The sequence below is a fragment of the Methylobacterium sp. NFXW15 genome, assembly GCF_049887755.1.
Taxonomy (GTDB): Bacteria; Pseudomonadota; Alphaproteobacteria; order Rhizobiales; family Beijerinckiaceae; genus Methylobacterium.
In genome coordinates, this window is record NZ_JAGEKG010000016.1 from 1 (window position 1) to 57,193 (window position 57,193).

Genomic DNA, 57,193 nt, shown 5'->3' on the forward strand with positions numbered 1-57,193 from the left:
ACTCACCCGTCCGCCGCTGACACCCGAAAGTGCCCGCTCGACTTGCATGTGTTAAGCCTGCCGCCAGCGTTCGCTCTGAGCCAGGATCAAACTCTCACGTTAAAAGAGATTGATCTCAGCTGATCACAACATTTGACAGAGACTCACAACGTTTCGGACGTTTCCATCCAAAACTGTGAGCTTCGAAACGTTGGACAGCTTCGTCTACTCACGATCCAGCTCTCGCCAGATCCGCAAGGACAAACGCCGTCCGCGTTTCTCTTTCTCAGATTCACTTGTCAAAGAACCTGCCCGTCCGGGCCGGTGTTCTTCCTATAACAACTTCGAATGACCTTGGCAAGCGCCCCGATTACTCGATTTCGTCTTCGGAAGTCTGCCCCGCCGTGCCGCGATTGCTTGCCGGCCGCGTCGGGAGGCGGTCGTATAGGCTGGCGCGATCAGGGTGTCAATCGCGCCCAACCCCACAAAACCAAAAATCTCGAGCCGGCTCGGGAACCGCCGACCCACACCACAACCGCCGCAACCCGCAGATGGCCCCGCAACGCACCACACGCGAGAGGCGAAGCCCGCGACATACCGACTGTCCCTGTCGCTCGATGGAGAAGTGTTTTGCTCTCCCCATGCCTCGACGGGCGGAAGGCGCACGCCCACAAACCTGGTCCTAGTGGAACATAGGTCAGTGCGTCGTTTCGCTCATCATTCGAAAAGAGTTGGTCTTCGAAGAGGGAGCGAACCGATGACCGATCACAGTCAACGTCCAGCGGAGTTCGGGGACGATCTTGAGCGTATCGTCGCACAGAAGGTCGAGAAAGCTTTGTCGGACCGGGGGACGACCCGCTCGCCACTCATCGAATACCTACGCCAAGTCGAACAGTTGGCCCGCACCGAGTGCGACCGTCGGCAGACCGTCCAGATCATCGCCTCCGGCCGCAGTGTCCTGGGAGATCGCCGGACCGTCGGCCCGCAGGATGGCCCCTTCGCCCGTCGCTAAGGTTACTACCGTGGCGTGCGCATTCTTTACGGTGGGAAACTCAGGGTGAGTGCTCCCACCGGCTTAACACCCTGCGAATAATAGATTTCTTCGTTTCCACGCATCTTGCGCAAAAAGCCCAGCTGCTCAGCGAGGCTCATCGACCGGCAGGTTCTTCCGATGATCGTCGTGCCCTTCATCGCGTTATGTTTCAGCGTGCCGGTGGCGATGTGCCTCTGCATGCTGTGGATTGCGACGACCGGTCATGCGGATCTCACGCTGATGCCGCGGGAAGCTATGGTGTTGGCGGCATCGACGGCCCTGATCAGCCTCGCGCTTGCCCTCCTCAGCCGGGTGCGGCGTCGCTAACGCAACCCTGCCCTGCCCCTATCGCTCGCCGATCAATCCCGCGTTCGGCTCGCTCACATCCTCGGCTGCGACTGAGGCCTCCTCCGTCGCATAGCGTCCGATCCGTTGAGTGAAGGGCAAGCGCAGGGTGAAGCGAAGTCCCGTCGGGTCGAATGCCATCTCGGTTCTCGCGCCGAGCTCGTAGGCGAGCATCGTTTCCAGCACTTCGCGCCCGAAACCGCGCCTTACGGGCGCCTCGGAGTCGATGTGCCCTCCCCGCTCGGTCCAGACGAGGACAAGGACCGGGGCTGCATTCCCCTTCTCTATCTGCCAGCACACGTCGACCGTGCCCGACGCCTCATCGAGGGCGCCATGCTCGACGGCATTGCTCGCGAGTTCATGGATCGCCAATGCCAGCACCTGCGCCGCCCCCGGCCGCAGCCGTAGAGCGGGGCCTTCGATGAAGGCGCGCTCGCCCTCGCGAACGAGATGGAACATCAGTTCCTCAGAGACGAGGAGATGCAGGTCGGCCTCTCCAAACGCATCCGTGCGGGCGCGCATCCGCATCAGGGAGTCGAGTCGCCCCTCCAGATGGGCAACGTAGCTCTCGACATCGCTCGCCGTCTCGGCCGAGCGGCGCATGACCGCGCGGAGGAGAGCGACCGTGTCGCGCAGGGCGTGGCGCAAATGGTCCGAGACGCCGACCTCATCGAGGCGGCGGCGGAGGCGGGCATTGTCTGCTTCCACCGCCGCTAGCCGATCGTACACGTCTCCTGGGATCGTCATCCGCCGTCTCTCGGCATCATCAACCTCGTGGGCAACTCGCTGGCGCCCTATTTTCGTCATGCCTCGGCAGGCCGCGGATCCGACCCCACCGTGAAATGCAGGTAAGACGCATCGAAATGTGCCAGCTCCGCCAACCGCGCCGGATCGTGGATCGTCAAGCGGCGGCTGCGGAGGGTGATGAGGCCCTGCGCGCGCAGTTCCTGAAGCGTCCGGTTGATGTGCACGCTGGTCTGTCCAAGCGAATGGGCGAGATCGTGCTGCGTCAGCGGGAGTGGGCAACTGGTGCGCGTCGCGAGGCCGATGGCGGAAAGCCGCGTGTGCAATTCACAGAACAGGTGGGCGAGGCGTTCGATGCCCGAGCGGCACCCGAGGCTGACGGTCCATTCCCGCTGGATCGCCGCCGTGGCGAGAGCTTCGCGTTGAAAGGCTCGGTCGAGAGCGGCGCTGCGCGCGGCCAAGTCCTGTAGCACCGGCCCGGGAATCTGCGCGTAGACCACGGGGGTCAGCGCACTGATCGCGTGGTCCATCTGGTCGAGAAGGAAAACATGGGGGTCGCAGGGATCCCCCGGCAGAAGAAGCGAGACGATCTGGCGGCGCCCATCCACGAGTTGCCGCGACCGGCAGGCCCAACCTTCCAGAATGACGTTGACTGCGTGTGGATCCTCGCCCTCATCGATGATGTCGGTGCGGGCGGCGATGCTCCGGGCCGGGCCAAGCGCCTCCGAAAGCCACATCCGGTCGGCGACCGAAAGCGGAACGTAGCGCGCCAGCTTTGCCGCGAGCGGATCGTGCATCGAATCCCAAGCGTCCAAAATCAAGCAGGATCATACCCGATCCGATTTCCGGCACACTCAAATGGATCAGTCGAAAGCTTCTCCTCGTTCCAGAAGATAGAATTGATACCGCATGGGCCCCTACGCTTTTCGTGTTTTCCAGATGCGCGAGGCGACATCGGCGTGAACGGTGAGGGCGGCATGAAGATCGGGAGCGGCGTCGCGCCGTCCCTCCCGGATCGCTAGAACGAGGCCGGCCGGGTCATCGGCGCCGACAAGATCGGCGCCCGACGCTGCGAGGGCATGGGCGTCCCCAATCTCGCGCGCGGCGATGCCGAGGGCGTTGGCAACCATCAGCGCCACGTAGCGCGGGCGGCCGGTGAGACCCGGCAAAACCTCGTCGGTGAGGGCTTTCCGGGCGGCTTCGATCAGGTCGGCGCCGGAGGGATCGTCACGCATTCGGAAGGCTCCGTTATCGCGGCCAGGCGGCGGGGGCGGTGGCGGCGAGGATCGCCTGTTCCAGTTCCGGAACCATGCGGCCGGTCAGGGCGAGTTCGAGGGAGAATTCGCGGCCCGAAACGTGGCGCGCCCCCTGCTCCAGGGCGATCACCGCCCAGCGCAGATGCGCCATCACCTCCCAGTAGGTAACCCGCTCACGCTCGACCGGTCGGCCGCCACCTTCGTGGTAGCCGCGCTCGAAGGCCTCACGCGATCCGATGCCGCCCGCTTCCTTGTCGAGACGGCCGAAGCGCCAGCAGGCGGCACAGAACCAACCGAGATCCTGGGCCGGATCGCCCCACCCGGAGAATTCCCAATCGAGGATGGCGGTCAGGCCCGTCTCATCGACCATGTAGTTGCCGGTGCGGAAGTCCCGATGAACGAGGGACGGCGCCGGGCAGGCGGGCGCGCTCACCTCGGCCCAGCGCAGGCCCCATTCGATAGCGGGCCGCTTGGCGCCGATCCCATCCAGGCTTTCGCGGAGGCGTGCAATCTCGGCCCTGGCCGGCTCCGGCTCGGGCGGTCCGAGGAAGGCGAGGCCCGGCGGTGGATCCTGGCGCGGGTCGAGCACGCGATGGATCTTCGCGAGTTCGCGTCCGAGGTCTTCCGCGAGCTTCTCCCGGTCTCCGCCGAGGGTGAGATCCTTGGCGATACGCGGCCCGAGACCGACGCCCGCCACCAACCCCATCAGGGCGAAGGGCGCGCCGATCACCGACGCGTCCTCGCAGAAGCCGACCGGCTCCGGCACGCGCACCCCCGCCGCGTGGGCAGCTTCGAGAAGGCGGAATTCCTCGCGCCGGGAGCGGCTGGAGGCGATGGTGGCGGGCGCGTCCCGGCGAAGGACGAATTCGCGCGTCCCCTCCCCGATCCGGCAGCGGATCAGCCGATTCTCCTGGATCGACCCGCCGCCCAGGGCGCGGCTCTCCTCGATCGTGGCATCGGGTTCCCCGAGATGCGTGGCGATCCAGGCGCTGAGCCGCGTCTCATCCATGGTCTAGAGCCCCGAAACGAGGTGGCCACCATCGGCGGCGAGAACCGAGCCGGTCATGTACGACCCGGCATCCGAGGCGAACAAAAGGAGTGCGCCATCGAGTTCGTGTGCCTCGCCGAGGCGCCGCTGGGGCACTCGCTTGATCAACGCCTTGCCCGGCTCGGACTCGAAGAACGCGGCGTTCAGTTCGGTCCGGACGTAGCCCGGCGCGAGGGCGTTCACGCGGATGCCGTGGCGCGCCCATTCGAGGGCGAGGCTCTTGGTCAATTGGATCACGGCGGCCTTGGAGGCGGCGTAGGGGGCAAGCCCCCCGGCGACCCGCAGGCCGAGGATCGAGGCGACGTTGACGATGCTGCCCCCCTGCCCCGCCGCGACCATGCGCTTGGCGGTCGCCTGGGCGACGAGGAACACGCCCTTCAGATTGGTGTCGAGCACCCCGTCCCACTCACTCTCGGAGAGGTCGAGGGCGGGGGTCGTCGCCGTGACGCCCGCATTGTTCACGAGCACCGCCACGGGGCCGAACCGCTCCTGCGCTCGATCGAGGGCCGCCTCGATGCTGGCGCGGTCGGTCACGTCCATCACCAGGGCCTGGGCCTGCCCACCCACCCCCTCGACGCTGGCGACGGTCTCGGCGAGCGCCCCCGCCCGGCGGGCGGCGAGGGAGAGGTTCGCCCCCGATCTCGCCAGAAGGCCCGCGAAATGGCGCCCGAGCCCGCTCGATGCGCCGGTCACCAGGACATGACGGCCCGTGAGATCGAAGATGCCGCTCATGGATACCTCACTGCACGCGTTCGAAGGCGACCGCGATGCCCTGGCCGCCGCCGATGCACATGGTGGCCAGACCGTAGCGGCCGCCGGTCCTGGCGAGTTCGTACAGCGTCTTAACCGCGATGATCGCCCCGCTCGCGCCGATCGGATGACCCAGCGCGATGGCACCGCCGTTGGGGTTCACCCTGTCCGGATCGAGGTCGAGGGAACGCGAGACCGCGCACGCCTGCGCCGCGAAGGCCTCGTTCGACTCGATCACGTCGAAATCGGAGGCGCGCAGGCCGGTGCGCTCGAAAAGGCGGCGTACCGCGGGGACAGGTCCCATGCCCATCTCGGACGGATCGACGCCCGCATAGGCGTAGCCGACAATGCGGGCCAGCGGCTTGGCGCCGTCGCGGGCCGCCTTCTCGGCGCTCATCAGCACCAGGGCGGCGGCGCCGTCGTTGAGGCCCGAGGCGTTGCCCGCCGTGACGCTGCCGGTCTTCGCGAAGGCCGGGCGGAGCTTCGCCAGATCCTCGGCGAGGGTGGCCTTGGGATGCTCATCGGTGTCGAAGGGCACGGTCTCACGCTTGCGCTGAACCGGAATCGACAGGATCTGATCGCGGAACCGGCCCTCGGCGATGGCCTTGGCGGCCCGCGCCTGGCTCAGCGCCGCGAAAGCGTCCTGATCCTCGCGGGAGATGCCGTAGCGGCTCGCGATGTTCTCGGCGGTGACGCCCATATGGCCGTGGCCGAACGGATCGGAGAGCACGCCGATCATGTAATCGACGCCGCTGATATCGCCCATCTTCTGGCCGAACCGGGCCGCCGACAGAAGATGCGGCGAACGGCTCATGCTCTCGGCGCCACCCGCGACCGCGGCCTCGGCATCGCCGAGCATCACGGCCTGCGCCGCCGAGACGATGGCCTGCAGGCCGCTGCCGCAGAGGCGGTTGACGGTCAGGGCGGGCACCTCCTGCGGGATGCCGCCCTCCATCGCTGCGACGCGGGCGATGTAGGCGTCGCGCGGCGTGGTCGGGATCACATGGCCCAGGACGACGTGGCCGATCTCCTCTCCCTTGGTCCCGGAGCGCGACAGCGCCTCGGCGACGCATTTCGCGGCGAGTTCGGCCGGGGGGATTGCGGCGAGCGCGCCGCCGAAGGTGCCGATGGCCGTGCGCACGGCGCCGGTGATGACCACGTCCGTCATGAAGACCGTTCCCTTATTTTTCTGGCGCGCCAGTGCGCGTCTCCCCTCCCCGCAGGGGGAGGAGAGGCTCAAAACCCCTATTCCCCCACGTCCCATGTCCAGAACGCATCGCCCTCGGCCTCGAGGTTGCGGTTCAGAACCATCTTGTGGACCTCGTCCGCCCCGTCCACGAGCCGGGCCTGGCGGGCGTAGCGGTAGATCCATTCGAGCGGGGTATCGGTGGAATAGCCTCGCGCGCCGTTGATCTGGATCGCCGTGTCGGCCGCCGCGTGAAGCAGGTTGGCCACATGGACCTTGGCCATGGACACCTCCTTGCGGGCGAAGCTGCCCTGGTCGAGCGCCCAGGCGGCCTTGGCCACGAGGAGGCGGCCGATCTCGATGCGCATGGCGAGGTCGCCGAGCATGAGCTGGATGCTTTCCCGGTCGGCGAGGCGTACGCCGAAGCCTTGGCGCTCGGCCGCATAATGGCGGGCGATCTCGACGCAGCGCTTCGACAGTCCGAGCCAGCGCATGCAATGCGTGAGCCGCGCCGGGCCGAGGCGGATCTGCGTGAGCTTGAGCCCGTCGCCTTCCTTCATCAGCACATCGCTCGCGGGGATTTCGAGCCCCTCGAACGCGATCTCGCAATGGCCGCCATGCTCCTCGGGACCCATGATCCCGATGCGGCGGACGATATGCCAGCCGGGGCTGTCCCGGTGGAACAGGAAAGCGGTGAGGCCCTTGCGGGCGTCGTCCGAAGTCCGCGCCATCAGGATGAAATGGGCCGCATCCTCGGCGCCGGTAATGAACCACTTGCGGCCGGTCACGACGTAGGTATCGCCCCGCCGCTCGGCGCGGGTCTGGATCATGCCGGGATCTGAGCCGCCGCCGGGATGGGGCTCCGTCATGGCGAAGGCCGAGCGGACCTCGCCGCGCACGATCGGATCGAGCCAGCGCGCCTTCTGCTCGGGCGTCGCGACTTTCTCCAGCACCATCATGTTGCCGTCGTCGGGGGCGGCCGAGTTGAACACGACCGGCCCGAAGATCGAGCGGTTCATCGCCTCGTAGCAGACCGCCATGCCGACCTTGTCGAGACCCGCTCCGCCGGTCTCCGGTTTGAGCTGGAGGCACCACAGCCCCTCCCCGCGGGCGAGGCCGCGCAGGCGCTCCAGCTCGGGCAGGGAAATATTGCCGTGCCCATCGTAGGCGGCCGGGTTTCGCTCCACCGGGATGATGTGCGTGTCGACGAAGGCCGTGATGCGCGCGCGGTATTCCTCGACGCGCGGGGAAATCGTGAAATCCATGATGGTCCCGTTGTGAGGCCCGTGCCCGTATGATGTGGGGCGTATGCCATGTTGGGAAGAGCCGACGCCTGACAGATCGAAGCGGCGCGGTTTCCGATGGTACGCGGAATCGTGTAGGGGTCTCGCCTCCTTCGCCCCCGGCCGGGGCACGTTCTTCCTCATCGGACACGGCATGCAAGCGGTCCTGAACGCGGCGCTGCCGATCTTCGCGCTGATCCTCGTCGGCTTCCTCTGCGGACGGTTCGGGGTCTTCACGCGGGAGGCGACCGACAACATCAACCGCTTCGCGATCTATCTCGCCCTTCCGGCGCTCATCTTCTCGACCATGGCGAGGATCACCCCGGCCGAGATCGGGCAGGTGGGGTTCTCGGCGGCCTTCGCCCTCGGCATCGCCGCGACCTTCACCCTGGCTTACGGCCTCGGGCGGCGCCGGGGCGGGTCCGTCGCGGATGCGAGCATCGAGGGGCTGGATGCCGGCTACAGCAATGTCGGCTTCATGGGCATTCCGCTCTGCCTCCTGGTCTTCGGACCCGAGGGGCTGCCCGCGGCCGTGATCGCCACCCTGTTCACCGCCTGCGTCCTGTTCCTGACGGCCATCGTGATGGTGGAGTTCGACCTGCGGCGGGGCGTCGACCGGCGCAGTACCGTGAAGCGGGTGCTGCTCTCCCTGCTGCGGAACCCGCTCTTCCTCGCACCCATCGCCGGGCTCGCGGTGGGGCTCACCGGCTTGGCCGTGCCCCTGCCCCTCGACACCTCCGCAAAGCTCCTCGGCGGCGCGGCCTCGCCCTGCGCGCTGATCTGCATCGGCCTGTTTCTGGCGCAGGAGAGCGGAGTGGCCGGAGACCGGCGCCTGATCGGGCTTCTCGTCGGGCTGAAGCTCGTCGTCCACCCGGCGGTGACGGCCCTCCTCGTCTTCTATGTCTTCCCCGTGCCGCCGCTCTGGGCGCGGGCGGCGGTGCTGCTCAGCGCGCTGCCCATCGGCTCCGGCCCCTTCACCCTTGCCAAGCTCTACGGCCTGCAGGCGGGTGTCACGTCGGGGGCGATCCTCGTCTCGCACCTCGTCTCGGTCGTCACCGTCTCCGCCCTGGTGGCGTGGCTCGGCTGAGCCTGACGTGACGAGGCTGGATATCCACGTTGGCCGGTTCACTGGCAGAGCCGTCGCGGATATGGGAGTGTTTTCGCGCGGTGACCGGGACAACCCGGCCCCGGCCCCGGACAGGGCCTTTTGGGAGGATGGCGATGGACATCGCGGCGGTGGAAGCTGCGGGCGCGGGCGCTCACGGGATCGGTCTCGATGGCCCGCCCCTGCGGACCCGTGGCTGGCTGAAGGTCCTCGACGACGCCATCGGCTGGCTGGTTGAAATCCCCGCCGCCCTGCTCGTGCTCGCGGAGATCGGCGTGCTCCTGTCGGGTGTGGTCAGCCGCTACGTCTTCCACCAACCGCTGATCTGGACCGACGAACTCGCCGGCATCCTGTTCCTCTGGCTCGCCATGCTCGGCTCGGTCGTCGCCTTCCGCCGGGCCGAGCACATGCGCATGACCGCCATCGTCGCCATGGCGGGACCGCGCACCCGCGCCTTCCTCGAAACGCTGGCCCTGGTCGCGGGCCTGGTCTTCGTCAGCCTCGTCCTGCACCCGGCCTACGAGTTCGCCAGCGAAGAGGTCTTCGTCCAGACGCCTGCGCTGGAGCTCAACAATGCGTGGCGCGCCGCCGCCTTGCCGATCGGCTTCGGGCTGATGCTCGTCATCGCCCTGATCCGACTGCTCGAAACGGCCGACTGGAAGATCACCCTCGCTGCGCTCGTCACCGGCGCCGCCCTGGCCGGTGCGCTCGTGGCGCTGCAGCCGTTCCTGGCCGGGCTCGGCAACATCAATCTGCTGCTGTTCTTCGTGCTCGGCGTCGGGATGCTGGTCTTCTCCGGCGTGCCGATCGCCTTCGCCTTCGGGCTCTCGACCTTCGCCTACGTGACGCTGACCACCGATGCGCCGGCCATGGTCGTGGTCGGCCGCATGGACGAGGGCATGAGCCATCTCATTTTGCTCGCCGTGCCGCTCTTCGTGTTCCTCGGCCTGCTCATCGAGATGACCGGGATGGCCAAGGCCATGGTCGGCTTTCTGGCGAGCCTGCTCGGCCACGTGCGCGGGGGCCTGCACTTCGTGCTGGTCGGCGCGATGTACCTCGTCTCCGGTATCTCGGGCTCGAAGGCCGCCGACATGGCTGCCGTCGCCCCCGTTCTGTTTCCGGAGATGAAGGCACGCGGCGCCAAGGAAGGCGACCTCGTGGCCCTGCTCGCCGCGACCGGCGCGCAAACCGAGACGATCCCGCCCTCGATCGTGCTGATCACGATCGGCTCGGTGACGGGCGTATCGATCACCGCCCTGTTCACCGGCGGCCTGCTGCCGGGGCTCGTGCTGGCGGTGACGCTCTGCGCCCTGGTGTGGTGGCGTTACCGGCACGAGGACCTGAGCCACGTCGCCCGGCCCTCGCGAGGGGTGATCGGGCGGGCCTTCCTCGTGGCCCTGCCCGCGCTCGCGCTGCCCTTCGTGATCCGCTACGCGGTGGTCGAGGGCATCGCGACGGCGACCGAGGTCTCGACCATCGGCATCGTCTACTCGGTGCTGGCGGGCTTGCTGATCTACCGCTGTTTCGCCTGGGCGCGGCTGTACCCGATGCTGGTGACGACGGCGGCGCTGTCGGGGGCGATCCTGCTGATCATCGGGGCCGCGACGGGCATGGCCTGGGCGCTGACGCAGTCCGGCTTCTCGCAGACGCTGGCGGTGGCGATGAAGAGCCTGCCGGGCGGGTCGCTCGGGTTCCTGATGGTCTCGGCGGTGGCATTCGTGATCCTCGGCTCGGTGTTGGAGGGGATCCCGGCGGTGGTGCTGTTCGGGCCCCTGCTGTTCCCGATCGCGCGGTCGGTGGGCGTGCACGAGGTGCACTACGCGATGGTGGTGATCCTGGCGATGGGCGTGGGCCTGTTCGCCCCGCCGTTCGGGGTCGGGTACTACGCGGCCTGCGCGATCAGCCGGATCCACCCGGATGCGGGGATGCGGCCGATCGTGGGCTACATGCTCGCCCTGCTCGTCGGCCTGCTCGCCATCATCCTCGTGCCCTGGTTCTCCACGGGGTTCCTGTAGGAGCCGATCAGCGCTCCGTCAGCGCGCTGATCTCGATGACGAACTTGCGCCGCATCGCCCGCGAGAAATCGCCGTAGCCCGCTGCGGCGAGGAGGAACGAGGTCGGCCCGCCGACCACATGGGCGCGGTACCATTGCTCCAAACTCGTCCGGTCCTGCGGTAGCGGGGTCGGACGCAGGCCATAGCCGGGGGCGCGATAGGCGCCCGCACCGACCACGTCGTTCTCCCCCGGGACGAGGATCGGCAACCCGTTGATCGTCGCCCCGAGGGCGAGGACGTCGTTGCGCTCGGCCTCCATGGCATCGGGGTCGGTGCAATTGTCGATACCGTCCCCCGACACGTCCACGACGATCCGGTCTGCCGCCATCGGCATGGCGGGGATGACGCTGGACGCCACGGTGCGGAACATCTGCCCGATGCAGGTGAATTCCCCTGCTTGCCGCGGCGTGGCGCGCACGGCTGCCGCTGCGGCCTCGGCGTCGGCCTTGTTGGCGATGCGCCGCCACGGCACCGGCATCCCGGCCCGGTCGGCCCAGGTCACCATCGCGAACAGGATGCCGCCGGGATTACCAGTGATGGCCGCGAGCACGCCCTGATCCTCGAGGGCCTCCGCGATGCCCTCCATCTGGAGCTTGAACCGCGCGTCATCGACCGATTGCGACACGTCCACCGACACGATCAAAGCCGTAGCGACGGATTCCGCCGCCGCCGCAGGCGGGGCGGTCGCGAGGAGACCGGCGCAGGCCGCCGCAGCGAGACGCCGGATCATGCCTTCTCCGCGAAACGCACGGTGCAGCCCGGATACCCCGCGACGAGCGCTCCGCCCCGCTCGCGCCCGAGCACCATGCAGGCGGTGGACAGGCCATCCGCCAGAAGCCCAGACGGAGCCGTGACCGTCACCGAGGACAGGCCTTTCGGCGAACGCCCGGTGGCTGGATCGAAGATGTGGTGGTCGGAGTAGTCCGGCGAGAAGGCCATGTTGTAGTCGCCCGAGGTGGCCGCGAAGCCGGTGAACGGGGTGATCACCGCCGCGACCTCGCCCTTGTGGCGAGGATCGGCGATGCCGAGGCGCCAGGGCGATCCATCGGGATGGGTGCCGAGGGCGCCGAACTCACCCGTGTCGACGAAGGCATCCGCGATGCCCCGGCGCGTGAGTGCGGCCATCACTACATCGGCCGCATAGCCCTGGACGACGGCGTTCAGCGTCACCTCCGTGCCCGGCTCCAGCACGATCGCATCCGGCGACGCCCTCACCTTCCGCCAGCCGATCCGTGCCAGGCAGTCCCGCAGAACCGCATCGCCGGGCCGCCCTCCCGCCTCGGCCGCGCGCGACCAGAGGGGCCAGAGAGGCTGAACCGTGGGATCGAACGCCCCGCCGGTCTTTGAAGCGAGATCCAGGGCGAAGGACAACAAAGCGGTGAGATGGCCGGGGGGCGCATCGAGCCGCCCTTCCCGGTTGAGGCGAGAAAGCGCGCTGTCTGCCCGAAACAGGCTCGCTTCGTGCTCCACGGCCCGCATCGCGGCCACGCCCTCGGTCAGGGCAGCCTCCATCCCCTCCAAATCCGTTCCGGCGACGGTGAGGGAGATCGTCGTGCCGAAAGCGAGCCCGACCCGGCTGCGCGCCACCAGGCCCCGACCGGTGGCGAGAGCATGGAAGGCGCCGAGCCCGGCCGCCGAGGCAGCCAGACCGCAGGCGCCGAGCACGGCGCGGCGGCGTGTGGTCCGGGTGCTCATCGGACCGTCGCTGGGCGCGGCATGATCCGCTTGGCGTGGCGCCGGGCCACCACCTGCGGCACGCACTGGCCGGGATCGTGAATGATCGTCACGCAATCCATGCACTGGAAGCACTCGGGGTAATCGACCTGACCGCTCTGGGCGATGGCCCCGTAGCGGCAGCGGACCTTGCAGAGCTGACAGGGTGTGCCGCACTCGGCCCGGCGGGGAATCCAGTTCAGGATCCGCACGCGCCCGGCCACTGCGAGCGCCGCGCCCAGGGGGCACAGGTAACGGCAAAACCCTTTGTAGACGAACAGGTTGAGCACCAGCAGCCCGACCGCGTAGGCAACGAAGGGCCAGCTTCGCACGAAGGACAGGGTGATGGCCGTCTTGAACGGCTCGACCTCCGCCATGGCATCCGCGGCGGGCAGCCCTGCGGCGGTGGCCGCGAGGAGACCCGCGAGCACCCCATACTTCAGCTTGCGCAGCGGCCCGTCGAGGGCGGGCGGCACGGTGATCTGTCGGATGCGCAGGGGGCGCGCGAGCCACGCGACGAGTTCCTGCATCGCCCCGAACGGGCAGAGCCAGCCGCAGAACGTGCCCCTGCCCCACAGGACGAGGCTGAACAGCACGAAGGCCCAGAGCACCAGCGAGGGCGGATCGTAGAGCAGGAACGCGAAATCGTGCGTGTGCAGGACCGCCCGCACCAGCCCCATCAGGGTGACGATCGAGAGCTGCGCCTGCGCGACGTAGCCGATGAAGCCGACCGTGACGGCGAGGAAGGCGAGCCGGAAGACCGGAAACCGGCGCGCGTCCGCAACGAGTCCCTTCTGCCGCGCCAGAACCGGCACGAGGAGCGCCAGCATGGCACCTATCCCGGCGAGCGTCGGGATGCGCGCGCGCCAGGATTCCGTCCAGTCCGGCCCGTCCTGCGCCGCGACACGAACGAACAGGTCACCCGGCAGCTTGGTTTCCACAGTGAAATCGCGGGCGATCTTCTCCGACAGAATCTGGCCGCGCTCCCGAACGATCTTCTGCACCACGGTGAACGGCGCGGATGGATCGAACCCAGCGGCGGAATCGATGCGCAGGATCGTCCAATCACCGGGGGGCAGGCCCTCCGTGAGGCCCGCGCCCCGCCGCTCGACGGCCATATCGCGGGCATTCACGACGAGGCCGCCCTGCGCGACCGAGATCCGGTCGGGCACCGCGCCGAGGATGAAGGTGTCGCCGAGTGGGTTCTCGGGCGCGTCGACCGGGCCCGCGTTCAGCACCATCAGGGCGTGTCCACCAGGGCCGAGTTCGCGGGTCAGCGCCTCGAACCGCTTCGGCCCCAGGAGGTTGCGGCCGATCGAGGGTACATCGAGCAGGGCGACGTACAGATCGCTGAGCACATCCTCCGGCGCGCCCTCCCCCGCCTCCTCGACGCCCGTCCCGCGGAAGGCGCGGGTGGCTTCCGCCCGGGTGACGGTGAGGCGACGGACGAAGCCGCGCGCCATCAGCGCCTCAAGGCTCAGGGGCTCGAACAGGTCGGACTTGGCCTCGACGCTGAGGCCGACATTGGCCGCGCCGAAGCCGAGCTTGCCCCGCGCCACCGCAAGGGCCGACGCCAGTACGGACTGGTTGATCGTGCGCGTCGAGGCGGTGGCCATGGCGATGCCATCGACTGTGGTCTGGGGGGCTGCCCCCGAGGCCCGGGCATTGGGCCGCCCCACCCGGATCGGCTGGCGCGCCGACAGGCCGACATACTGCTCCACGAAGGCGAAGAGCGGCTCCGAGCCGAGGCCCTCCAGGAAGACCGGCTCGCGATGCGAGAGCACCTTCACGTCCCGGAACGTGCCGTCCGGTGCGAGGGCGATCAGGAGATCGGCGGGTGTGCCGCCGAAGCCGGGTAACGGCGCGAAATCGATGGATTCGAACGCGTAGGCGAAGACTTCGTACGAGCCCGCCTGCTGCTTGAGAATCGGCCAGACCGGAAGAGCGTCGTCCTTCTCGCCGACGACCAGGGGGGGCGGAAAATAGCGGGCGATCCCCTCGCGGTTCAATTCGCCCGCGACGGCGGGAGACAGCCGCGCGACGACGAGGAGAGCCACGAGCATGGCCATCCATCCGGTGCGCAGAACGCCGGATACTCGCATCCGCAGCCGTCTCCGGGACAGCACCGCGCCGCCCCCCGCGTTTCCTCGATCGTTACCGCCACGATAGGGCCCCCGCGGCGGACCCCGATATTGGACCAAAGGCCAGGGCGGCGGGACGCCCAAAGACGGGCTGTGTCCACGGATCGCCTCGCCGTTTGAGCCTGGCCTGAAGCAGTCGGAAGCATTTCGTTTGTCAAAGCATTCAATCTTCGGTTGTTGATTCGAATATATTCCAACTTAAGCACAGTAAAAAGTTGTTTTAATTATGCAACAGCTGCGTAGTTAGGGTCAGAAACGGAGATTTTCGGTTTTAGAATCGGAAGTCGATGCGCTTAGCTTTGGGCAGCCGGATAGCCACCGACTTGTCGATGCAAAAGCGAGGCGGTGTTCCGGCAGCGGCATTCGCGGAAGTCCGCTCTCAGGGGGCAGACGCGTCGAGGTGTTCAGCATCCGCGGTCATGGCCGAGGAAAGTCTTGGAAGGACGTGCACGGCACGGCAGGTCGAGGCTTTCGAAGGCAGTGTTATTGGAGAAAGCGATGAGATCTATGAAGACTTGGTTGCTCGGTTCTGCCGCAGCACTGGCCACGGTCGGCGCTGCACAGGCCGCCGACCTGGCGGCGAAGAAGGCCGTCCCGGTCGAATTCGTCCGTGTTTGCTCCGCCTACGGCACGGGTTTCTTCTACATCCCCGGCACCGACACCTGCCTGCGCCTGTCCGGCCGCGCCCGCTTCGAGGGTGGCTACCAGACCAGCTACGCTCGCACGAACGGCAACGGTGACACCGCCGGCTACCGTGGTCTCGCCCGCATCAACCTCGATGCCCGCACCCAGACCGGCTACGGCACCCTGCGCGCCTTCCTGCGCGTCGAAGTCGCCTCCCGCACCGGCGGTCCGTACGCTGGTGGCACCTCCGGTACCCAGCAGCGCATCGGCAACGCCTTCGCCGCCCTCGGCCCGGATCAGTTCGGCCGCGCCCAGACCTACGTGAACGCCGACAAGGCCTTCGTCCAGTTCGCCGGCCTCACCGCCGGTCGCGCCTCGTCGTTCTTCGACTTCTACGCCCACGACTTCGAGTTCACCGGCGCCACCGGCGGTTCGGACGTCGCGTCGACCAACCTGTTCGCCTACACCGCGACCCTCGGCAACGGCTTCTCCGCCACGCTGTCGGTCGAAGACCCGACCGCTCGCCGCTCGGCCATCTACTCGCCGGTCGCCCCCAGCGCCACCGTCGCCAACGGCGCGATCAGCTCGTTCGGCGTGACCAACATCCAGGCCCCGATCATCACGACGGTGAACGATGTCGCCGGCAGCACGACGGTCGACGTCATCCAGCGCAACCGGCTGCCCGACTTCGTCGGCGTGCTTCGCTACGATGCCGGGTGGGGTTCGGCGCAGGTCTCGGCCGCGTCGCACGAGCTGAACGTCGGCAACCTGGCGCTCAACACGCCGCTGAATGCCGTCGCTCCGGCCCGTCCGTCCAACCAGTACGGCTACGCCGTCCAGGGTGGCATCAAGGTCAACCTGCCGATGATCGCCGCCGGCGATGCCCTCTATCTGCAGGGCGCGTACGGTTCCGGCGCTCAGATGTACACCGGCTACTGTGCCTACTCGGGCTGCTACAACCAGACCGCCGCGACCATCCAGGGCCAGAAGTTCAGCCAGTTCTTCAACGACGCGACGGTCAACCCCTTCACGGGCCGTCTCGAGAAGTCGGAGAGCTTCACGGTCGCCGCCGCCTACCTGCACTACTGGGCGCCTGAGTGGCGTTCGGCCGTGTTCGGCAGCTACGGCGAGATGAGCTACAGCGCCAACGCCCGCAACGCGCAGGGCCTTGCCTATGCTCAGTTGGGTTCGCCCGCTGGCTACGGTGGCAACGCGGTCGGCGCTCCGGGCACCCGCTTCTTCCAGCTGAGCCAGGCTCTCCGTGACACCTACCAGTTCACGGCTGGCGCCAACATCATCTGGTCGCCGGTGAAGGATCTCGATATCGGTGTCGAGGGCTTCTACACCCAGCTCGGCGTGAAGAGCGGCCGCGTCATCGACATCGACAAGGATCCGACCGCCTACGCGCGCGTCGGCGCCATCAATGCCGGTGGCTCCGTGCGGACGACGAGCGCGGACTCCGTCCAGCAGATCCGCCTCCGCGTCCAGCGCGACTTCTAATTCCGACGACAGACGCACCGCCCCACTTTCCAAGAAGGGGCGGTGCGTCAACGCATGTGGGTAAGCGGTGCTGCCGCATCGTGGAATTATGACTTCCGAACGCAGACGCCGTGGCTGCGAGGCGTATCATTGTCCCGAGCTGTGGGACCGACGCGTTACGCCGCTGGAAAGCCGCCATTGCTCTTGTCGAAATCGAGATAGGCGGTCTCGATCACGATCTGCGTCCGGCTGATGACTTCGAGCTTGCGCAGAATTTCGGATACATGGGCCTTCACGGTCGAGTCGCCGACCTGCAATTCATGGGCGATCTGCTTGTTCAGCTTGCCCTGGCGGATCATCATCAGCACGCGCATCTGCTGCGGCGTCAGGCGTGAGACACGCTCTGCCAGCGGCGATTTGCGGCTCGGCGCCGGTTCCGGCGCGCTCGCGAGATCGGGCGGGGTGAACAGCGCGCCGTTCATCACCTCTGAAATGGCGCGGGTGAGCGTGGCTTTGTCGACCGCCTTCGGTACGAACCCGGACGCGCCACGCTGAAGCGCCTCGCGCATGATCCGCGGATCTTCGAGTCCCGATACGATCAGCACGGGAACACGCGGGAAGCGGGCGCGGATGGTGACGAGCCCATCGAAGCCGGACACGCCCTGCATGGACAGGTCGAGGAGGGTCAGATCGATGCCGGTCTCGCGGCCCAGCACGTCGCAGGCGCTCCGGATCCCGTCCGCCTCGTGCAGCACGGCGTCGGGAAAGGCCAGGGTGATGGCGCTCGCCAGCGCCTCACGGAAGAGCGGATGATCGTCGACGATCAGCAATTGCATCCCGGCTACCCCCGTCTCCGGCCCGTCGGCATGTCGTGCCAGGATCATAGCCTCCCCGGCACCCTGGACAGAAGGGGTCGCGAGCCCGGTCTCCGGCATAGATGTCAGCATGGAATGGGTCGCGCTCATGCCGGCTCGCGGAGGAGATGGGCCCCGGACGCCGCCCCCGTTCGCCGAGCGACCGGGGGCGGTTCGAGTTTGGCGGGACCGCAGAACGATCCCGCCACGCTGCGGTCTGAGAGCAAGGACGCACTCACTTCGTTCCTGCGTCCCTGCCCTAGCTCATTGTCTTTGCATCAATTTTCCAAACTCAGCCGACGCCTTCGTCTGGATCGATGCCTTAGCGCGCCGCAACCTTCTTCGGCAGCTTGAACGCCCAGAAGCTTCCGCCCTGGTTGATGCCCGCCGTGGTCTTGGCGACTTCGCCGCCCCACAGCGGCACCGCGCCGCCCCAGCCGGCGGTGACGCCGACCCATTGCTCGCCGTCCTGCTCCCAGGTGATCGGGGAGGAGACGACGCCCGTACCGACCTGGAACTTCCAGAGCTCCTCGCCGGTCTTGGCGTCGAAGGCCTTCAGGAAGCCCTCGGGCGTGCCGGTGAAGACGAGGCCGCCGCCGGTGGTGAGGATGCCGGCCCAGAGCGGAGCCTTGTTCTTGTACTCCCAGGCGACCTTGCCGGTGGCCGGATCGATGGCCTTGAGCGAGCCGATATGGTCCTCGAAGGTCGGCTTGATGGTGAAGCCCGCGCCGAGATAGGCGGCGCCCTTCTTGTAGTTCACCGGCTCGTTCCAGATATCCATGCCCCACTCGTTGGAGGGGATGTAGAACAGCTTGGTGTCGGGGCTGTAGCCGATCGGGTTCCAGTTCTTGCCGCCGAGGAAGCCCGGCACGGCGAAGACCGATTTGCCCTTCTTCTCCTCGCCGGTGGCCTGGCTCGGATCGCCCGGGCGGTTCTCGTTATTGTAGATCGGGCGGCCGTCCTTATCGATGCCGCTCGCCCAGTTGATCTTGTTCACGAAGGGCGTGGCCGAGATGAACTTCCCGTTCGTCCGGTCGAGCACGTAGAAGAAGCCGTTGCGGTCGGCCGTGGCGCCGGCCTTCACGGTCTTGCCGTCCTTCTGCATGTCGAACGGCACGAACTCGTTCACGCCGTCGAAGTCCCAGCCGTCATGCGGGGTGGTCTGGAAGCCCCACACGATCTCGCCGTTGTCGGGGTTGATCGCGAGGCGCGAAGCCGACCACTTGTTGTCGCCCGGACGCAGCCAGGAGTTCCACGGGCCCGGATTGCCGGTACCGACATAGATCATGTTGAGTTCGGGATCGTAGGTGCCGCCGAGCCAGGTGGCGCCGCCGCCGAACTTCCACATGTCGCCGGGCCAGGTCTCGTTGGTCTTGCCCGTCATGGTGGAGGGCTTGCCGTTCAGCTCGCCCATGTGGCCCTCGATGACGGGGCGCTTCCACACGAGCTCGCCGGTCTCGGCATCGCGGGCCTCGACCCGGCCAACCACGCCGAACTCGCCGCCCGACACGCCGGTGATGATCTTGCCCTTCACGATCATCGGCGCGGCGGTGTAGCTGTAGCCGGACTTGAAGTCGTCGATGTCCTTGCGCCACGCGACCTTGCCGGTCTTGGCGTTGAGCGCCACCAGCTTGGCATCGAGGGTGCCGAAGTAGATGTTGTCCTTGTACAGGGCGGCGCCGCGGTTCACGACGTCACAGCACGGGAGGATGCCTTCCGGCAGGCGGGCATTGTATTCCCACTTCTTCTCACCCGTGCGCGAATCGATCGCGTAGAGGCGCGAATAGGAGCCGGTCACGTAGAGCGTACCGTCCTTCACCAGCGCCTGGCTTTCCTGGCCGCGCTGCTTCTCGCCACCGAAGGAGAAAGACCAGGCCGGGACGAGGGACTTCACGCTCTCTTTGTCGATCGTCTTGAGCGGGCTGTAGCGCTGGCCCTGCGGGCCGAGCCCGTAGGTCACGACGTCGCCGGGGGTCTTGGCGTCGTTGATGATGTCCTGCTCGGTCACCCCGCCGCCTGTGGCGGCTGCGGTCTTCTCGGGCTCCTTGGCCGAGGCGGACAGGCTCGTCGCGCCTGCGGCCAGGGCGGCAAGCCCCACCGCCGCGAGAAACTGCGTGCGCATTCTCATGACATCTCCTCCGGTGAATTCCCTGGCCGATGGGGTTCGAGCCCCTTTGAGCAGACGGCCTTCCGCGAGGGTCAGATTATGACGAGTCTCGCGGCTGGGTTATTGGCCATAAGTCTAATCTTATGGCGATAACCTTAGAAAAGTCGCAGATCTACAAGTATAGAACGCCGTCATCCCGCCGCGGAGGTGCGGCGGGATCTGTCTTTCCCGAATTCCCCCCAGGGGTCAGTAGCCGGACGGGGGGTCGTAACTCACGCCGTGCTTGGCGAAGATGGTCTTCATCGTACCGTTGTCGATCAGCGACGTGATCGTGTCACCGACCGCGTAGCCGAGATCGCGCGAGTCGCTCTTCACGGCACCGCAGAGCTCCCACGAGGTCTTGATCGGCCCGGCCAGTTTCACCTGTGTGATGCCGATGGCATCGCGGGGTGTCTTGGAGGCTGTCAGCGCGCCCTCGATCTCGGACAATGTGCCTGCCAGCACCGGGGTCTCGCCGCCCGTGAACGCCTTTGCGGCCTCATCGAAGCTCTTGAAATGCTTGAGGTTGCCCCGCAGCTTGCCACCATTGGCGGTTAGCAGCATCGCATCCGAGGCGCTGTTGCCCTCAACGGCGATGGGTGTGTCGCCGATATCCCCGAGCGTCTCGAAATCCTCCGTCGCCCCTCGCTTCCAGGCCAAAGCGAGCCGCTGCTGGAGATAGGGGCGCGTCGTGAAGATCTGCTCGTTGCGCTGGGCGAAGATCCGGTCGGCGGGCACGTGCAGCATCACGTCCGAAAGCGCCGACCCGGCGAGATCGCCGCGCCAGAGAGCGAGGCGGAGGTCGCCATCGGAGTTCTCCCCCGCATCCACGAGGCGCAGGTCGAGCTTCACCTTCAGCGCGTCCGCGACGGCCTGGGCGAGGTCGACCTCGATCCCGACGGGCTTGCCGTCCTTCAGGCCGGAGAAGGGGAAGTTGTCCTCGTAGAGCGCAACCCGCAACGTACCGTCGGCACGCACGGCGTCGAGGGGGCGGGACAAGGCCGGGCTCGCAGCCAAAAGCAGGGAGGCCGCCAGCAGGAGGGAGCGCCGTCGCAGTGAAAGGGTCATCCGCGCCGCGCTCAATTGTCGACGTGCTGGGCTTCGATGTAGCTGCGGATGGCCCACAGGCCCTCCTGCGAGATCACCCCGGCGAAGACCGGCATCTTGGTCATGCCATCAATGATCGCGCCGTGGGTGACGCGCTCCTTGAACCACTCGTCGCCTTCCTTGCCCTTCTCGAGGTAGCGCAGGTCCGGGGCGAGGCCGCCGGAAATGACCTCGAGGCCATGGCAGCGTGCGCAGTTCTGGTTGTAGGCCGAGGCGCCGATCTTCACTGCGTGCTCGTTACCGCGATAGGGGTTCTCATCGCGCCACGTGTCGCCGAGGCTCGGCAGGCCATCGGTGTTCACGGGCTGGGGCTGCACGTCCCCGTGGCCGAAAACCGCACCACTGGACACAACGAGCGCAGCGAGAACGCTGCCTGCGAACGCAAGCCTTCTGGACATCGTCTTCCTCCGCAGCGGCCGTGGGCCGTCATTCGCCGTCCATTCGGGCGGCCGGTTGAAGGAAGGCTAGCAAGCGGGCCGCCCCGAACCCATTGTGCTTTGGTATGGATCGGCGGAACGCCTCGTCTTCGCACCTTGGTCCAATATCCCAGGGTGGGTGCTCGCCCTATTCCATGGGGCAACAACGATCTGACGGGCGGAAACGAGACCAGCCGGATGCGGACGGCTACCGAGTGGAACGGCCGGGGACGGCGAGGCGCGCGCCTGAGCGCCGGGCTTCTGGCGGCCTGTCTTCTGCCGCTCCTGTCGGGCGTCTCGGCCCTGGCGGCCGAACCCGTCGCGATCGCCTATCTCGAACGGCGGATCGAGCGGCCGAACCCCCTGAACAATGAGGACCCCGTGCCCGCCGACCAGGGGCGGAAGGGTGCTGAACTGGGCCTGCGCGATTCCAACGCGACGGGCCGTTTCGTGGGCGTGTCCTTCGATCTCGCGAGCAAGGTGGTGGAGCCGGGCGCCGATATCCGCGTGGCCCTGTCCGAACTCCTGTCCGGCAAAGGGCACCCGCGCTTCGTGGTGGTGAATGCCCCCGCCGCCGACCTGCTGGCGCTGGCCGATGCGCCGGAAGCGAAGGAGACCGTCTTCCTCAATATCGGCGCCACGGATACCGCCCTGCGGGATGCCCAGTGCCGCAAGCGGGTGCTGCATGTCGCCCCCTCGCGCGCCATGCTCACCGACGCGCTGGTACAGCTACTCGTGTTCAAGCGCTGGACGCGGATCCTGCTGGTCTCGGGTCCCGATCGAGCGGACGGGCTCTACGCGGAATCCCTGCGCCGGTCCGCGCGGAAGTTCGGAGCCCGCATCGTCGCCGAGACGACCTTCGATGCCCGTGGCGCCGACCTGCGCGACAGCGCCCTCCGGGAATTCGCGCTGGCCACGCGGGGGCCCGAGCACGACGTGGTGGCCGTGGCCGACGAGGTGGGCGAGTTCGGCACCAACCTCGTCTACAATACCGAGTCGCCGCGCCCGGTGGTGGGCACGCAGGGCCTCTCTCCGGCCGCTTGGGGTCGGGCGGTCGAGGCCTGGGCTGCGGCGCAATTGCAGCAACGTTTCAGGAAGCTCGCCAACCGGACCATGGACCCGGTCGACTGGGCGGGTTGGATGGCTGTCCACGCCGTCGGCGAGGCGGCGGTGAAGGTGAAATCCACCGATCCCGAGCCGATCGCGAAGCTCCTGCTCGATCCGGCCTTCGAGGTCGGCGGGTTCAAGGGACGGGCTCTCAGCTTCCGGGCCTGGAACGGGCAGCTGCGCCAGCCGCTCTATCTGCTCTGGCCGGGGGCCGTGGTCGGCACGGCGCCGGTCGAGGGCTTCCTTCACCGCGCCACCGAGCTGGACACGCTGGGCCTCGACCGGCCCGAGAGCGCCTGCAAGGCCTTCGGAGGATGAGATGATCGGCCGTCCGCCCCGGCATTGCTTTGCGGCCTTCGCACTGACGATGGTCGCCCTCTCGGCCGCACCCGCACGGGCTGCGGAGATCTACGTGACCAACGAACGCGACAACACGGTCTCGGTCATCGATACGTCGACCTACACCGTCACGCGGACCTTCGCCGTGGGGCGCCGCCCGCGCGGGGTGGTGTTCTCGAAGGACGGGCGGCGGCTCTTCGTCTGCGCGAGCGACTCCGATTCCGTGCAGGTGATCGATCCCGAAACCGGCACGCTCATCACCGACCTGCCCTCCGGCGAGGATCCCGAGCAGTTTGCCCTGTCCCCGGACGGGCGAACCCTGTTCATCGCCAACGAAAACAACGCCACCACGACGGTGGTCGATGTCGATACCAAACACGTCAAGGCGCAGATCGACGTCGGCATCGAACCGGAAGGCATGGCCGTAAGCCCGGACGGGACCATCGCGGTGACGACCTCCGAGACCACGAACATGGTCCATTGGATCGACGTCGCGACGCTGACGGCCGTCGATGCGACGCAAGTGGATCAGCGCCCGCGCCACGCGGAATTCTCCAAGGACGGCAAGACCCTATGGGTCTCGTCGGAGATCGGCGGCACGGTGGCGGTGATCGATGTGGCGACCCGCAAGGTGGTGAAGACCATTGCCTTCGAGATCAAGGGCGTCGCCTCGGACCGGATCCAACCGGTTGGAATCAGCCTCACCGATGACGGCCGCATGGCCTTTGTCGCGCTCGGCCCTTCGGACCGTGTGGCGGTGGTGGATGCCAAGACCTTCGAGGTGAAGAGCTACATCCTCGTCGGTCGCCGGGTCTGGCATACTGCGCTGACGCCCGAGCAGGACCGGCTCATCACCACGAATGGCGTCTCCGGTGATGTGACCATCATCGACGTGCCCGCGCTGAAGGCGATCAAGACCGTGAAGGTCGGCCGCTTTCCCTGGGGCGCGGCCATCCGCCCCCCGGCATCAGCGGTGGCAGGCAAGTAGAGCGGACACACGAGATTTGCCGGGGGAGCCCACGCTCCGACACCATGCACGATTTGCGCAAACCAATCGGCCGGACATATAGTTCCGGCTACGAGGGCCGCCGCAACAGAGCAGCTCCGAGCGGGAGTAACGCCGTGATCGATGGAACGCGGATGCGTTCGCATCTGTGCGGGATCCAGTCGGCCTGGACCGAGGCGAGCGATGTGCGCGCCGCGGTCTCGGCCGTGGCGTCCCTGCTCGACCGCGAGCGGATCGGGCATCTGCTCGTCTTCTTTTCTCCCTCCTACGATGCGCGCGAACTCGTCGCGGCGGTGGGCGAGCATTTCCCGGGCGTGACGCTCCTCGGATGCAGTTCATCGGGCGGGATCAGCCCGGCGGGTGCCATCGACCGGGGGCTCGTGGCCCTCGCCTTTCCCCGCCAGGGGTTCCGCATCGTCAGCGACGTCCTCCCGCGAATCGACCGGCTCGATGTCGGCAGCACGGCTGCCACCGTCCGCAGCCTGCGCCGGAATCTCGACCAGATCCGGCCTGAGCCCATCCCCGGCAGCCAATTCGCCCTGTCGCTCATCGATGCGCTCGCCAACGCGGAGGAGACCGTGGTCTCGGCCGTGGCCTGGGCGCTCGACGGCATTCCGCTGGTCGGCGGCTCTGCGGGCGACGATCTCGCCTTCGCGGGCACGGTGCTGATCCATGACGGGGCGATTCACACCAACGCGGCGGTGCTGATCCTGGTCGAGACCGATTTCCCGATCCGCATCTTCAAGAGCGACAACTTCGCGCCAACGCAGCGCAAGTTCGTCGTGACGGCCGCCTGCGAGGAAACCCGCCGGGTCCACGAGTTGAACGCCGAACCCGCCGCGCGGGAATACGCCAAGGCGGTCGGACTCGATCCCGAGCACCTGACGCCGATGAGCTTTGCGGCCTATCCCCTCGCGGTGAAGGTCGGCGGTGAATATTATTGCCGCTCGATCAGCCGGGTCGAGGCGGATGGGTCGCTGACCCTTTTCTGCGCCATCAGCGAGGGGGCCGTGCTGACGCTCGCGGAGCCGCACGACATCGTGGAGGCGACGCGGGCCGAGTTGTCCGGCCTCGACGCCACGCTCGGGGGGCTCGATCTCGTGATCGGCTTCGATTGCGTGCTGCGGCGCCTGGATGCCGAGAGCCGACAGGTCCGCCACCGCATCTCGGATCTCTACAGCCGCTACGGTGTGGTCGGGTTCGAGACCTATGGCGAGCAATATCGCTCGATGCATCTGAACCAGACCTTCACCGGCATCGCGATCGGCCGGAACCATCCGGCGTGAGCGGCATGGCCATGGTCGCGGAGGACGGCGAGAGCCGGGAGGCCCTGGCGCGGCGCGTCGAGAAGCTCGAGCGCATCAACGCGTCGCTCATGGCCCATGTCGAACGGACCATGGACCAGCAGGGCGGCGCCTACGCCCTGTTTCAGACCGCGATCATGCTCGAAGGCCGGGTCCGGTCCCGGACGGAGGAACTGACCACGCTCATGAAGAGCCTGGAGACCTCCAACGCGGCCCTGCAGGCAGCGAAGGACGAAGCCGAGACCGCCAACCGCTCGAAGACCCGCTTCCTCGCCGCCGCGAGCCACGACCTTCTCCAGCCGCTGAACGCGGCGCGCCTCTCCCTCTCGGCGCTCGCCGACCTCGCCCCCGGCCCGGAGGCGCAGACCGTCGCAGGCCAAGTCGAGCGGGGGTTGCAGACGATCGAGGACCTGATCAAGGCCCTCATCGATATCTCGAAACTCGATGCGGGAGCCGTGCGGCCGGTCATCAAGCCGGTGCGGCTCGCCGATCTCGTCGCCCATATCGAGACGAGCTTCAGGCCCTTCGCCGAGCGCAAGGGTCTGCGCCTCATCACCCGTGTCGCCGACCTCATGGTGGCCACCGACGTCACGTTGATGCAGCGCATCCTGCAGAACCTCGTCTCCAATGCCGTGCGGTACACGGAGGCAGGCGGCGTGCTGATCGGTGTGCGCCGACGGGGCGGGGTCTGCCGGATCGACGTGGTCGATAGCGGGCGGGGCATCCCGGAGGAGGAGCGCGATCTCGTCTTCGAGGAATTCTATCGCGGAACCGGCGACGGCGAGGATGCCGGGGGCCCGGGCCTCGGCCTCGGTCTTTCCATCGTCCAGCGCATGGCCTCGGCGATGGGCCATCCGATCCGTCTGCACTCGCGGCTCGGCCGTGGCACGCGGATGAGCATCGAAATCCCGCTGGCGGGGGCCGTTCCAGACGCGCCGTCCCATCCTGTGCCGGTCGCCACCACGCTGACCGGCGCCCGGGTTCTGGTGATTGAGAACGACGCCTCGACCGCAGAGGCACTGGAGCGTCTGCTGCGTGGGTGGGACGCCGAGGTCGAGAGCCACCGCGCTCTGTCCGGCGTGGAGGCGTCGCTGCGCGCCGGGATGAAGCGCCCCGACGTGATGGTGATCGACTATCACCTCTCCGACGGCGCCTGCGGCCTCGACGTGGTCGATCATCTCCGGCGGGAACGGGGCTGGTTCACCCCGGTCATCGTCGCCACCGCCGATTACAGCGTCGAGGTCGGACGCCGCGTGGTGGAGGCCGAGGCGGAGCTGATGCTCAAGCCGGTCAAGCCGGCGCAGTTGCGCGCCCTTCTCGCCTACCTGCTGGCCTAATCGGTCTGATACGGACAATTCGAGGCAATCACATTACGCGTTTTGAATTCACGCGTGAGAGAGTGAGCTCGTCAGTCGAGATCCCCCATGATCGAACGTCGCGCTCAAAGCCGCACCAGGATGGATGTCCCGGGGCGCATCTGCCTTGACGAACACCACTCCGTGTCCTGCCTGGTCTACGACCGGTCGGAGGAGGGCGTGCGCGTCACCCTTCCGCAGGCCGACCTTATCCCCGAGACCTTCGTTCTGGAGATCGCGGAGATGCCGGTCGTCTACATCTGCCGCCTCGTCTGGCGGAAGGGTGAGGAGATCGGCGCGCAGCTTCAGGCGGCGTGAGGGGCGGACGTCTTCACCGCTCCCGTGCTTCACGGATGCGGTCGAGCAACTCGACCGCCAGTTCCGCGCGGGTTGCCGGATTGTCCGTCGCACGGCGCAGGACGATGCGGCTGTCCTTGAGGACGAGATCTTCCGCCGCCTGCATCGGCCCCGGCCGACAGCCGGGGCGGAAATCCGCCGCGATGCCCTGCGGGCCGCCGCCGAGCTTGGCGATGCCGAGTTGGCGGCAGGCGGCGCGTAGCCGACCCAGGGTGAACAGGGCGGCGACCGGCTCCGGCATGGCGCCGAAGCGATCCTCCACCTCCGCCGCCAGGGCCTCGATGGCCTCCGCCTCGCGCAGGCGCAGGACGCGGGTGTACAGATCGAGCCGGATCTCCGGCTCCGGCACGTAGGAATCCGGGATGATCGCGGCGAGGCCGAGGGCGATCTCCGGCGTCCAATCCTCGGCGGGCAGTCCCTTGGCCTGCATCAGCGCGAGTTCGAGCAGGTGGCGATACAGGCCGAGCCCGACGAGCTTGGCATGACCGGCCTGATCCTCCCCGACGAGATCTCCCGCTCCCCGCAGGTCGAGGTCGCGTGCGCTGATGGCGAAGCCCGCGCCGAGGCGGTCCATGGCTTCGAGCGCACGCAGGCGCTGCTCGGCCGCAGGGCTCGGCGGCGCGGCCGGATCGCTCAGGAGATAGACGACACCGCGCCGCTGGCCCCGTCCGACCCGCCCGCGCAGTTGGTGAAGCTGCGCCAGTCCGAACCGGGCGGCATCCCAGACGAGCATCGTGTTGGCGCGGGGCACATCCAGACCGCTCTCGATGATCGCCGTGGCGAGGAGCACGTCGCCCGACCCGTCCGCGAACCGGACCATGGTCTCGTCCATCTCGGCGGCCTTCAACTCACCGTGTGCGACGGCGATGTCGAGATCCGGCACCAGCTTGCCGAGACGTTCCTTGAGAGGGGCGATGTCCTCGATGCGCGGGCACACGACGAAGCTCTGGCCGCCCCGGCGGTGCTCCCGGACCAGGGCCTCGCGCAGGGTCTCGTCCTCGAAGGCGGTGACGATGGTCCGCACCGGCTGGCGCAACGCGGGAGGCGTCGCCAGCACGCTGAGACTTTGCAGTCCGACCAGAGCGGATTGCAGGGTCCGCGGGATCGGCGTCGCGGTGAGCGTGAGCACGTGGCCTCCGGCCGCAAGGCGGCGTAGGTCGGCCTTCATCTTGGCACCGAAGCGCTGCTCCTCGTCGATCACCGTGAGGCCGAGATCGGCATAGGCGACGCCCTTGCCCGCGAGCGCGTGGGTCCCGACCGCGAGGCGGATCGAGCCGTCCTTCAGCCCCAGTTTCACGCGTTTCGCCTCACCCGGTGAGACGAGACGGGACAGATGGCCGACGGCGATGCCGAACCGGGCGAAGCGCCTTTCCAGGGTCGCGGCGTGCTGGCGGGCGAGGACGGTGGTGGGGGCGATCAGCACGGCCTGCTTGCCCGCGAAGATCGCGGCGGCGAGGGCCCGCAGCGCGATCTCGGTCTTGCCGAAGCCGACATCGCCGCAGACCAGCCGGTCCATCGGCTCGCCCGAGGCGAGGTCGGCGAGGATGGCGTCGACTGCTTGCGCCTGATCCGGTGTGGGCGAGAAGCCGAAGCCCGCCGCGAACCGCTCGAGATCGCGGGCCGGCGGCGCGAGCTTCGCCGCGCCTGCCTCGCGGCGAACCTTGGCCGCGTCGAGCAGGGTGCGGGCGGTGCGGGCGAGCGTCGCTTCCGCTTCGAGGCGGCGGCGGGCCCAGGTATTGCCGTCGAGCTTGTCGAGGGTCACCGCCTCGGGCTCAGAGCCATAGCGCCAGATCCGCTCGGCCTGATCCACCGGCACCATCAGCACGGCATCGTCCGCAAAGCGAAGCCGTAGGGCCTCCGTGGAATCCGTCGCCGAGACCGGCTCCAGACCTTCGAAGACGCAGAGCCCCCGGTCGCGATCCACCGCCACGTCGCCGGGGCGCAACTCGACATCGCCGAGCGGCAAAGTCGGCCCCACCGTGCCGACCGGCGCGGCGGACGGACCCAGCAGATCGGCCGCCGTAATGACCGTCAGCCCCGGTAAACGGAAGCCCGCCGCCAGCGGTGCCTCGAAGGCGACAACCGCACCGGGTTCGGCCGTCTCCGCCTCGTTCCAGGCGTCGATCAGGCGGATCGGCCGCCCGGCCGGCTCGGCGGCCCGGCGAACGAGGCGGCGCAGGGGCGATTTCGGCCCGGCGAGGACGATGCGGTCGCCCACCCTCAGTCGCTCGCGCAGGAACTTCGCCATGGCCGCGCCGGGCCGCTTGTCATGGGCGAAGACCGGGATCGCCGCGTCGTCGGCAGCATCCTCGGTGGCGCCGGTCAGCGCGCGGCTCTTGGTGAGGGCCGTCCATTCCTTGGGCGTCAGATAGAGGCCATCCGCCGCCTTCACGGGGCGACGGCCCTTCATCGCGGCCTCGCGCCCCTCATCGACCTGCTCGAAGAAAGCGCGGAGGCGGCTCTCCGTCCCCTCCTCCACGACGAGCCGCGCATCAGGCAGATAGTCGAGGAGCGTCACGAGCGACTTGTAGAAGCGCGGCAGGCCGTGTTCCTGGCCGGTGAACGGCATCAGCCGCTCCTGGGAGCCCGGCGTGAGCAGGATCTCGGTCGCCGGATCGACCAACAGGTCGTTGCTGTCCGCGACGGAGCGTTGCGAGATCGGATCGTACGATCGGATCGCGGTGACGCGGCCCTTTTCGTGCTCCACCCGGCAGGGCAGCGGCGCGGCGGCGGGGAAGACTTCGAGCGTCCGCCCGCGCATGGCGACCTCGCCCGGTTCATCCACCCGCTCATCGAGGACGTAGCCGAGGCGCTGCAACTCCGTGGTCACGGCGGCGACGTCGATCGTATCGCCCACGGCGAAGGTGACCCGCGCGCCCGACCACGTTTCCGGCGGAGGCACGCGCTGGGCGAGGGCCGGGCCGGTGGTGAGGACGATGGAAGGGCGCGCCTGGGCATCGGTGAGCCAGCGCAGCAGAGCGGTGCGGGCGCCCATCATCGCCCGTGACGGCGAGGCGTGATCGAAGGGCAGGCAATCCCATTCCGGGAAGAGGCCGACCGCGAGGCCGGGGCGGAGCGTGCGCAGGGTCGCGGCGAGTTCATCCAGGCGCCGCCCATCGCGGGCGACATGGACGAGGGGCGCTCCCTCCTCCGCCAGATCGATCAGCGCGACCGCGAGGGCGCCAGTCGGGACCAGGGGCACATCCTCCTGCCCGCGCTCCGCCGCACTCGCCCGGCGCCGCACCCGTGAGCCTGCCATGAACTGTCCCGCACTCATACCCTTTGGCCCGGCAACGCCGCACGGCGCCTCCGGGTCCCTCGCCATCCACAGGCTGCGGCATCGCGGCGATGCGTTGCGCCCGGGCTTGCGAGGCGCCAGAACGGGGGCCTGTCGATGCCCGGAGAGCCCGAATGCGCACAGAGACGCCGCCGCTGATCCGCCTGGAGGATTACCGCCCGAGCGCCTTCCTGATCGACCGCGTCGACCTCGACATCCGTCTCGATCCCCATGCCACCCGCATCACGGCGGAAGTCGCTCTGCGGCCCAACCCGAAGGGTGACGCGGAGGCCCCACTCCATCTCGACGGCGACGACCTGACGCTGATCGCGATCGACCTCGACGGCGCGGGCGTGACACCGGGTGATGTCACGATCGACCCCTCGGGCCTGACCCTGCGCAATCCGCCCCGGCGACCCTTCATTCTGCGTCTCGTGACGCAGGTCGATCCGACCGCCAACACCAAGCTGATGGGGCTGTACCGGACGGACGGCGTCTATTGCACGCAATGCGAGGCGGATGGCTTCCGCCGCATCACCTACTTCCTCGACCGGCCGGACGTGATGTCGGTCTACACCACGCGGATCGAGGCGAACCGCGAGGAGGCGCCGGTCCTGCTCGGCAACGGCAACCTGGTGGAATCAGGGCCGGTGGGCGAGGATCGGCACTATGCGGTCTGGCACGATCCGCACCCCAAGCCCGCTTATCTCTTCGCCATCGTCGGCGGGCGCCTCGACAAGGTCGAGACGACGTTCCGAACGATGGAGGGCCGCGACGTCGCCTGTGCCGTCTATGTCGAGCCCGGGCGCGAGGATCGCGCGGGCTACGCCCTCGACGCCGTGATCCGCTCCATGGCCTGGGACGAGCGCGCCTTCGGCCGTGCCTACGATCTCGACGTGTTCAATGTCGTGGCGGTCTCGGCCTTCAACATGGGCGCCATGGAGAACAAAGGCCTCAACATCTTCAACGACAAATACGTGCTCGCCGTGCCGGACACGGCGACGGATGCCGACTACGCCAACATCGAGGCGATCATTGCCCACGAGTATTTCCACAATTGGTCAGGCAATCGCGTCACTTGCCGGGATTGGTTCCAGCTTTGCCTGAAGGAGGGCCTGACGGTCTTCCGTGATCAGGAATTCTCCTCCGACATGCGCTCCCGGCCGGTCCACCGGATCGGCGAGGTGCGCTCGCTGCGCGCCCGCCAGTTCCCGGAAGATGCCGGGCCGCTCAAGCACCCGGTGCGGCCCAACGCCTACGCGGAGATCAACAACTTCTACACGGCGACGGTCTACGACAAAGGCGCCGAAATCGTGCGGATGCTGCGCACCCTGATCGGCGGGGCAGCCTTCCGCGCCGGCATGGACCGCTACTTCGCGGACAATGACGGGACCGCCGCGACGGTCGAGGATTTCCTCGCCGCCTTCGCGACCGTCACCGGGCGCGATCTCTCGGCCTTCGCCCGCTGGTACGAGCGGCCCGGGACGCCGACTCTTGCGGCGAGCGGCCGCTACGATCCGGCGGCGCGCACCTACATCCTTCGCCTCGCCCAGATCCTCCCCGTGGAGGGCCCGCCCCTCGTCATCCCCGTGGCCTTGGGGCTCGTCGGCGCGAAGGGCCCGATGACCGATGTAACATGCGCGGCGGTGACGGACGGGGTGTTCGTCCTCGACCGGGACGAGGCGGAACTCGTCTTCGAGAACGTGGCCGAGGAGCCGGTGCCGTCCCTGCTGCGGGATTTGTCAGCGCCTGTGCGCCTCGATCTTGCGCTCACCGACGAGCAACGCCTGCGGCTGCTTGCCCGCGACAGCGATCCGTTCAACCGCTGGCAGGCGGCGCAGGATGTCGCGATGCGGCTGATCCTCGATCCCGATCCCGCCCGCGCCGGGGCCTTTGCGGAGGCACTCGGCACCTTCCTCGACGCTGAGGCCCTGGCAGATCCGGCTTTCGCCGCCCTCGTCCTCGCCCTGCCGACGGAGGGCGAGGCCGCCGATTCGCTGCCCTCCGACGTGGATCCCGATGCGATCCACCGAGCGCGGCGAGATCTGCGGGCGCGGCTCGGCCGGGCTCTGCGCCCGCGCCTGGAACGGATCGACGCCGCCCTGTCGTCGGGTCAAGAAGCCTATAGCCCCGATGCCGCCTCGGCGGGGCGGCGGGCGCTCCGCAACGCCGCCCTCGACCTGATCGCGGCGGGCGATTTGCAGGCGGGCGCGACGCTCGCCACGCAGCGGCTCGACGCCGCCACCAACATGACCGACCGCCTCGCGGCGCTCGCCACCATCGCTCAGATCCCCGGCGAAGCGCGGGAAGCCGCCCTGACTGCCTTCGGTGAACGTTACGCGCAGGAGCCCCTCGTCCTCGACAAGTGGTTCGCCATCCAGGCCACCATCGCCGAGTCCGAGACGCTGGACCGCATCGCGCGGCTCAAGGCCCACCCGGCCTTCTCCATGACCAACCCGAATCGCGTCCGCGCGCTGGTCGGGAGCTTCAGCATGGCGAACCCAACGCAGTTCGCGCGGGCCGACGGCGCAGGATTCGCCCTCGTCGCCGATGTCGTGAAGGCCCTCGATTCTACCAATCCGCAGGTTGCAGCGCGTCTGCTGACAGCCTTCGGATCGTGGCGTCGGCTCGAAAAAAATCGCCGTGTCGCAGCCGCCGAAATGCTAAATCGGATCAAGGCCGTTCCGGGTTTGTCCCGCGACGTCGCGGACATCCTCGGCCGGACTCTTAAAGACGGCTAACCACTTGCCAGGGTTGCATAAACCGGGCTTTGGCGAGTCGCGGCGCGCCTGCTGAGAGTCAAGGCGGAATGGTAAAAATTCGGTGGACAAGCACCCTGCCCGGATGATTGTATTCACTGAGATTCGCAGGGCGCCACTGCCCCGGCCGGATCGATTTCCGAGGGGCGAGGTTCGGCCATGCCGGAGGCGGTTTCCGCTTCCCTCTCCGCGCGTGCGGACTCGACTCTGTCGGCGGTTTGGCCCGTCCGCAGCCGGGATCCTCGTTTGCAGAGAGCGGAGCGCTGGTTGCGCTATGCCGTACCTGGCGCGCTCTCGATCTTCCTGGCTTGTCTCGTCGCACTGGCGGCGATCCACATCCGTGGCCAGCGCGCGGAAATCCTTTCCGGCGCGGAAGCCGAGGTGGAGAGCTTCGCTCGCCTTGCCGCCCATGCCTTGAGCCAGTTCGATGGCGGCCGGGCCGACCTGTATCGGCTGCTACCGGAGGACGCCCGGCATTCGGGCCGCCGCCTCGTCCTCCTCACCCCCGATTCCCAGATTGCGGAGGCGCATCCCCCGCTCCCCGCTGAGATGAAGACGCTGCCCGACATCCTCGGGGCAAGCGAGCCGCTTTCGGCGCTCGGTGAGCGTGCGGGGGCCGTACTCCTGAGCCTGCCCGGTGGTGAGCGGGTGCTGGCGGCGGCGCACAACCTGCCCGGCGGACGAGGCCAGCTGGCCGTGCTTCAGCCGGTCGATCCGCTCATGGTCGGCTGGGGCGCGCGAACCCGCGACCAGATCGTCCTCGTCGCGGCTGCGATCCTCGTGATCGTCGGCGTCGGCGTCGCCTACGGTTTGCAGACGCGGCAGGCGACCTTGGCCGATCGGGCCTGCGAGCAGATCCGCCTGCGCCTCGAAACGGCGCTCCGCCGCAGCGATTGCGGCCTGTGGGACTGGGACATCGCGCGCGGCCGGATCTACTGGTCGGACTCGATGTACACCCTCCTCGGCTATCGCCGGGAGCAGCCCTACCTTGCCTTCGGCACCGTCAACGCCCTCGTCCATCCGGATGACGGCGATCTCTACAGCCTCGCCCGCGCCGTGGCGGCCAACCAGACCCATGTAGACCATGCCTTCCGGGTGCGGGGTGCCGACGGTGCCTATGTGTGGCTGCGTGCGCGCGCCGAGGTGGTAACGGACGGGTTCGATGGCGGGCGCCATCTCGTCGGCATCGCCGTCGACATCAGCCAGCAGCGTGCTTTGGAAGAGACCAACGCCGCCAACGACATGCGCCTGCGCGATGCGGTCGAGGCGATCTCCGAGGCCTTCGTGCTGTGGGACCAGGGCAACCGCCTCGTCCTGTGCAATTCCAAGTTCCGTCATCTCCACGCGCTCAGCGCCGAGGATGCGCAGCCCGGCCGCCGCTACATCGATGTGATGAGCCGTGGCGCCCTGCCCCAGATCCGCCGTGAGACGCCGGAGGTCGGCATGGCCACCGCCCGCACCTTCGAAGCGGAACTGGCCGATGGCCGATGGCTGCAGATCAGCGAGCGCCGGACGCGCGACGGTGGCTACGTCTCCGTAGGCACGGACATCACCAGCCTCAAGCGCCAGCAGGAGCAACTCGTCGCCTCGGAGCGCGAGTTGATCGAGACGGTCACCGACCTGAAGCGGTCGCGGCGCACCCTCGAAGTGCAGACGCAGCAACTCGCCGACCTCGCCGAGCGCTATCTCGACCAGAAGGCGGTGGCCGAATCGGCCAACCAGTCGAAATCCGAGTTCCTGGCCAACATGAGCCACGAATTGCGCACCCCGCTCAACGCCATCATCGGCTTCGCGGACGTGATGGAGAACGAGGTTCTCGGCCCCATCGGCCTGCCGCGCTACAGCGAATATGCTCGCGACATCCGCCTCAGCGGCGGCCACCTGCTGACCATGATCGACGACATCCTCGACATGGCCCGCCTCGAAGCCCGGCGCGTGCGCCTGGAGCCGCGCAGCCTTCCGGCCGAGCGAGTCGTGGCCGACGCCATCGAGACCGTCTCCACCGAGGCCGCGCGCAAGGACCTGCGCATCCATGTCGATGTCCGCCCCGGCACCGACCTTCTGGCCGACGTGCGCGGCATCCACCGCATCCTGCTCGGGATCCTCGAGAATGCCGTGAAGTTCACCAGGAGCGGCGGCCGGATCGAGGTGCGGGTCCGTCCCGCCGGGGATCATGTCCACGTCTTCGTGGCCGATAGCGGCATCGGCATTCCGCGTGCCGCCGTCCCTCGGCTGGGCCAGCCGTTCACCAAGGTCGAGACGCAGATCACCAGCCGCCACAAGGGCTCGGGCCTCGGCCTCGCCATCGCCCGGTCCACGGCCGAACTGCATGGGGGTGCCTTGCGCATCCGGTCCGAGGAGAATGTCGGCACCATCGTGATGCTTCGCCTGCCCGGCCCTACCCCGCAGCGCCTGGAAAGGATCGCCCAGGCCGCCGGCAAGGGGCAACGACGCAAGGCGGCCTGAAACCGCGACGCGTTCCCTCCGTCGAACTAAGGACGATGGGAATGGACGGGATCGCAGCCGAGCGTCCTGCGAGAGGATGACGGCCTGCTAACCCGGCGTCCGCTGCGTCCCGTTCTGCACGGGCGTCTCGCGCGGCGGCACGGGGGCGGCCGGTGGTGTGGGCGTGCGGGCCAGGGAGGCCGAGATCGTTAGGGCGACGTGCTCGGCCATGCAGCGCAGGCCGAGATCGTTCAGGCGGAATTGCCGTCCGAGGATATGTCCCTCGCCCTTCTCGTTGCGCCCGGCAAGGTAGCGCAGGGCCTCGAACCGCCGAACCAGCGGCACCGACTCGCGGGTGGCCACGTCGCGCACGCCATCGACGATGCGATTGTAATCGGCATCCCTCGCGACACTCGCCGTGTAGAGGGGATCGACCAGCACCACGTCGATCCCGTGGGATTTCAACCACGTCACCGACTCGTCGAGGGCCTCGACGAAGGCGGTGGGATCGACCCGCGCGATGGCATCATGCGTGCCGACCTGCCAGACCACGAGATCGGGCTCCGCATCCGCCACGAGGGTGCGCAGGCGCTCGGCGGCGCCGGACGCGATCTCACCCGGCAGGCCGCGATGGTCGATCACTACGTCGACATGCGGCATGGCGTGTTCGAGGGCCGATTCGAGCTTCACGGGGTAGGAGGCTGAAGCTCCCGGCGCCGACGAGCCGCCGATCGCCAGGATGCGCAACACCTTCCGTTCCACCAGCGCCGCTTTCGACCCCGCGAGACTCGCGACGGTGTAGAGCTGCGAGCCGGGGACCTGACACTCGACGGAGGGGACGGGCATGGTCGTCTCCTGCCCCGCAGCGGGTAGGCCGCTGGCGAGCAGGCTGCCGAAACAGAGGAGGACGCTGCGGCTCATGTGCGCGGACGCGGGGCTTTGCGGGAACGCCATTCGACGAACCATGCGGTGATTCCCAACGCGACGAGGCCGATGCCGGCGACCACCATATCCACCAGCAGGCCGCCTCCGGTCTGGAAGCGAACGAGCTGGCCGATCAGGCTCAGCAGCGACCCCATCGAGAAGACGGCCAGGGAGTTCCTGCCCAGGCCCGACAGGAATCCGACGATCCAGCCGATTCGCGGCGCAATCAATGCGTAAACCGGCGCAAATGCCAACAATACCCCGATGAAGTGCACCACGCGGGCCGGGGTGAGGTAGCTTTTTTCGAAAGTGAACAACAAACGCGGTTCCGGCACCATGAGCGGGTCCGGCCTGATGCCGAGAACCGACAGGACCACGCCGATCAGGACGATGACGACGCCGAGCGGCATCAGGCGCCGGGTCCATTGCACGAAGGCGGGTGAGGTCCGGCTCCAATCCTGCATTACGAAGCCGAGGACGAGCAGCAACTGCCAGCACAGCGGATCGAAGAACCACGTCCCCTCACCCGGCCAGGACGGCAGGTTCCAGTCGAGGATCAGGCTCGAGAGGTAGAGGGCTACCGACAGGCCGAGCGCCAGCATCCGGCTGACCCGTGCGATCAGCACGATGATCGGTGCGATGCCGATCAACACGACATAGAGCGGCAGAATGTTGAAGAAGCCGAGTTGGTAGGTCAGCAGCGCCATCCCGCAGACCGACTGGATCGGGTCCGCGAAGAAGTTGCCTGCGTTGTGCCATTCGAGGATCAGCGGGTTGTCGAGGAGGAGGGCCGCGCCTGCGATGATCGAGAGCGCCAGCAGCATCACCGTGATCTGCGCGCGATAGACCTCGACCGTGCGCGCCAGCATCCGTACCACGCTGCGCCAGCGCGGCTCGGGCGCGCCGTCGCGCGTCCGGGTGGCGATGCCGATCGACCACCCCGCCAGGAACACGAACAGCTCGGCCGCGTCCGAGATGCCGTATTGCGAGAAGGTGTAGCGCTCGAACGTGTTGCCCGGGATGTGATTGATGAAGATCGTGATCAGGGCGAAGCCGCGCCAGAAGTCGATCGCATTGGGCTCCCGCATGGGGGCGGCGGCTCCGGGGCTGAACGGGCGAAACGGGTCGGTTCGAAGCCTCTGTACGGCGCGCGGGCGCCGCTGCAAACCCATCCGAAGCGGGCAAAGCCGGGCTATTTCTCCTGTGCACGACCGCCTTCCAGCGCGGAATGCAAAGGACGACAGGGATATGCGGCTCACGGTGCCGAACGTGATTTAACATCACCCGCCAGCGAACCCGGCGACGACGATCGCGTTACCGACGCGAAGGAGCCCCCCATGCGTCACGCCGCCCTGTCCCCCCTCTTCTTTGCCCTCGCCCTTTGGGCAGGCACCTCGGCTCCGTCCTTCGCCCAGCCCACGACGGGAACCGGCGGCGGTCCCGGCAGCACGGTGACGGCGCCCAACACCAGTTCGGTCGGCCGGACCATGCCCCCGGCGGGCGGCGACGCGAGCGCGGCGACGGCCAACGACCGCGAGCGCCGCACGTCGGAGCAGAAGGTCGACGACAAGATCACCAAGGGGATCTGTATCGGCTGCGGGCCGAAGTAACGCCCCGCCTCAGATGTCGGCGACCTCGCCAGGGGCCTTCGGCTCGTCGGCGAGGCGCAGCAGGTTCTTGCCGTAGGCGGTCTTGGAAAACAGCATGCCGCGCGCGATCAGCTGGTCGCGATTGATGAAGCCCCGGATGTAGGCGATCTCCTCCAGGCAGGCGACCTGAAGCCCCTGCCGGTGCTGGATCGTGCGCACGAACTCCGAGGCCTCGAGCAAGCTGTCATGCGTGCCGGTGTCGAGCCACGCATAGCCCCGGCTCATCTTCTCGACGAAGAGTTCGCCTCGCTCGAGATACGCCTCGTTCACGCTGGTGATCTCCAGCTCGCCCCGGTGCGAGGGCTTCACGGCGGCGGCGATGTCGAGAACCTGATTGTCGTAGAAGTACAGGCCCGTGACCGCCCAGGTCGATTCCGGTCGCTCCGGCTTCTCGACGATCTTCGTGGCCTTGCCGGTCGCGTCCAGGCTCACCACGCCGTAGGCTTGCGGGTTGTCGACATGGTAGGCGAAGACCGTCGCGCCCTGCTTGCGCGCCACCGCGCGGGCCAGCAACTCGGCCATGCCGGCGCCGAAGAACAGGTTGTCGCCGAGGATCAGCGCCACGTCGTCATCGCCGACGAAATCGCGACCGATGATGAAGGCCTGGGCGAGGCCTTCGGGCTTGGGCTGTACCGCGTAGGTGAAGGATAGGCCGAACTGCTCGCCGGTGCCGAACAGGCGCTTATAATTGTCCAGATGCTCGGGCGACGAGATGATCAGGATCTCGCGGATGCCGGCCAGCATCAGCACCGAGACCGGGTAGTAGATCATCGGCTTGTCGTAGACGGGCAGGAGCTGCTTGTTGATCGACAGCGTTGCCGGGTGCAGCCGCGTGCCGGAACCTCCGGCGAGGATGATGCCCTTCATCGGGTGGGTTCCTTTGTCTTCCGGCTCAAGGCCGGACCGGTCCGGCCAGCGTGTCGAGGATGTCGTCGAGGGCGTCCTGCCATGGGCGCGGCGCGACGCCGTAGGCGGCGCTCAGGCTGTCCGTCGACAGTCGCGAGTTGGAGGGCCGCCGGGCCGGCGTCGGGTAGGCCGAGGTCGGGATGCCCGCGACCGGCACCTCGCGCCCACCGCGCCTGGCGCCGCCCGCCACGATGGCCCGGGCGAAGCCGCACCATGTGGTCGCGCCCGCGTTGACGCAATGGAACGTGCCGGTCGGCGCATCGGCATCGGCCGCCATGCGCAGGGCGACCGTGGCGAGCGTGGCGGCGAGGTCGGTCGCGCTGGTCGGGCAGCCATACTGGTCATCGACCACGGTGAGCGTGTCGCGCTCGGCGGCCAGCCGCAGCATCGTCTTCACGAAGTTGCCCCGATGCGGGCTGACCACCCAGGCCGTGCGCAGGATCGCATGGCGGGGATTGCCGGTGCGCACCGCGAACTCGCCCGCGGCCTTGCTGGCGCCGTAGACGCTCTGCGGATCGACCGGCTCGTCGGGGGCATAGGCGCCCTCCGGCTTGGTGCCCGCGAAGACGTAGTCGGTCGAGACATGGATGAGGGGAATGCCCCTGGCCTTCGTCTCGGCGGCCAGGATCGCGGGGGCGAGGGCATTGAGGCGCCAAGCCGCGACCACGTCGGATTCGGCCTTGTCGACCGCCGTGTAGGCGGCCGTGTTGATCACCGCCGCGTACTCGCGCTCGGCCATGGCCGAGGCCATGGCGGCCGGATCGGTGATGTCGAGGGCCTCCCGCGTCGGCGCATGGACCCGCACGCCGTCGGGCCAGGCAAGAGCCCGCAGCTCGGTGCCGACCTGACCGGCGCCGCCGAGAACGAGGATGTCCATCAGCCGGCGAGCCCGAGGCGCTGGCCCTGATAGCGGCCCTCGCGGATCGGGCGCCACCACGCCTCGTTGGCGAGGTACCACGCCACGGTCTCCTCCAGCGCCGCCTCGAAGGTCTTCTGCGGCGCCCAGCCGAGCTCGCGCTCGGCCTTGGTGCAGTCGATCGCGTAGCGCCGGTCATGACCCGGACGGTCGGCGACGAAGGTGATCAGCCGCTCGTGCGGCCCGGCCTCCGGGCGCAGCCTGTCGAAGGCGGCGCACAGGCCATGGACCACGGCGAGGTTGTTGCGTACGGCGCGCCCGCCGAGCAGGTAGGTCTCGCCGATGTGTCCGCGCTCCAGCACGGCGACGAGGCCCTTTGCGTGATCCTCGACATGGATCCAGTCGCGCTCGTTCAGGCCGTCGCCGTAGACAGGCAGGTTCTTCCCCTCTAAGGCGTTGAGGATCATCAGCGGGATCAACTTCTCGGGGAAGTGACGCGGGCCGTAATTGTTCGAGCAATTCGTTACCAATACCGGCAGGCCGTAGGTCTCGTGCCACGCGCGGGCGAGGTGATCTGAGGCGGCCTTCGAGGCGGAATAGGGCGAGCGCGGGTCGTAACGACTCTCCTCGGTGAAGAAGCCGCCCGGCGGCAGCGAGCCGTAGACCTCGTCGGTCGAGACATGGAGGAAACGGAAGCCCTCGCGCTCAGGACCGTTCAGGCCCTCATACAGCTCACGGGCGGCATCGAGCATGGTCTGCGTACCGATGACGTTGGTGCGCACGAAGGCGCCCGGATCGGTGATCGAGCGGTCGACATGGCTCTCTGCGGCCAGATGCATGACCGTTTGCGGTTTGAACTCGCGGAAGGCGGCGCGCACCGCCTCGCGGTCGCAGATGTCGGCCTCGACGAGGCGGTGGCGCCCGCTGCTCTCGATCGGCTTCAGGGAGATCGGGTTGGCCGCGTAGGTCAGGGCGTCGAGGGTGAGGACCTCGTGTCCGAGATCCTGCACGAGGTGCAGGACGAGGGCGGAGCCGATGAAGCCGCAGCCGCCGGTGACGAGGATCCGCATGAAAACCTCTTTCGGACTGAATCCGCGCCGGATCCAACCTTCGATGCATGGCCAAATCGCGACGTCGAAGCGCCATGCCGCCTCGACGTCAGTGATGCCGCGTCCACAGCTCGCGGGTGGATGACCGAATGCCGGTCAGAACAGCGTGCCGGCCTCGCTGAGGCAGGGGGCCTTGCGGTCCTTGTCCGACAGCACCGCCTCGGCCTCGCTCACGGGCCATTCGATCCCGATCTCAGGATCGTTCCAGCGGATGCCCCGGTCATGGCTGGGGCTGTAGTAGGAATCGACCTTGTAGGCGACCATCACATCCGGGGTCAGCGTACAGAAGCCGTGCGCGAAGCCGTGCGGAATGAACAACTGCTCGCCGCCCTCGGCATCGAGGCGGACGGCAACGTGATGCCGGTAAGTCGGTGAATCGGGTCGGATGTCGACGGCGACGTCGAGGATCGCGCCGGACAGCACGCGGATGAGCTTGGCCTGCGGTTGGGGCGGAATCTGGAAGTGAAGGCCGCGCACCGTGCCCTGCGGCGCCGAAAAGGATTGGTTGTCCTGTACGAACGGCGCCGTGATCCCAGCACGTTCGAGAGCATCGGCCCGAAACGTTTCCGAGAACCAGCCCCGCGCATCGCCGAAGCGCTTCGGCACGATGCGTTTCACGTCCGGGATGCGCGTCTCGATGACGTCCACGGAAGGCCTCGGCGTATCAAATCGAAGGTCCGCGTCGGTGCGATCGCCGCGCGCTTTCAAACGGGCGATGCCGGGAAAAGCCTGAAAGAGTCAAGTCTTGCACGAGGGGACTGGGTGCGGTGCGGGATTGCGGGGGCTCAAGGAATCCCGATCATCTTGTGCGTCTGCAGCGAGAGGCGCCAGCGGGCGTCGGCCCTGCAATAGGCGATGGCCGCCTGGGTGTTCGCGTTCGCGTCCGGCCCGTCCATGGGTTGAAGGAAGCGATGCCGGAAGGGCAGATCCGCGAAAGTCTCGGGCGGCGCGTCGGCCTGGGGGTAGACCAGCTTCAACTCGTCGCCCCGTGTTTGCGCCAGGGTGTTCGCGCCCTTGGGGCTGACGCAGATCCAGTCGATCCCGTCCGGGGCCGGGAGGGTGCCGTTCGTCTCGATGGCGATCTCGAACCCCTGTCTGTGGACGGCCGCGATCAGGGCGGCATCGAGTTGGAGAAGGGGCTCGCCGCCCGTGAACACAACGTAGCGGTTATGCTCTCCCCCCTCCCAGGCGAGCGCGATGGCTTCGGCAAGGGCCAGCGCATCGGAGAACCGGCCACCGCCCTCCCCGTCCATGCCGACGAAATCCGTGTCGCAGAACCGGCAGGCGGCGGCGGCACGATCCTCCTCACGACCTGACCATAGGTTGCATCCGGCGAAACGGCAGAAGACCGCCGCGCGGCCCGCCTGCGCCCCCTCCCCCTGAAGCGTGTGGAAGATTTCCTTGACCGCGTAAGACACCCTTGAGTCCTCGAACCCCTGAATCCCGTGCCGAACCGTGGCGGGCGATTTGACAGGCGCCGTTCGGGCACCAGATCCCTGTTGCGCCACAGCGACGGGCGCACGCAACCCCGCCCGACGCGGGGGCGCTCTTCCTCCACCCACGCCGCCTGCTTCGACTTCCCCCCGGTTCACACAGGGGGCCCGGCCGCCATCGTATCGCCATGGAGCGTGCGTTGAAGGCATGCTCGACGCGCGTTTCCCTCCGGTGTGGGCGGCCCCGGCCGCTTCACGACGAGACAGGTCCGATGCTCCATCACATAATTGGCCGTCTCTCGCTCGGCGGCCTTTTGGCCCGCGCCGCCGGCGCTGCCGCCCTTCTCGGGGTCTTTGGCGGCGCGGCGAGCGCCGTGACGGTTCCGATCCTCGTGGCAGACGTGGATTCCGGCCGGGTGATCTATTCCCAGGCGCCGACCGACCCCTGGTTTCCGGCCTCGATCACCAAGCTGATGACCACCTACGTGGCCCTCGACCTCGTCCGCCAGGGGCGGGCCTCAATGGACACGCTGATCACCATTTCGCCGAATGCCGCCGCCGAGCCGCCCTCGAAGATGGGCTTCAAGCCGGGTACGCAGCTCACCCTCGGCAATGCCCTCAAGATCATCATGGTGAAATCGGCCAACGACGTGGCCTTCGCCATCGGCGAGAGTCTAGGCGGCTCCATCGACAACTTCGCCGCGATGATGAACGATTCCGCCCGGCGGATCGGCATGCGCGACAGCCGCTGGACCAACGCCAACGGCCTGCCCGATCCGCAGCAATGGACCTCGGCCCGCGACATGGCGATCCTCGCCCGCGCCCTGATCCGTGACTTCCCGGACGACCACGATCTGTTCTCGATCTCGGCGATCCAGTTCGGCGGAGCGGTGATCCCGAACCACAACGGCCTGCTCGGACGCTATCCCGGCACGGACGGGATGAAGACCGGCTTCATCTGCTCCGGTGGCTTCAACGTGGTGGCCACCGCGACTCGGGGCGGTCGCCGGATCGTCGCCATCGTGATGGGCCAGCCGAGCGCCCGCGAGCGCGACGTGAAGACCGCCGACCTGTTCGATTACGGCTTCGCTCAGGATGGCGGAAACGGGCCGGGCCTCGATGCCCTGCCGGCGTCCTCGTCCGCCGCCCCGCCGGACATGCGCCCCTATGTCTGCGGCGGCAAGAAAGTGCCCGCGATCGACGAGGGCCCCGGCGCCGTGTCGGCCTCCGCCACCACCGCCGCCCAACTCGTCGGCGGCGCGGCGGCGTCGTCCCCGTCCCTGGCGCTCGCCGCCTTCTCCAGTCCCGGCATGCGTGCCCGCACATTGCCGCCGCGCGCTCCGCTCCAGCCCGTTGCGGTCTGGATCGGCCGCAGCCCGACCGAGGGCCAGCAGATCCTGGCGCAGCAGGCGGCCGAGGCGCAGGCCGCCGCCGCGAACGTCCGGGCCGCTCGGCTGGAAGCCGCCAAGGCCCGTCGCGAGGCAGCCCTGGCCAAGCGGCAGGCCGCGCAGGCCGCCGCCAAGGAAGCCGCTGCGCAGAAGCAGGCCGCTAAGGCGGCCGCCAAGGCCTCTGGCGGCGTGCCGCATTCGGCCAGTGCCTACACGTCGTCCGAGTCGGCGAGCATGCCCGAAGCCAAGCCCGGCAAGGGGCTGACCAAGGCCAAGGACGCGGCCAAACCCGCCGCGCACAAGCCTCCGGGCAAGGGCGTCGCCAAGCCTGCTGCCGCCAAGCCTGCTGTTGCCAAGCCGGTGGCGGCGAAGCCCGCGCCGAAGCCGGCCAAGAAGGCCGCTGCCAAGAGCGACGACTAGCCGACCCACGTCAGACCGATGGTTCAACCGCCCCCGCCGCCCGATTCCCGTCGTCCCGAGCCGATTCCGCTGACCGTGCTGACGGGCTTCCTGGGGGCGGGGAAAACCACGCTGCTGAACCGGTGGCTCGGTGATCCGGCGCTGTCGGACACGGTCGTCATCGTCAACGAGTTCGGCGAGATCGGTCTCGACCACCTGCTCATCGAGCGGGTGGACGAGGACATGGTGCTGCTCGGTGCGGGCTGCCTGTGCTGCACCGTGCGCGGCGACCTCATCGCGACCCTGGAAGATCTGCTGCGTCAGCGCGACAACGGCCGCATTACGCCGTTTCGCCGGGTCGTGATCGAGACGACCGGCCTCGCGGATCCGGCGCCGATCCTGCACGCAATGATCTACCACCCGTATCTGGTCATGCGGTATCGCCTGCAATCGGTGGTGACGGTGGTGGATGCCGTCCACGGCGCCGCGACCCTCGACGCCCATCCGGAGGCCCTGCGGCAAGCGGCGGTGGCCGACCGCCTCGTCCTCACCAAGGAGGACCTCGCCCCCGAGACGGCGACGCTGCGCGCGAGGCTCGCCGCCCTCAATCCGGTGGCGCCGATCCTGCCCGCCGACACACCGGCGGAGGAACTGCTCGGCGGCCTGTTCGGGCTGGACGGCAAGGGTGAGGATGTCCGCGCGTGGCTCGGGGCCGACGCGATGGCGGACGAGCCCAAAGACGGGTTGGACGTGAACCGACACGATGCATCGATCCACGCCCATTGCTTGATGAGCGAGGCGCCCGTCCCGCGCCCGGCCTTCGAGATGTTCCTCGATCTCCTGCGCTCCGGCCACGGGCCGAAGATCCTGCGCCTCAAGGGCCTCGTGGCGTTGGCCGACGATCCCGAACGGCCCCTCGTCATCCACGGCGTTCAGCATGTCGTGCACGCGCCGGTGGCCCTGCCGTCCTGGCCCGATCCGGACCGGACCTCACGCCTCGTTCTGATCCTCAACGACCTCGATCCGGCTTTCGTGCAGCGGCTCTGGGACGCCTTCCTCGGACGGCCGCGAATCGATGCGCCCGACGCGGCGGCGTTGACGGACAACCCCCTCGCTATCCCGGGCGGCTGATCGCGGCATCATCCTTGAACCTCACCGGTCAAACGGCGCTTTCGAGCCGCCGGAACGTCCCGGGCCGGGACGGGATGAGCCAGGACGGGACAGTCGATGACGCGGCGTTTCACGGTGATCCAGGGCGGTCGCGAGGGCCCGGTGGCGGCTGGCAAGCCCAGTCCCCTCCGGCTCGAAGCGGTCGCCATGGTGCTGCGCCGACGCCTTGCCGACCTCAAGAACGAGGCTGAACCGTTCCGCGTCGAGCGCGCCGCACCGATCCGCTGCGCGATCCCCGATGCGGCCTTTCTAGGGGTTCGGCCCGAGGGCTGGAGCCCCGACGTCGCAGCCTGAGCGGGAGGGCGAGCCCCGCCCTACCTTCGCCTCATGGCGAGCGACACGATCCATGGGCTGAAGACCACCCGCGCCGGGCGCGTACGGACGGCTCTGGCCGGCGGCTCACCGAAACGGGTTGCTGCGGTGATGGCCCGCTTCGCCGCCGCCGATCCCGAGCCGAAGGCCGGTCTCAACATCGAGGACCCGTTCCGCTTGCTGGTGACGGTGGTCCTGTCGGCGCAATCCACCGGACCGACCGTCTCCCGCATCTCCGATGCCCTGTTCGCGCGCGCGGCGTCTCCGAAGGCGCTCCTGGCGCTCGGTGAGGAGGGCATTCTCGACATCATCCGCCCGGTCGGGCTCGGGCCGTCCAAGACACGCTCGATCCTGAAGCTCTGCGCCGCCCTCGACGACACGTTCGACGGGGAGGTGCCGCGTACGGCCGCAGAACTCCGGCGTCTGCCGGGCATCGGCCGGAAGACCGCCGAGGTGACGTCGAACTTCGCATTCGGAGAGAAGGTGATCGCGGTCGACACTCATATCTTCCGGGTCTCGAACCGCATTCCCTTGGCGCCGGGACGTACGGCCGACGCGGTGGCGGACGGCCTCGCGGCACTGGTGCCGGAGGCTTACAAGGATGGCGCCCATGTCTGGCTGTTCCGCCATGGGCGAGACACCTGTACGGCGCGCAAGCCCGCCTGCGGGCGATGCGTGGTGTCGGACCTGTGCACGTGGCCCGAGAAAAGCGTGCCGACCTGACCCCTACTCGTCCTCGCCGAACTTGTTGGCGAGCAGCGCCTCGATCGCGTCCATGCAATCCTGCGCGTCGCTGCCGACCGCCGTGACGACGATGCTGGTGCCCATGGCCGCGCCGAGGGTCAGCAGACCCATGATCGATCGCCCGCCCACGGTCTCGCCCGCGCGGGTGACGGTCACGGTGGAATCGAACCGCTCGACCGTCTGCACGAACTTGGCCGAGGCCCGCGCATGCAGCCCGCGCCGGTTGATGATCGGCAGCTTCCGCAGGAAGCCACCCTCCGGGACGGGAGGGTCGTCGTCGCTCTCGTAGAGGTCGTCCATCGGTCTCGCTTCGGCGGCAGGCAGCGTGGCGGAAAGACTAGACCATGAATTGGCCAAGTCGATCCCGGGAAAGGCAAATCACCGGGGGTAGGGCTACCATTCGTATTCGGCACCGACGCCGAGGCTGGTGCGGCCGTCGCTGCCGGCCTCGCCCTTCAGCTTGATCCGGCGGGTGACGTCGACATCCACGCCGACGGCCGTGTCGGCGGGTTTGGCGCCCGCCTTCACCCCGATGCTCACGCGATCCGAGATGTAGCGCGAGGCGCCGAGTGCCGGGCCGCCGCTCGCTCCCGTTGAGACGTCGAGGCTGTCGAGCCCGAGGCCCTTGCGTGCTTCTTCGAATACGTCCGGCCCGGCCGACCCACCGGAGAGCTGCGCCACCGCCTGGGCCAGTTGCAGCGCCTGGAACGGCGAGAGGCCCCCGGCCGCCTTCTTGAACAGCAGCCGCGAGAGAACCTCATCCTGCGGCAGCGCGGGGTCCGAGGTCAGCGCGAATTGCGGCGCGTCGGCCGGGCCGCTCACGGCCACGCGGGCGGTGACGTCGCCCGCCTTGGTCTGAGCCGAGAAGTCGAGGTCCGGCGTCGTAAGGCTGCCTGCGAAGGTGATCCGGCCCCGGTCGAAATCGAGACGCTGACCCACGAGGTCGAAGCGGCCCCTCCGCAGGGAGAACTCGCCGTTGGCGCGCGGATCCCGCGACGAGCCCGTGACCCGCAGTTCCCCTCCGAGCTCCGCGTCGATCCCCCGGCCGCGCACGAAGATGCGGTTCGGCGCGTTTACGGCCACGTCGAGGGTGGCGTCGAAAGGCGCAGCCGCCTTCCCACGCCCGCGTCCCTTCGCGGAGGCATTCGCGCGCTTGGCGAGACGGGCGCGAACCTCCGGCGGCGTGTTGATGTGGCGCACGCCCGGCAAGGGCCGCGCCGTCGCGGGCAGACGATCCGGCACGGCGACGTCGATGGAGGCGATATCGACCCGTCCGGTGATCCGGGGCGTGCGGGCGAGCGGACCGGAGAGCGACAGGTCGAGTCCGGCCACTGCCGTCATCAGCGAACTGGAGACGAGTTCCGCCCGCTCGGCGGTGAGGCGGAAATTGCCGGGGAAGCCTCCCGCCGGGTCGAGGCTGACCTTGCCCGAAGCACCGATGCGCCCGCCGTTGCGGGTGGCGGCGGTGAGCCGCTCCACGACGAGGCTGTCGCCCCGTCCCGTCACCCGGCCTTCGATGGCGGTCAGGCGGATGCCGTTGAGCGGATCGCTGAAGCTGCCGCCGGAGAGCACGGCCACACCTTCGGCGCGGGGCGCTGCCAGGGTGCCGGTAACGCCACCGTCGATGGCGACCTTGCCGCCGACGCTCTGGCCAGTGGCACTGAGGAGCGAGTTGGCGAGCGACGCGTCGAGCGTGCCTTTGCCGCGCAGGTTGAGGGGGCCACCGGGCTCCACCGGCAGGGAGCCCGATAGGGTCAGGGCCATGCCGCGCCCCGCGCTCACGCGCCCGTCGAGGCTCGCCTGCCCCTCGGCAAGCGTGCCACGCGCCCCGGCTTCGATCGGCGGCAGACCGGCGCTGCGGGTCTGCGGAGCGACAAGGCGAGCCACTTTCAAGGAGTAGCGGCCCTCCGGCCGGTTCGCGGGACCGTGCAGGTCTGCGTCGCCGTCGAGAGTGCCGGACAGGGCGAGATCCGGGGAAGCGATGCGCGCGAGCGACAGCGGCAGGCTGCGGATGGCGACCCGCAGGTCGAGGTCGCGCCCGGCCTTGCCGGAGACCTGCACCCGGCCCGATCCCGCCGCGATCGACAGTCCATCGATCACCGCGCCGCCCTCCGCGAGGGTGATGGTCGCCGGGCCGGTCAGAGCGAAGCGGTCGCCGCCGCGCGAGGCGGAGAGCCGGGCGACCTCGATCCGCGTCGCGTCCGAGGGGATGAGGCGAGCGGCGCCGTCCAGGGCGAAACCCCGCGCGCGGGCGGTGAGGACCACGTCGCTGGCGGCGGGGCTGCCGGTGGCGGTGAGTTTCAGGCTGTCGATGGACTGGCCGCCCGCCACGACCCGGTCGGCGTCGAGATGTCCGTCGAGCACCGGCCGGGCGAGCAGATCGGCGCCACGCAGATCGGCATCGAGGCGCGCGAGCGTGGTTTCGCCGTAGCGGAGGCCGGCCCCGGTAGCGCGGATCGCCGCTCCCTGACGCCCGCCTTCGCGGGTAAGCGTCACCGTGCCATCGAGCCGCCCGGCCAGATTTTCAGGGCTCAGAGGGGAGAGGTCATCGAGATTGCCCGCCCGGACGCTGAGCGTCCCGGCGGCAAGGCGAGTCGCCTCCGCGATCGCGGCGTTGCCCTCCACCGCCACCGAGCCGAGGCTTAAGGCGAGGCGGTCGAGCACCCAATCGGTTCCAGTCGAGAGAGCGACGCGGGCGAGATGGGCGTCACCCGCCAGCGGCTTGCCGCCGACATCGCCCGCAAGCTTCAGCGTGCCGTCCGCCGCGCCGGTCGCATCGCGCAGAGCCGCCGAGACGGCGAGATTGCGGATCGGCCGACCATCCGCCGTGGCAGCGGGAGCGGTGAGCGTCGCCGTCAGATCGGGCTTCTCGAGCGAACCCGTCAGGCGCGCGTCGAGGGCGGCGCGTCCGGTGAAGCGGGATTCGAGATCGGTGAGGCTCTTGATGTCGATGCGGGCGGTCACATCCGCCGCGCTCGCCGTCGCCTGCCCCTGAAGGGCCGCAAGCATGCCAGCCCCTTCCAGCCGCAGCCGGTCGAAGCCGTAACCGTCATAGGTCTGCGAGACCTGCCCGGTGAGGCTCGGGGCTCGGCCGAGCAGCCGGTCGGCCGGGCCGATGCCGGTGACGAGGCCCGAGCTGGTGACGGCGAGGTCGGCCGCGAGGGCCTTGCGCGCCGGGTCGCCCGAGAGCCGAGCCCTGGCTTCGATGCTTCCCGCGAGGCCGCGCCCGGCGAGGCCGGAGAAGGCTGCGAGATCGGGCAGCGAGGCTTGCAGGGTCCCGGCGAGAACGTTCTGGCCGACCTTCCCGGCGTAGGAGGCCTGTGCCGTCCCGGAATGGGCGGCGAGGCGCGACACATCGATCACCCCGTCCGGCCCGGCGCTGGCGCGCAGGCTGAGCTTCGCCTCGGAGCCGATGGCCCGGCGGAGACCCGGATCGGCGAGGCGCAGGCCCTGGGCATCGCCATCGGCGGTGATCGCGAAGCGCCCCGCCTTCGGATCGCCCTCCGGCACGACGGAGAGGGTTGCGGTCACCCGGTCGAGATCGGTGCCGCGGCTGCGGATGCCCGCCGCGTCGAGGGCGCCGCGCACGGTCGGCGTCGTGAGCGGACCCTTCAGGCTGCCGTCGAAGACGAGCTTGGCGATCTCGGATTCACCCGCCTTCGTGATCTCGCCCTCGGTAGGGAGGGCGCGAGCCTGAAGGGTCAGGTCGGCGACGCGGTCGGCGGTGATGCCGCCCGAAGCCGCGAGCCGCGCGGTGCGCGAGGCGAGTTCCAGGCGGTTGATGCGGAAGGCGCCGCTGTCGGCGAAGCCCAAAGCGCCGTCGAGCTTCGTCGTACCCGCGAAGACGGAGGCGGCCGGGCCCGGCACCAGCCCTTCGATGCGGGCGGCCAGATCGAGCGACAGCCGCCGCTCGGCGCCGATGCGCGAGATGCGCGCGCCGCCCTTGGCGCCGATCTCGGGGCCGGCAATGAAGTCGAGCTTGGCGTTCCAGGCGTCGAGGGTCCCCGTGCCTTCGAGATCGAAGGCGATGGGGGGCGTTCCGGGGATCGAGGCCGCCTTGGACAGGAGACCGCCGGCCTCCTCCATCAGGTTCGCCTTGAGTTCGAGCTTGTCGCCCTTCGGCACGTAGGCGACCGTGAGGGAGAACAGTCCAGCCGCATCGAGACGCTTGGCCTCGGCCCGCAGATCCAGGCCTTCGCTGGCGGCGCCGAGCTTCGCGCTGCCCTTGGCCGAAAGCCGGGCGGGCTGGCCCGCGATCTCCTCCCCGAGCACGAGGTCGGCGAGGGTGAAGCTCTTGATCTCGACCTTCACCGGAAGGTCGGGCAGCAACTTGCCGTCGGGCTTGGCTTCCGCCGGTGTCGGTCCGGGCAGTGGGCGGCGCAGAACCTCCAGGCGGCCGATCTCGAGGGTGTCGACCTCGAGCCGCCCCGAAAGCAGCGCCAGGCGGCGCCAGGAGATCCGCGCCTTGTCGAGCTTGAGCCAGACTCCCGCGCGGTCGCTGACCGCCACGTCGCGGATCACCGCGTCCGAGGACAGGGCACCGTCCACCGCGCCGATGGACACGCGGGACGCGGGGGTGGACAGGGCCTTCGACAGCAACCCGCCGAGCACGGATTTCTCCGCGTCGTCGGCGTGCAGAGAAAGCGGGGCGAGAAGCACGAGGAACAGCGCAACGAGCAGGGCCGCCGCCCCCCTAAAGCCCCCGCGCCACTCGTCATTGCTTCGCTCAGCTCGCCATGACGGTGTGGTTCTGGTCAACTCTCTGATCGAACCCATCAGAACGCCTGCCCGAGGCTGAGATACAGGACGGCGGGGCGGACGTGCCCGCCCTTGTAGGCGTCGAGGGGGAAGGCGAGATCGGCGCGGATCGGGCCGATGCCGGTATAGTAGCGCAGGCCGATGCCCACCGACTTGCGGATGGTCTCGTCGAAATTCGGCAGGGACGAGGCGAAGGCCGTGCCCGCGTCGAAGAACGGCACCACGCCGATCGTGTCCGTGACCTTGATCCGCGCCTCGATCGAGGCTTCGAGCAGGCTGCGTCCGCCGATCGGCAGGTTGAACGGCCCGATGGGACCGAGCGTCCGGTACGGATAGCCGCGCACCGAGCCGCCACCGCCCGCGAAGAAGCGGAAGTTATCCGGGATCTCTCCGAGCTTCGCCCCCGAAACCGAGCCGAAGCCGATGCGACCCGCGAGGATGAAACGGGATTCGTCGTCCAGGGAGTAATAGGTCGAGCCCTGCGCCTTCGCGACCACGATGCCCGGATCCGAGATGGCGCCCGGATACGCCGCCACGGAGGCGATCGCCCGGAACCCCTTGGTCGGGTCGAGCAGACTGTCCGTGGAATCGTAGGTGACGGAGGCGGGCACGCCGATCAGCCGGTAATTCACCGTGCCGAGCGCGTCCTGCGAGCGGCCGATTTGCGCATCGAGCCCGATCTGCGCCGAGAACGTGTCCGAGAAGCGGTGACGGATCGCGCCCGAGAGGCCGCCGCCATCCACGAGATAACTCTGCTGGACCTCGCGGGCGAAGAAGACGTTGGCCAGGAAGTCGTTGCGGGTGCCCCAGAGGGCGGGTTGCACGTAAGTCGCCGAGAGGCGCCCGCCCAGGCCGTTCGTGCCGATGCCCGCCTGTTTGCGCTGCTGGGCGAAGGGATCGTAGCCGAGACCGAGATAGTAGAGGTCGGCATCGACCCGGAAGGTCTCGCCACCGCCAAACAGGTTGCGGTTGGCGTAATAGGCCCGCACCCCCGGCCCATCGACGGTGGAATAGCGCGCCGAGACGCCGATCAGGTTCTTCTCGCGCTCCGTGAGCTCCACGAAGAGCGGCAGGTTGCCCTCCGCGTCGAGTTCGGTGCCTTCGCGGACCCGGACGGAGCCGATGCCCTCCAGTCGCGCCACCGAACGGCGGATCGCGGCGACGGCCTGGGGGGAATAAGGGTCACCCGGCTCGGCATAGATGAAGGAGCGGATGGTCGCCGGGTCCATGCCCTCTGCGCCACTGACGCTGACGCGGCCGATCCCGGCCTTGGGGCCGGGATTCAGCGCGAAGGTGACGTCCATGACATGGGCGGTGTCGTCCACGACGGGATCGCGGTTCACCACCTTGGCGAAGGGATGCCCTTCCGCGCGGAAACGGTCCACGATCGCCGCCTCGCGGGCGAGAATCGTGGCGGAACGGGCGGGCACGTCGTCGTCCACGCGGGTCAGGCGCGGTGGCAGGATCTCCTCCGGAAAGGGCCGCCCGGCGGGATCGCGTACGGTGACCCGGCGCAGGGTGTAGAGCGGCCCGAGATCGATCGCGATCTTCACGGGCACGAGGCCGCGATTGCGCCAGTTCTCCGCTGCGTGCACCGCAGGCGCGGTCCGCCCAGGCGCCACGGGTACGCCATCGACGCGCACCTCGACCCGGCCCTGGTAATAGCCGTAGCCGGAGAGCACGTCCGCGAGCTTGGCGAGATCGATCTCGGCCCGGCGCACCAGTCCCTCCCCGTCCGGGGGCGCTTCCTGGCGCAGCCGGTACAGGGCGGAGGCGTCCTGGATTGCGGTCAGGACGTCGGAATCGTCGGTTCCGGTGATCCGGGCCGCGTAGGGCACGGCCGTCGGGCTTGGGGCGGGCGGCTCGGGCTCTGAGCCGAACAGACCGAAAAAGTCGAAGGCGCGGGCAGGCTCCGGCAGGGCCATGCTGGCCATGCCCGCCGCCCAGGCGATCAGGATCGCGCGGGCAGTCCCCGGCGGTAGGAAAAGCGGTCGGAAGGGAAGCAGCAAGCGGATCGCGCCGTCAGCCCTGAAGACCGCTGGCGCGGCGAAGTCCGGTCCGGTTCATGCTCGACGCCCCCCACGTCTCGCCTGCGCCTCGCCGGGGCGCGTCTGTTCCTTCGTCCACGGCCTTGCCGAGCGGCATGGCCCCGGCCGTATAGACCATGCCCGAAATGAGTCGACTCTGTGGCGAAGCTTGGTGTCAGGCCGCTCGCACCTGTGAAAGGAACCCTGCGACCGCTCCGCGCAGGGCCCCCGCCTGTCGCGAGAGATCTCCTGCGGCGGCGAGCACCTGATCCGAGCCGTGGCTCGCCGTGGCGGCCGCGGCATCGACGCCCGCCACATGGCCCGAGACGGCGCGGGTATCCTGCGATGTCTGCACCGTGGTGCGTGCGATCTCGGCGGTCGCCGCGCCCTGCTCCTCGACCATGGCGGCAATGTCGGAGCCGATCCGAGCAAGGTCGCGGACCATGGTCGCGATCCCTCCGATCGAGCGCACCGAAGCGTCGGTCGCGCTCGAGATCTCCGCGACCTTGGCGGTGATGTCCTCGGTGGCGCGGGTGGTTTGGGCGGCGAGCTCTTTCACCTCCGCCGCGACCACGGCGAAGCCCCGCCCCGCCTCGCCCGCGCGTGCGGCCTCGATGGTGGCATTCAGCGCCAGAAGGTTCGTCTGGGCAGCGACGTTTGAGATCATGCCCACGATCTCGCCGATGTTGGAGGCGGCCTCCGCGAGGCGGCGGACCTCCTCGGTCACACCGTCCGCATTGCGTTGCGCCCTGGCGGCGAGATCCGCCGAGGACCCCACCTGCGAGGCGATCTCGCGCACCGAGACCGACAATTCCTCCGTCGCGGCAGCGACCGCGTCCGCCGTGCCGGCCGCCGAAGCGGAGGCGCTGGCGACCGCGCGTGTCAGGTTGGTCGTGTCGCGGGCGGCCTGCGCCATCCCATTGGCGGAGGATTCGAGTTGGCTCGCGGCGGCGGACACCGCCTCAACGATCCCGCCGACCTTGCCCTCGAAATCGTCCGCAAGGAGAAGTGCCGCTTCATGCTGAGCGGCGGCGTGCTCGGACGCCATGCGTTCCTGGGCCGCGCGCGCCGCCCGGCGCTCCGCGACGCTCTCGCGGAAGGCGATCGCCGCGCCGGTGATCGCCCGCAACTCGCGGGGGCCGCCGACCGGCAGCACCACCGTGTCCGTGTCCGCGTCCGCCTCGCCTCGCCCGATGGCCGTGAGCGCCCCCGCCACGCGGGTGAGCGGACGGCTGATCGCGGTGCCCAAGGCCACGGCGATCCCGGCCGAAAGCGCCAGCAGCGCAAGCGCCCCGCCGATCCACCACCAGAGCAACCGCTCGGCCCCGTCGCGCAGGCTCCTCGCTTGCGCGGTGAGTTCGCCGGTCAGCTGATCCTCGACGCCCTTCAGCCCATCGATGCGCTGGCTCGCGAGCTTGAACCAGACCGGTGCATCGCGGAAGGCGGGCGCCTCGCCGGGAATGAGGGACAGGATCGACTCTCGCAGCTTGGCGACGTCTCGGGCGGGCGCGCTCGTTTCGGTCGCGTCCAGGGCGGCGTTCAGTCCGGGGGCGGCGAACGCCCGGAACAGCTTCGTATAGGTGGCTTGGTCCGCCGCCAGCGTCATGATCCGCTTGGCGGCTGCGAGGTCGTATTGACCCGAGGCGAAGACCGCCGAGGCCGCCGCACGCTCCTGGCCCGCGGCTTCCTTCATCATGAGGAAGTTGGCGTAGTAGCGTGCCTTGGCCGCGATGGCGGCGTCGTCCATCGCGCCACCCATGGCGCGTACCAGCCCGAGACCCGCTCCGATCAGGCCGGTATAGTGGCCAGCCGCCTGAGGCGCGGGGATGGACAAGCCGTCCACCGCCTTGCGCTGGGCGGTGAGCCCGTCGAGCCGTTCGGTGAAGTCCTTGGCGGTAGCGGCGGCGGTGCCGCCCATGGCGGTGAAGTCAATGGCCCTGACGGCATCGCTCAAGCCGGTCAGAGCGGCATCGGTCCGTGACCGCTGTGCCTGCAATTCCGGCCCGAACTGCGCGCCCTTGGCCGCGAGGAAGAGGCTCGACGCGCCGCGTTCCCGCTGAGCCTCGTGAGCGAAGGCGCTGATCCGGGAGGCCAGCCCGACGAGAGTTTCGACCCGCACCATCTCGGTGCGGCGCGTCCACTGATCCGAGACCATGACACCGGCCGCCCCTGCGAAGGCGAGGCAGGGCGCAAGCGCAACGGCGAGGATGCGGGAATGCAGTGTCGAAAGAAAAGCCATGGCGCAATCGCAAGTAAGATCAGCGCGTAGAATGCTGTCTCAACTTGATAAACATACGGTTGCGGAGGGGAGGCGGTAGTTTATGCAAATTGCTTGATTAAGCGGCAAACTCGACATCATCGGCCGAGTTGGCGTGCAAGTCTCCCCAGGCCTTCAGGGCGGAAATGACTGGTTCCAAGGAGCGGCCTCGTTCGGTCAGACTATACTCCACCTTGGGCGGGACTTGCGCGTAAACCTTCCGTGCAATGAGCCCATCCGCCTCCAGTTCACGCAACTGCGTTGTCAGCATGCGCTGCGTGACGCTCGTCAGTCGCCGCCGGATCTCGTTGAAGCGCAGTGTCCCCTCAAGCAAGTGGTAGAGGATGACGCCCTTCCACTTGCCGTCGATGAGCTGGAGCGTCGCCTCGACGGCGCAGCCGGGGCTGCAATGGCCCTGGTGACGGCGGATGCGGGGCATAGCGGTATCCTTTTCGACACTATGGGCCTTTTATGTGCGTACTTGCGCCGGAGAAAGACGAACGGCATCACATCGGCGTTCTTCTTGAGAGGTCGCGATGCGCGCCGTTGGATATCGCAAGTCCCTGCCGATCACCGATGCGGAGGCTTTGATCGATCTCGATCTGCCGCAGCCAGAGCCCGGCCCGCACGACCTGCTCGTGAAGGTCGAGGCGATCTCAGTGAACCCCGTCGACACGAAGGTCCGGCGGCGAGCCGAGCCGGAGGCGGGTGACGCCAAGATCCTGGGCTGGGACGCAGCCGGGACGGTGCTCGCCATCGGCCCGGAGGTGACGGAGTTCGCGGTGGGCGAGGCGGTCTTCTACGCGGGCGACATCACCCGGGCGGGGACGAATGCCGAGTATCACTGTGTCGATTCCCGCATCGTCGGGCGCAAGCCACGGAGCCTGGATTGGGCGCAAGCCGCCGCCCTGCCCCTTACGGCGATCACGGCCTGGGAAACCCTGTTCGACCGTCTCGACGTGGCCAAGCCCGTCCCGGGCGCTCCCCCGGCCCTGCTCATCGTCGGCGGTGCCGGAGGCGTCGGTTCGATTGCGATTCAGCTCGCCCGCCAGCTTACCGACCTGACCGTGATCGCCACGGCCTCGCGGCCGGAGACGGCGCAGTGGTGCCGCGACCTCGGCGCCCATCATGTCGTGGATCACGCCAAGCCGCTCTCCACCGAAGTGGCGGCCCTCGGGATCGGCGCGCCGGGCCTCGTCTTTTCGACGACGAACACCGACCTGCACCTGTCCGAGATCGGCGCCTTGATCGCCCCTCAGGGGCGGCTCGCCCTGATCGATGATCCGGCGAGCCTCGATGTCTCGCTCCTCAAGCGTAAGAGCCTGTCCCTTCACTGGGAGCTGATGTTCACGCGCTCGATGTTCGGCACCGCCGACATCGCCGAGCAGGGACGGTTGCTCAATGAGGTCTCGCGCCTCGTCGATGCCGGGCGCCTGCGCACGACCCTCGGTGAGCATTACGGGCGGATCGACGCCCGGAACCTCAAGCGAGCCCACGAACTGATCGAGTCGGGCCGGGCCAAGGGCAAGATCGTCCTCGAAGGCTTCGGCGCGTAGGGAGGGCCAGATGGGCGAGACGGCGGACGGGACCGGCATCTTCGACGTGGCGGCCATCGCCGCCGCTTTGCCGCCAAGTGCGGCGACCCTGCTGGTCGACACCTACCTGACCGACCGTCCCGCTGCGAGCGCGCGGGTCTTCCGGGTGTACCGGCCGACCCCGCCGCATTTTCACCGGACCTGCGACGAGTACCTGTATTGCCTGTCCGGCCGGGGCACGTTCTGGATGCGCGATCCGGCGACGGTCGCGCCCTTCGCGGCGGGGCAGTTGCTGTTCTTCGAGAAGGGCACCGTCCATGCGATGCCGGCGATCGAGCCCGGCGAGCCGGTCGTGTTCCTGTCGATCGATACCCCCCGCCGTGAGCCGACCGACATCGTCTTCGTCAACGAGGAGGATGGCAGCCCGGCGACCTTCATGGCTCGTAACGCCGACGGGTGAGGCTCAGAATCGGATCACCCGCCCGGCTACCGCCACGCCCACGAGCAAGACGGC

Annotated in this window: 47 protein-coding genes and 1 rRNA gene (1 of these 48 cut by a window edge); 19 read left to right on the forward strand and 29 right to left on the reverse strand. The window is 68.4% G+C overall.

What is annotated here, in order from left to right; all coding sequences use genetic code 11:
• Positions 1-102 (reverse strand): 16S ribosomal RNA (locus J4O73_RS22895); the annotation flags it as partial.
• 634 nt (positions 103-736) lie between these two features.
• Here J4O73_RS22895 and J4O73_RS22900 point away from each other — a divergent pair.
• Both J4O73_RS22900 and J4O73_RS22905 read left to right on the forward strand, forming a co-directional pair.
• A complete protein-coding gene (locus tag J4O73_RS22900; RefSeq protein WP_426221147.1) occupies positions 737-991 on the forward strand; it encodes a hypothetical protein in 255 nt (84 codons plus the stop codon).
• A 159-nt stretch (positions 992-1,150) separates the two neighbouring features.
• On the forward strand, positions 1,151-1,339 hold the full coding sequence (locus J4O73_RS22905; protein ID WP_426221149.1) for a hypothetical protein: 189 nt from the start codon (positions 1,151-1,153) through the stop codon (positions 1,337-1,339).
• Between the two features lie 18 nt (positions 1,340-1,357).
• Here J4O73_RS22905 and J4O73_RS22910 read toward each other — a convergent pair whose 3' ends face one another.
• The 7 genes from J4O73_RS22910 to J4O73_RS22940 form a co-directional block, all read right to left on the reverse strand.
• Positions 1,358-2,104, reverse strand: a complete 747-nt coding sequence (locus J4O73_RS22910; RefSeq protein ID WP_426221151.1) for an HWE histidine kinase domain-containing protein — start codon at positions 2,102-2,104, stop codon at positions 1,358-1,360.
• 56 nt (positions 2,105-2,160) lie between these two features.
• The gene (locus tag J4O73_RS22915; RefSeq protein WP_426221153.1) at positions 2,161-2,898 is read right to left on the reverse strand and encodes a Crp/Fnr family transcriptional regulator; all 738 of its coding nucleotides are present in this window, start codon (positions 2,896-2,898) and stop codon (positions 2,161-2,163) included.
• A 120-nt stretch (positions 2,899-3,018) separates the two neighbouring features.
• Entirely contained in the window at positions 3,019-3,336 is a 318-nt protein-coding gene (locus J4O73_RS22920) for a DUF6285 domain-containing protein (RefSeq protein WP_426221155.1), read from the reverse strand.
• Positions 3,337-3,349: 13 nt separating this feature from the next.
• Positions 3,350-4,366 (reverse strand): phosphotransferase family protein, encoded by a 1,017-nt coding sequence (locus J4O73_RS22925; protein ID WP_426221157.1) that lies wholly within the window; start codon positions 4,364-4,366, stop codon positions 3,350-3,352.
• Between the two features lie 3 nt (positions 4,367-4,369).
• Entirely contained in the window at positions 4,370-5,137 is a 768-nt protein-coding gene (locus J4O73_RS22930; RefSeq protein WP_426221159.1) for an SDR family NAD(P)-dependent oxidoreductase, read from the reverse strand.
• Between the two features lie 7 nt (positions 5,138-5,144).
• Entirely contained in the window at positions 5,145-6,323 is a 1,179-nt protein-coding gene (bktB, locus tag J4O73_RS22935) for a beta-ketothiolase BktB (protein WP_426221160.1), read from the reverse strand.
• A 77-nt stretch (positions 6,324-6,400) separates the two neighbouring features.
• Positions 6,401-7,606 (reverse strand): acyl-CoA dehydrogenase family protein, encoded by a 1,206-nt coding sequence (locus J4O73_RS22940; protein ID WP_426221162.1) that lies wholly within the window; start codon positions 7,604-7,606, stop codon positions 6,401-6,403.
• 172 nt (positions 7,607-7,778) lie between these two features.
• Here J4O73_RS22940 and J4O73_RS22945 point away from each other — a divergent pair, with 172 nt between their 5' ends.
• On the forward strand, positions 7,779-8,711 hold the full coding sequence (locus J4O73_RS22945; RefSeq protein WP_426221164.1) for an AEC family transporter: 933 nt from the start codon (positions 7,779-7,781) through the stop codon (positions 8,709-8,711).
• 128 nt (positions 8,712-8,839) lie between these two features.
• On the forward strand, positions 8,840-10,744 hold the full coding sequence (locus J4O73_RS22950; RefSeq protein WP_426221166.1) for a TRAP transporter large permease subunit: 1,905 nt from the start codon (positions 8,840-8,842) through the stop codon (positions 10,742-10,744).
• A gap of 7 nt (positions 10,745-10,751) precedes the next feature.
• On the opposite strand, the gene J4O73_RS22955 is transcribed toward J4O73_RS22950, so the two are convergent.
• Genes J4O73_RS22955 through J4O73_RS22965 form a run of 3 tightly spaced genes read right to left on the reverse strand, consistent with a single transcriptional unit; the run spans position 10,752 to position 14,565 of the window.
• Positions 10,752-11,513, reverse strand: coding sequence for a DUF1194 domain-containing protein (locus J4O73_RS22955; RefSeq protein ID WP_426221168.1), 762 nt, complete (start codon positions 11,511-11,513; stop codon positions 10,752-10,754).
• Positions 11,510-12,478, reverse strand: coding sequence for an FAD:protein FMN transferase (locus J4O73_RS22960; protein ID WP_426221170.1), 969 nt, complete (start codon positions 12,476-12,478; stop codon positions 11,510-11,512). The genes J4O73_RS22955 and J4O73_RS22960 overlap by 4 nt, the downstream gene beginning before the upstream one ends.
• A complete protein-coding gene (locus J4O73_RS22965) occupies positions 12,475-14,565 on the reverse strand; it encodes a 4Fe-4S binding protein (protein WP_426221236.1) in 2,091 nt (696 codons plus the stop codon). The genes J4O73_RS22960 and J4O73_RS22965 overlap by 4 nt, the downstream gene beginning before the upstream one ends.
• A 570-nt stretch (positions 14,566-15,135) precedes the next feature.
• Here J4O73_RS22965 and J4O73_RS22970 point away from each other — a divergent pair.
• A complete protein-coding gene (locus J4O73_RS22970) occupies positions 15,136-16,761 on the forward strand; it encodes a porin (protein WP_426221172.1) in 1,626 nt (541 codons plus the stop codon).
• 155 nt (positions 16,762-16,916) lie between these two features.
• On the opposite strand, the gene J4O73_RS22975 is transcribed toward J4O73_RS22970, so the two are convergent.
• The 4 genes from J4O73_RS22975 to pedF form a co-directional block, all read right to left on the reverse strand.
• Entirely contained in the window at positions 16,917-17,576 is a 660-nt protein-coding gene (locus J4O73_RS22975) for a response regulator (protein WP_426221238.1), read from the reverse strand.
• A 340-nt stretch (positions 17,577-17,916) separates the two neighbouring features.
• Complete coding sequence (locus J4O73_RS22980; protein WP_426221174.1) at positions 17,917-19,722, reverse strand: PQQ-dependent methanol/ethanol family dehydrogenase; 1,806 nt, start codon at positions 19,720-19,722, stop codon at positions 17,917-17,919.
• Positions 19,723-19,947: 225 nt separating this feature from the next.
• A complete protein-coding gene (locus J4O73_RS22985) occupies positions 19,948-20,808 on the reverse strand; it encodes a substrate-binding periplasmic protein (RefSeq protein ID WP_426221176.1) in 861 nt (286 codons plus the stop codon).
• An 11-nt stretch (positions 20,809-20,819) separates the two neighbouring features.
• On the reverse strand, positions 20,820-21,245 hold the full coding sequence (gene pedF / locus J4O73_RS22990; protein ID WP_426221178.1) for a cytochrome c-550 PedF: 426 nt from the start codon (positions 21,243-21,245) through the stop codon (positions 20,820-20,822).
• Between the two features lie 216 nt (positions 21,246-21,461).
• Here pedF and J4O73_RS22995 point away from each other — a divergent pair, with 216 nt between their 5' ends.
• The 5 genes from J4O73_RS22995 to J4O73_RS23015 all read left to right on the forward strand — a co-directional run bounded on the left by J4O73_RS22995 (position 21,462) and on the right by J4O73_RS23015 (position 26,692).
• A complete protein-coding gene (locus tag J4O73_RS22995; RefSeq protein ID WP_426221179.1) occupies positions 21,462-22,688 on the forward strand; it encodes an ABC transporter substrate-binding protein in 1,227 nt (408 codons plus the stop codon).
• Position 22,689: 1 nt separating this feature from the next.
• Positions 22,690-23,697, forward strand: a complete 1,008-nt coding sequence (locus tag J4O73_RS23000) for a PQQ-dependent catabolism-associated beta-propeller protein (protein WP_426221181.1) — start codon at positions 22,690-22,692, stop codon at positions 23,695-23,697.
• Between the two features lie 134 nt (positions 23,698-23,831).
• A complete protein-coding gene (locus J4O73_RS23005) occupies positions 23,832-25,001 on the forward strand; it encodes an FIST N-terminal domain-containing protein (protein ID WP_426221182.1) in 1,170 nt (389 codons plus the stop codon).
• 5 nt (positions 25,002-25,006) lie between these two features.
• Positions 25,007-26,356: an ATP-binding response regulator gene (locus J4O73_RS23010; protein ID WP_426221240.1), complete on the forward strand. Its 1,350-nt coding sequence runs from the start codon at positions 25,007-25,009 to the stop codon at positions 26,354-26,356.
• A gap of 87 nt (positions 26,357-26,443) precedes the next feature.
• Entirely contained in the window at positions 26,444-26,692 is a 249-nt protein-coding gene (locus tag J4O73_RS23015; RefSeq protein WP_426221184.1) for a PilZ domain-containing protein, read from the forward strand.
• A gap of 13 nt (positions 26,693-26,705) precedes the next feature.
• Here the strand turns inward: J4O73_RS23015 and J4O73_RS23020 are convergent, their stop codons facing one another.
• Positions 26,706-29,990, reverse strand: coding sequence for a DEAD/DEAH box helicase (locus tag J4O73_RS23020; RefSeq protein ID WP_426221185.1), 3,285 nt, complete (start codon positions 29,988-29,990; stop codon positions 26,706-26,708).
• Between the two features lie 152 nt (positions 29,991-30,142).
• Between J4O73_RS23020 and pepN the strand changes: the two genes are divergently transcribed.
• Positions 30,143-32,749: an aminopeptidase N gene (gene pepN / locus J4O73_RS23025; RefSeq protein ID WP_426221186.1), complete on the forward strand. Its 2,607-nt coding sequence runs from the start codon at positions 30,143-30,145 to the stop codon at positions 32,747-32,749.
• Between the two features lie 177 nt (positions 32,750-32,926).
• The gene (locus tag J4O73_RS23030; protein WP_426221187.1) at positions 32,927-35,233 is read left to right on the forward strand and encodes a PAS domain-containing sensor histidine kinase; all 2,307 of its coding nucleotides are present in this window, start codon (positions 32,927-32,929) and stop codon (positions 35,231-35,233) included.
• A gap of 87 nt (positions 35,234-35,320) precedes the next feature.
• Here J4O73_RS23030 and J4O73_RS23035 read toward each other — a convergent pair whose 3' ends face one another.
• Positions 35,321-36,133 carry an SGNH/GDSL hydrolase family protein gene (locus J4O73_RS23035; protein ID WP_426221188.1) on the reverse strand — a complete coding sequence of 271 codons (813 nt, stop codon included), beginning with the start codon at positions 36,131-36,133 and terminating at the stop codon, positions 35,321-35,323.
• Positions 36,130-37,224, reverse strand: coding sequence for an OpgC family protein (locus tag J4O73_RS23040; RefSeq protein ID WP_426221189.1), 1,095 nt, complete (start codon positions 37,222-37,224; stop codon positions 36,130-36,132). Before J4O73_RS23040 ends, J4O73_RS23035 begins: the two co-directional genes overlap by 4 nt.
• A 249-nt stretch (positions 37,225-37,473) precedes the next feature.
• Between J4O73_RS23040 and J4O73_RS23045 the strand changes: the two genes are divergently transcribed.
• A complete protein-coding gene (locus tag J4O73_RS23045; protein WP_426221190.1) occupies positions 37,474-37,746 on the forward strand; it encodes a hypothetical protein in 273 nt (90 codons plus the stop codon).
• 9 nt (positions 37,747-37,755) lie between these two features.
• Here J4O73_RS23045 and rfbA read toward each other — a convergent pair whose 3' ends face one another.
• From rfbA to queE, 5 genes are all read right to left on the reverse strand, one after another.
• A complete protein-coding gene (rfbA, locus tag J4O73_RS23050; protein WP_426221191.1) occupies positions 37,756-38,652 on the reverse strand; it encodes a glucose-1-phosphate thymidylyltransferase RfbA in 897 nt (298 codons plus the stop codon).
• Positions 38,653-38,677: 25 nt separating this feature from the next.
• Positions 38,678-39,568, reverse strand: coding sequence for a dTDP-4-dehydrorhamnose reductase (rfbD, locus tag J4O73_RS23055; protein ID WP_426221192.1), 891 nt, complete (start codon positions 39,566-39,568; stop codon positions 38,678-38,680).
• A complete protein-coding gene (gene rfbB, locus J4O73_RS23060) occupies positions 39,568-40,617 on the reverse strand; it encodes a dTDP-glucose 4,6-dehydratase (RefSeq protein ID WP_426221193.1) in 1,050 nt (349 codons plus the stop codon). The genes rfbD and rfbB overlap by 1 nt, the downstream gene beginning before the upstream one ends.
• A 135-nt stretch (positions 40,618-40,752) precedes the next feature.
• Positions 40,753-41,304, reverse strand: a complete 552-nt coding sequence (rfbC, locus tag J4O73_RS23065; protein WP_426221194.1) for a dTDP-4-dehydrorhamnose 3,5-epimerase — start codon at positions 41,302-41,304, stop codon at positions 40,753-40,755.
• A gap of 137 nt (positions 41,305-41,441) precedes the next feature.
• Positions 41,442-42,074, reverse strand: coding sequence for a 7-carboxy-7-deazaguanine synthase (gene queE / locus J4O73_RS23070; protein WP_426221196.1), 633 nt, complete (start codon positions 42,072-42,074; stop codon positions 41,442-41,444).
• 287 nt (positions 42,075-42,361) lie between these two features.
• On the opposite strand from queE, the gene J4O73_RS23075 reads away from it, so the two are divergent.
• From J4O73_RS23075 to J4O73_RS23090, 4 genes are all read left to right on the forward strand, one after another.
• Positions 42,362-43,897, forward strand: coding sequence for a D-alanyl-D-alanine carboxypeptidase family protein (locus J4O73_RS23075; protein ID WP_426221198.1), 1,536 nt, complete (start codon positions 42,362-42,364; stop codon positions 43,895-43,897).
• A gap of 18 nt (positions 43,898-43,915) precedes the next feature.
• Positions 43,916-45,007 carry a CobW family GTP-binding protein gene (locus tag J4O73_RS23080; RefSeq protein WP_426221200.1) on the forward strand — a complete coding sequence of 364 codons (1,092 nt, stop codon included), beginning with the start codon at positions 43,916-43,918 and terminating at the stop codon, positions 45,005-45,007.
• 96 nt (positions 45,008-45,103) lie between these two features.
• The gene (locus J4O73_RS23085) at positions 45,104-45,340 is read left to right on the forward strand and encodes a hypothetical protein (RefSeq protein ID WP_426221201.1); all 237 of its coding nucleotides are present in this window, start codon (positions 45,104-45,106) and stop codon (positions 45,338-45,340) included.
• Between the two features lie 33 nt (positions 45,341-45,373).
• Positions 45,374-46,081, forward strand: a complete 708-nt coding sequence (locus J4O73_RS23090; RefSeq protein WP_426221203.1) for an endonuclease III domain-containing protein — start codon at positions 45,374-45,376, stop codon at positions 46,079-46,081.
• A 3-nt stretch (positions 46,082-46,084) separates the two neighbouring features.
• Here J4O73_RS23090 and J4O73_RS23095 read toward each other — a convergent pair whose 3' ends face one another.
• The 5 genes from J4O73_RS23095 to J4O73_RS23115 all read right to left on the reverse strand — a co-directional run bounded on the left by J4O73_RS23095 (position 46,085) and on the right by J4O73_RS23115 (position 55,583).
• Positions 46,085-46,402 carry an HPr family phosphocarrier protein gene (locus J4O73_RS23095; protein WP_426221205.1) on the reverse strand — a complete coding sequence of 106 codons (318 nt, stop codon included), beginning with the start codon at positions 46,400-46,402 and terminating at the stop codon, positions 46,085-46,087.
• A gap of 93 nt (positions 46,403-46,495) precedes the next feature.
• A complete protein-coding gene (locus J4O73_RS23100) occupies positions 46,496-50,878 on the reverse strand; it encodes a translocation/assembly module TamB domain-containing protein (protein WP_426221207.1) in 4,383 nt (1,460 codons plus the stop codon).
• Positions 50,878-52,785, reverse strand: a complete 1,908-nt coding sequence (locus J4O73_RS23105; RefSeq protein ID WP_426221242.1) for an autotransporter assembly complex protein TamA — start codon at positions 52,783-52,785, stop codon at positions 50,878-50,880. The genes J4O73_RS23100 and J4O73_RS23105 overlap by 1 nt, the downstream gene beginning before the upstream one ends.
• A gap of 277 nt (positions 52,786-53,062) precedes the next feature.
• A complete protein-coding gene (locus J4O73_RS23110; RefSeq protein ID WP_426221208.1) occupies positions 53,063-55,126 on the reverse strand; it encodes a methyl-accepting chemotaxis protein in 2,064 nt (687 codons plus the stop codon).
• Positions 55,127-55,223: 97 nt separating this feature from the next.
• Positions 55,224-55,583: a winged helix-turn-helix transcriptional regulator gene (locus J4O73_RS23115; RefSeq protein ID WP_426221210.1), complete on the reverse strand. Its 360-nt coding sequence runs from the start codon at positions 55,581-55,583 to the stop codon at positions 55,224-55,226.
• 97 nt (positions 55,584-55,680) lie between these two features.
• Here J4O73_RS23115 and J4O73_RS23120 point away from each other — a divergent pair, with 97 nt between their 5' ends.
• Both J4O73_RS23120 and J4O73_RS23125 read left to right on the forward strand, forming a co-directional pair.
• Complete coding sequence (locus J4O73_RS23120) at positions 55,681-56,700, forward strand: zinc-binding alcohol dehydrogenase family protein (protein WP_426221212.1); 1,020 nt, start codon at positions 55,681-55,683, stop codon at positions 56,698-56,700.
• Positions 56,701-56,710: 10 nt separating this feature from the next.
• Positions 56,711-57,139 carry a cupin domain-containing protein gene (locus J4O73_RS23125; protein ID WP_426221214.1) on the forward strand — a complete coding sequence of 143 codons (429 nt, stop codon included), beginning with the start codon at positions 56,711-56,713 and terminating at the stop codon, positions 57,137-57,139.
• A 3-nt stretch (positions 57,140-57,142) separates the two neighbouring features.
• Here J4O73_RS23125 and J4O73_RS23130 read toward each other — a convergent pair whose 3' ends face one another.
• Positions 57,143-57,193: the end of an MFS transporter gene (locus tag J4O73_RS23130; RefSeq protein ID WP_426221215.1), read on the reverse strand. 1,113 nt of this gene lie beyond the right edge of the window; only the last 51 of its 1,164 coding nucleotides appear in the window; the start codon falls outside the window, past its right edge; the stop codon is at positions 57,143-57,145.

Bases quoted from the DNA above. Each gene is read 5' to 3' on its own strand.
- J4O73_RS22965 (WP_426221236.1), bottom strand. From the start codon at position 14,565: ATGGCCATGCTCGTGGCTCTCCTCGTCGTCGCGCGGCTGTCTCCCGCC.
- J4O73_RS22980 (WP_426221174.1), bottom strand. From the start codon at position 19,722: ATGAGAATGCGCACGCAGTTTCTCGCGGCGGTGGGGCTTGCCGCCCTG.
- rfbB (WP_426221193.1), bottom strand. From the start codon at position 40,617: ATGCGGATCCTCGTCACCGGCGGCTGCGGCTTCATCGGCTCCGCCCTC.
- J4O73_RS22960 (WP_426221170.1), bottom strand. From the start codon at position 12,478: ATGAGCACCCGGACCACACGCCGCCGCGCCGTGCTCGGCGCCTGCGGT.
- J4O73_RS22985 (WP_426221176.1), bottom strand. From the start codon at position 20,808: ATGACCCTTTCACTGCGACGGCGCTCCCTCCTGCTGGCGGCCTCCCTG.
- rfbD (WP_426221192.1), bottom strand. From the start codon at position 39,568: ATGGACATCCTCGTTCTCGGCGGCGCCGGTCAGGTCGGCACCGAGCTG.
- J4O73_RS23015 (WP_426221184.1), top strand. From the start codon at position 26,444: ATGATCGAACGTCGCGCTCAAAGCCGCACCAGGATGGATGTCCCGGGG.
- J4O73_RS23080 (WP_426221200.1), top strand. From the start codon at position 43,916: ATGGTTCAACCGCCCCCGCCGCCCGATTCCCGTCGTCCCGAGCCGATT.
- J4O73_RS22975 (WP_426221238.1), bottom strand. From the start codon at position 17,576: ATGCAATTGCTGATCGTCGACGATCATCCGCTCTTCCGTGAGGCGCTG.
- J4O73_RS23000 (WP_426221181.1), top strand. From the start codon at position 22,690: ATGATCGGCCGTCCGCCCCGGCATTGCTTTGCGGCCTTCGCACTGACG.
- J4O73_RS22930 (WP_426221159.1), bottom strand. From the start codon at position 5,137: ATGAGCGGCATCTTCGATCTCACGGGCCGTCATGTCCTGGTGACCGGC.
- J4O73_RS23105 (WP_426221242.1), bottom strand. From the start codon at position 52,785: ATGGCCCTGCCGGAGCCTGCCCGCGCCTTCGACTTTTTCGGTCTGTTC.
- J4O73_RS23120 (WP_426221212.1), top strand. From the start codon at position 55,681: ATGCGCGCCGTTGGATATCGCAAGTCCCTGCCGATCACCGATGCGGAG.
- J4O73_RS22920 (WP_426221155.1), bottom strand. From the start codon at position 3,336: ATGCGTGACGATCCCTCCGGCGCCGACCTGATCGAAGCCGCCCGGAAA.
- J4O73_RS23010 (WP_426221240.1), top strand. From the start codon at position 25,007: ATGGCCATGGTCGCGGAGGACGGCGAGAGCCGGGAGGCCCTGGCGCGG.
- J4O73_RS23075 (WP_426221198.1), top strand. From the start codon at position 42,362: ATGCTCCATCACATAATTGGCCGTCTCTCGCTCGGCGGCCTTTTGGCC.
- J4O73_RS22910 (WP_426221151.1), bottom strand. From the start codon at position 2,104: ATGACGATCCCAGGAGACGTGTACGATCGGCTAGCGGCGGTGGAAGCA.
- J4O73_RS22970 (WP_426221172.1), top strand. From the start codon at position 15,136: ATGAGATCTATGAAGACTTGGTTGCTCGGTTCTGCCGCAGCACTGGCC.
- J4O73_RS23110 (WP_426221208.1), bottom strand. From the start codon at position 55,126: ATGGCTTTTCTTTCGACACTGCATTCCCGCATCCTCGCCGTTGCGCTT.
- J4O73_RS23125 (WP_426221214.1), top strand. From the start codon at position 56,711: ATGGGCGAGACGGCGGACGGGACCGGCATCTTCGACGTGGCGGCCATC.
- J4O73_RS23035 (WP_426221188.1), bottom strand. From the start codon at position 36,133: ATGAGCCGCAGCGTCCTCCTCTGTTTCGGCAGCCTGCTCGCCAGCGGC.
- J4O73_RS22950 (WP_426221166.1), top strand. From the start codon at position 8,840: ATGGCGATGGACATCGCGGCGGTGGAAGCTGCGGGCGCGGGCGCTCAC.
- J4O73_RS23040 (WP_426221189.1), bottom strand. From the start codon at position 37,224: ATGCGGGAGCCCAATGCGATCGACTTCTGGCGCGGCTTCGCCCTGATC.
- J4O73_RS22995 (WP_426221179.1), top strand. From the start codon at position 21,462: ATGCGGACGGCTACCGAGTGGAACGGCCGGGGACGGCGAGGCGCGCGC.
- J4O73_RS23085 (WP_426221201.1), top strand. From the start codon at position 45,104: ATGACGCGGCGTTTCACGGTGATCCAGGGCGGTCGCGAGGGCCCGGTG.
- J4O73_RS23095 (WP_426221205.1), bottom strand. From the start codon at position 46,402: ATGGACGACCTCTACGAGAGCGACGACGACCCTCCCGTCCCGGAGGGT.
- J4O73_RS23045 (WP_426221190.1), top strand. From the start codon at position 37,474: ATGCGTCACGCCGCCCTGTCCCCCCTCTTCTTTGCCCTCGCCCTTTGG.
- J4O73_RS23115 (WP_426221210.1), bottom strand. From the start codon at position 55,583: ATGCCCCGCATCCGCCGTCACCAGGGCCATTGCAGCCCCGGCTGCGCC.
- bktB (WP_426221160.1), bottom strand. From the start codon at position 6,323: ATGACGGACGTGGTCATCACCGGCGCCGTGCGCACGGCCATCGGCACC.
- J4O73_RS22905 (WP_426221149.1), top strand. From the start codon at position 1,151: ATGATCGTCGTGCCCTTCATCGCGTTATGTTTCAGCGTGCCGGTGGCG.
- pedF (WP_426221178.1), bottom strand. From the start codon at position 21,245: ATGTCCAGAAGGCTTGCGTTCGCAGGCAGCGTTCTCGCTGCGCTCGTT.
- J4O73_RS22945 (WP_426221164.1), top strand. From the start codon at position 7,779: ATGCAAGCGGTCCTGAACGCGGCGCTGCCGATCTTCGCGCTGATCCTC.
- pepN (WP_426221186.1), top strand. From the start codon at position 30,143: ATGCGCACAGAGACGCCGCCGCTGATCCGCCTGGAGGATTACCGCCCG.
- J4O73_RS22915 (WP_426221153.1), bottom strand. From the start codon at position 2,898: ATGCACGATCCGCTCGCGGCAAAGCTGGCGCGCTACGTTCCGCTTTCG.
- J4O73_RS22940 (WP_426221162.1), bottom strand. From the start codon at position 7,606: ATGGATTTCACGATTTCCCCGCGCGTCGAGGAATACCGCGCGCGCATC.
- J4O73_RS23020 (WP_426221185.1), bottom strand. From the start codon at position 29,990: ATGGCAGGCTCACGGGTGCGGCGCCGGGCGAGTGCGGCGGAGCGCGGG.
- J4O73_RS23100 (WP_426221207.1), bottom strand. From the start codon at position 50,878: ATGGGTTCGATCAGAGAGTTGACCAGAACCACACCGTCATGGCGAGCT.
- J4O73_RS22900 (WP_426221147.1), top strand. From the start codon at position 737: ATGACCGATCACAGTCAACGTCCAGCGGAGTTCGGGGACGATCTTGAG.
- J4O73_RS23030 (WP_426221187.1), top strand. From the start codon at position 32,927: ATGCCGGAGGCGGTTTCCGCTTCCCTCTCCGCGCGTGCGGACTCGACT.
- J4O73_RS22955 (WP_426221168.1), bottom strand. From the start codon at position 11,513: ATGATCCGGCGTCTCGCTGCGGCGGCCTGCGCCGGTCTCCTCGCGACC.
- J4O73_RS23090 (WP_426221203.1), top strand. From the start codon at position 45,374: ATGGCGAGCGACACGATCCATGGGCTGAAGACCACCCGCGCCGGGCGC.
- rfbA (WP_426221191.1), bottom strand. From the start codon at position 38,652: ATGAAGGGCATCATCCTCGCCGGAGGTTCCGGCACGCGGCTGCACCCG.
- J4O73_RS22925 (WP_426221157.1), bottom strand. From the start codon at position 4,366: ATGGATGAGACGCGGCTCAGCGCCTGGATCGCCACGCATCTCGGGGAA.